Origin of the sequence: Streptomyces chisholmiae, assembly GCF_031845445.1 — a bacterium.
Lineage (GTDB): Bacteria > Actinomycetota > Actinomycetes > Streptomycetales > Streptomycetaceae > Streptomyces > Streptomyces chisholmiae.
Genome location: NZ_JAVREO010000002.1, coordinates 509,854 through 567,524, shown reverse-complemented (window position 1 = coordinate 567,524; position 57,671 = coordinate 509,854). Strand labels below are relative to the sequence as shown.

Below are 57,671 nucleotides of genomic sequence, written 5' to 3'. Positions count from 1 at the left end.
CCTGTTCGTCGGCGCTCATCGCGGTGGACGGGTAACTGGTGGCGAACAGCGGCTCGTTCTGCACGGTGAGGTCGGTCAGCTCGATGCCCTCGGCCTGGTACGCCTGGACGGCCGCGACCAGGTAGTCCGCGTAGTCCTGGTAGTGCTCGGGCAGCAGGCTGCCGCCGTTGAGTGACTGCTCCGACTTCATCCAGGCGGGCGGTGACCAGGGGGAGCCCATCAGCCGCAGCTCGGGGTTGCGGTCGAGGGCGTCGTGCAGCACCGGGATGATCAGCTCCCGGTCCCGGTCGATGCCGAACTGGCCGGGGACGTCCTCGTAGGTGTAGAAGTCGCCGGTGTTGAAGTCGGTGCTGCCGAGCGGCTGGCGCAGGTAGTTGAGGCCGATGCCGTCGCCGTCCCGGGTGAACAGGGCGTCCAGCAGGGCGTCCCGGTCGCCGGCCGGGAGGGCCTGGACGAGGCCGGCGGAGGCCTCGGTGACGGAGGCGCCGGCGCCGCTGAACTCCTGGTGGCGCTGGCCGGCGTCGACCCGGATGTCCAGGGCGGCCGGCTGCCCGTCGAAGGCGAGTTCGTCCTGGTCGGCGAGGCGTTGGGCGCCGTCGGGGGTGGTCAGCCAGACCTGGGCGCGTTCCGGCGCGGCCTGCGCCGGGCCGCCGGCGAGCACGCCGAGCCCGCCGGCCAGCAGGGCGGCGGTGGTCAGGCCGAGCAGGCCGAGGCGGGCGGGGGAACGGTGTCGTGCGGTGCGTCCACTCATCTGCGGCTCCCTGTGGGGGTGGGGGTGCGGGGAACGGGCTTCGGCAGGAGTAGGTAAGCAGACTGACCAACCGTTTAGTAGGGACCGGGAGAGGTTCCGGTGGTTCCGGAACCTGGGCCGGGCCCGGGGCCGGCCGTAGACTGCGCGGCAGCGGGTCCGACCGGAGGAGGGGCGCCCGATGTCGAAGGCCGCGCCCCCACCGCGGCTGCCGCGCCCGGCCGGGCCGGCCGCGCCGGAGCGCCCCGCCGCGCCCGTGCGCCCCGCCAGACCGGAGCGTTCCGCCAGGGCCGAGCGCCCCTCGGGTGCCGAGCGGCGGGACGAGATCCTGCGGATCGCCATGGAGACCTTCGCGACCCGTGGCTACCACCACGCCTCGCTGGCCGAGATCGCCGAGCGGGCCGGGCTCACCCAGGCCGGTGTGCTGCACCACTTCCGCACCAAGGCCGGCCTGTTGACCGGGGTGTTGGAGCTGCGGGACGCCTCGGACATCGAGGAACTGGGCGACGGCCGGCCGCACGGGCTGGCCCTGCTGCGCCACCTGGTGGACACCGCGCGGCGGAACGCGGAGCGTGAGGGCATCGTGCGGCTGTACGCGGTGCTGTCGGCGGAGAGCGTCACGGCGGGGCACCCGGCGCAGGAGTACTTCCGGGGCCGGTACGCGGGGCTGCGGGAGATCGTGGCCACCGCGCTGCGGGAGGCGGTGGCCGCCGGCGCGCTGGCGCCGGGGCTGCCGGTGGCACACGTGGCGAACGGCGTCATCGCGGTGATGGACGGGCTGCAGGTGCAGTGGCTGCTGGCGCCGGCGGCGGTGGAGATGGCGGAGACCACCGAGCGGGTGATCGAGGCGCTGATCGGTGTCCCACTGCCGCCGGTGCCGGACCGGGCCGGCTGACCGGGGCGCCGCAGGGGGGAGTCCAACTCGCCCTCGACCGACCACACTTTGTCCGGCAGCTGGACTAAGTCGGTGCGGATCATTGCAAAGGGGTTTCCAGTCGGAGAGAAAGTGGTTACCTTCCTGGTGATGTACCGGTCAACAACGAACGGCGTGGCCGCCCCCCTCCACTGACGGCCGCCCGTTCACCCCGGCGCGACGGCGCGCGCCTGTGCGACAGCTCAACCCCCCACCCCCCGTGCGCTCTTACGGAGGACGCTCGTGCACAGGAGACTGAAAGCCCTCACCGCGGCCGCGGTGGGCCTCACCCTCGCCTCGGCGGGCGTGGTGCTCGACCAGCGGCCAGCGACGGCCGCCCCACCGCCGCCCGACCAGTTCCAGCAGGTCGAACTCGCCCGGGGCGAGGCCGAGATGGGCGAGCCGATGTCGCTCGCCGTGCTGCCAGACGGCGCCGTGCTGCACACCTCGCGGGACGGCACCCTGCGGATCACCGACGCCGGCGGCTCGACCTGGGTCGCCGGCGAGATCCCGGTCTACAGCCACGACGAGGAGGGCCTCCAGGGCGTCGGCGTGGACCCGGACTTCACCGAGAACCGGTTCGTCTACCTGTACTACGCACCGCCGTTGGACACCCCGGCCGGCGACGCCCCGGCCGACGGCACCGCCGAGGACTTCGCCCCCTACGAGGGGGTCAACCGGCTCTCCCGGTTCGTGCTCACCGAGGACGGCACCCTGGACCAGGCCAGCGAGGTGGAGATCCTCGACGTGGCCGCCAGCCGGGGCCAGTGCTGCCACGTCGGCGGCGACATCGACTTCGACGCCGAGGGCAACCTCTACCTGTCCACCGGCGACGACACCAACCCGTTCGCCTCCGACGGCTTCTCGCCGATCGACGAACAGCCCACCCGCAACCCGGCGTTCGACGCGCAGCGCACCTCGGCCAACACCAACGACCTGCGCGGCAAGGTGCTGCGCGTCCATGTCGAGGACGACGGCGGGTACACCATCCCGGAGGGCAACCTGTTCGCCCCGGGCACCGAGGGCGCCCGGCCCGAGATCTACGCCATGGGCTTCCGCAACCCGTTCCGGATGAGCGTGGACCAGGCCACCGGCGTCGTCTACCTCGGGGACTACGGCCCCGACTCCGGCGCGGCCGACCCGGCCCGCGGCCCGTCCGGGCAGGTCGAGTTCAACCGGATCACCGAGCCGGGCAACTACGGCTGGCCGTACTGCGTCGGCGACAACGAGCCGTACATCGACTACGACTTCGCCACCGGCACCTCGGGCGCGGCCTTCGACTGCGCCGCCCCGGTCAACGAGTCGCCGCACAACACCGGGCTCGCCGAACTGCCGCCCGCCCAGCCCGCCTGGATCCCCTACGACGGCGCCTCCGTGCCGGAGTTCGGCGACGGCTCCGAGTCCCCGATGGCCGGGCCGGTCTACCGGTACGACCCGGACCTGGACTCCGACGTGAAGTTCCCCGAGTCGATGGACGGCACCTTCTTCGCCACCGAGTTCGGCCGGCAGTGGATCAAGGCCGTGGAGCAGGACGACAACGGCGAGGTCACCGGCATCCACGACTTCCTCTGGGAAGGCACCCAGGTGATGGACAGCGCCTTCGGACCCGACGGCGCGCTCTACGTCCTCGACTACGGGCTCGGCTACTTCTCCGGCGACGAGAACAGCGCGCTGTACCGGATCGAGTACACCGCCGGCGTCCGCTCCCCGGTGGCCAGGGCGTCTGCCGACGTCACCTCGGGGCCGGCGCCGCTGACCGTCGCCTTCAGCTCCGAGGGCACCACCGACCCCGACGGCGGCGAGCTGAGCTACCACTGGGACTTCGGCGACGGCGCCACCTCGGCCGAGCCGGACCCGAGTCACACCTTCGACCAGGAGGGCCAGCACAGCGTCGAGTTGACGGTGACCAACGCGGCCGGCCGGACCGGCAGCGCGTCCGTGCGGCTGGTCGTCGGCAACACCGCGCCCGAGGTGCGGATCGTGCTGCCCGGCGACGGCGCGCTCGTCGACTTCGGCGACGCGGTGCCGTTCGAGGTCGAGGTCAGCGACGCCGAGGACGCCGAGATCGACTGCGCCGAGGTGACCGTCACGTTCATCCTCGGCCACGACTCGCACGGCCACCCGCAGACCGAGGCCACCGGCTGCTCCGGCACCCTGCAGACCCTGGCCGACGGCGAACACGACGCCAACGCCGACATCTTCGGCGTCTGGCACGCCGAGTACACCGACCACGGCGCCGGCGACGCCCCGCCGCTGACCGGCAGCGACGAGGTGGTCAGCCAGACCACCCAGCGGCAGGCCGAGCACTTCGGTGCCGCCGAGGGGCCGACCGCCGTCGAGCTGGACGGCGCGCACGGCGGGCGCGCGGTCGAGGTGACCGACGGCGGCTGGATCTCGTTCGAGCCCTACCTGCTGAGCGAGGCCACCGAGTTCACCGCGCGGGTCTCGGCGGCGGGCGGCGGCGGCTCGATCGAGGTGCGGGCCGACGCCCCGGACGGGCCGCTGCTCGGCTCCGTCGAGGTCACCGACACCGGCGGGCCGTCCGAGTTCGCCGACCTGACCACCGCGCTGGCCGACCAGCCGACCGAGACGACCACGCTCCACCTGGTGTTCGACGGGGGCACCTTCCACCTGGACGACTTCACCTTCAGCACCGGCAGCGAGGAGTGAGTACGTTGACCCAGCCAACCCGCACCAGCCGCCCCAGCAGACTGCGCCGCGCGACCCTGTTGTTGACCGGCGGCGCGCTGTGCGCCACGGCGCTCGTGGTGCCCTCGATGGGGGCCGGCGCCGCCGAGCAGCCCGCCACCGGACCGGAGACCGTGACCGACCCGTTCGACGTGCTGGTCTTCTCCAAGACCGCCGGGTTCCGGCACGACTCGATCGAGGCCGGCATCCAGGCGATCACCGAACTGGGCGCCGAGCACGACTTCACGGTCACCGCGACCGAGGACTCGACGCTCTTCACCGAGGAGAACCTGGCCGGCTACCAGGCGGTGGTCTTCCTCTCCACCACGGGCGACGTGCTGGACGACACCCAACAGGCCGCGTTCGAGGGCTACATCAACAACGGCGGCGGCTACGTCGGCATCCACGCCGCCGCCGACACCGAGTACGACTGGGCGTGGTACGACGGCCTGGCCGGCGCGCTCTTCGCCAGCCACCCGCACATCCAGGAAGCCACCGTCACCGTCGAGGACCACGACCACCCGGCCACCGCCCACCTCGGCGAGACCTGGGAGCGGACCGACGAGTGGTACAACTACCGCACCAACCCCCGTGACTCGGCCCGTGTGTTGGCCTCCCTCGACGAGTCCTCCTACGAGGGCGGCACGATGGCGGGCGACCACCCGATCGCCTGGTGCAAGGAGTACGACGGCGGGCTCGCCTTCTACACCGGCGGCGGCCACACCATCGAGTCGTTCGCCGAGCCGGACTTCCGGCAGCACCTGCTGGGCGGCATCCAGTACGCCGCCGGCCAGACCGACGCCGACTGCTCGGTGGACGACGGCGAGGAGCCCGGCTACACACCGATCTTCGACGGCACCAGCACCGAGGGCTGGACCCAGGCCGGGCCGGGCGAGTTCGTGCTGGACCCCGAGGAGGGCACGCTGACCAGCGTCGGCGGCATGGGCCTGTTCTACTACGAGGCCCAGGCCTACGAGAACTACTCGCTGCTGCTGGACTGGCGGCAGATCGGCGACTCCAACTCCGGGATCTTCGTGGGCTCCCCGATCAGCGACGACCCGTGGGACGCCGTCAACCTCGGCTACGAGATCCAGATCGACGACACCGACGTGCCGGAGCGCACCACAGGCTCCGTCTACACCTTCCAGTCGGCCGACATCGAGGCCAGGGACGCCGCGCTCAACCCCAACGGCGAGTGGAACACCTACGAGCTGCGGGTGGAGGGCGACCGGCTGCGGATCTACCTCAACGAGGTGCTGATCAACGACTTCACGCACACCGAGGAGGGCCGTAGCCTGGCCGGACACATCGGACTCCAGAACCACGGCGCCGACGACACCGTGCAGTTCCGGGACGTCCGCGTCCAGGAGCTTCCCCCCACCATCGACTGATCACCGACTCCCCGATCACCGACCGCGGTTCACCCCCCGACTCCGTCCACCGCCGCGAGGGGCGGCGGGGGCGGTGGCCGGCCCACGGGCCGGCAGGTGGCGGCGGGGTGGAGACGCCGAACCCACCCCCGACCGCCGCCGCGCGGTGCCCGGCCACGCCGCACACGTGGCCGGGCGCCCCGCGTCCGAGCCCCTTCCGCAGCTGCACAGAAAGCCGCGAACCATGACGACAGCACCCCAGGAACGCGTCGGAGTCTGGCTCATCGGGGCGCGCGGCTCGGTGGCCACCACCACCGTGGCCGGCCGCGCCGCCCTCACCGCCGGACTGCACCCACCCACCGGCCTGGTCACCGCGGGCCCCGCGTTCGCCGAAGCCGGCCTGCCCGCCCTGGACCAGCTGGTGTTCGGAGGCCACGACACCAACCCGACCCCGCTCCCCAAACGGGCCGAACAGCTCGCCGAGGCCGGCGTGTTGCCGGCCGGCCTGCCCGGCGCGGTCGCCGCCGACCTGGCCCGCGCCGACGCCGAGATCAGACCCGGCGGCCCCCAGCCGGCCGACCCGCGCGACGACCGGGAGCTGGTCGCCGCCTTCACCGCCGACCTCACGGCCTTCGCCGCCAGCCACCGGCTGGCCCGCACCGTCGTCGTCCACCTCGGCAGCACCGAGCCGGTGCCCGCCGCCGACGACCCGCGGGCACCGGCCAGCGCGCTGTACGCGGCGGCGGCCATCGAGGCCGGCTGCGCCTACGTCAACTTCACCCCGGCCACCGGCATGCACGCCCCCGGGCTCGCCGACCGCGCCGCGCGCGCCGGCCTGCCGCACGCCGGCCGGGACGGCAAGACCGGGCAGACCCTGCTGCGCGCCGTGCTCGCGCCGATGTTCGCGCAGCGCGCGCTGGCGGTGCGCGCCTGGTCGGGCACCAACCTGCTGGGCGGCGGCGACGGCGCCACCCTGGCCGACCCCGGGGCGGCGGCCGCCAAGAACGCCGGCAAGGCCCGGGCGCTCGCCGACAACCTGGGGCACACCCCCGAGGGCACGACCCACATCGACCACGTGCCGGCGCTCGGCGACTGGAAGACCGCCTGGGACCACATCGCGTTCGACGGCTTCCTCGGCACCCGGATGGTGCTCCAGACCATCTGGCAGGGCTGCGACTCGGCGCTGGCCGCGCCGCTGGTGCTGGACCTGGTCCGGCTGCTGGCCCGCGCCCACCAGCTGGGGCTGGCCGGCCCGGTGCCCGGGCTGGGCTTCTTCTTCAAGGACCCGGACCGGCTCGGCCCGCCGGCCGGACCGGACGCCGCCGCCGGCCCCGCCGGCCCGGCCCGTTCCGGCCCCGCCGGCGCGGACCCCGCCCTCGACGCGTTCGCCGGGCCCGCCGGCCTCGCCGAGCAGTACCAGGCGCTGCTGGGGCTCGCCGAGCGGCTGGCGGCCAGCTCGTGACCGGCGGCAGGGCCCGCGCCTGGCTGGAGCTGGTGCGCGGGCCGGCCGCGCTGACCGTGCCGGGCGACGCCGTGGCCGGCGCCGCCGCCGGCCGGGCGCCGGCCCGCAACACCGCGCTGGCGATGGGCAGTTCACTCTGCCTCTACTGGGCCGGCATGGCGCTCAACGACTGGGCCGACCGGGCCGAGGACGCCCGCGACCGGCCGCACCGCCCGCTGCCGTCCGGGCGGATCGCGCCGGCCGCCGCGTTCGGCGCCGCCGCCGGCCTGACCGCCGCCGGGCTGGCGCTGGCCGCCGCCGGCACCCGGCGGCAGCTGGCCACCGCCGGCGCCCTGGCGGCCACCGTCTGGGCCTACGACCTGAAGCTGAAGCACACCGCCGCCGGGCCGGCCGCCATGGGCGCCGCCCGCGGCCTGGACCTGCTGCTCGGCGCGGCGGGCGCCGACCGGCCGGCGCCCGCCGCGCTGCCGCCCGCCGTGCTGATCGCCGCCCACACCGCCGCCGTCACGCACGTCTCCCGGCACGAGGTGGCCGGCGGCTCGCGCGCCGCGCCGCTGGCCGCGCTGGCCACCACCGCCGGCGTCGCCGCCGCCGTCGCCCGGCCGGGCCCGGACGCCGCCACCGCCCGCGGCTGCGCCGCCAGCTACCTGCTGACGGCCGCCCCCGCGCTGGCCAGGGCCGCGCACCGGCCGACCGGCCCGCACACCAGGGCCGGCGTGGTCGGCGGCCTCCAGGCGCTGGTGCCGCTCCAGGCGGCGCTCGCCGCCCGGGCCGGCGCCGGCGCGGCCGCCCCCGTCCTGCTCACCCTGCTGGGCACCGCCCGGCGCCTGTCCAGGAAGGTCAGCGTCACGTGACCGACCCCGCCCCGTTCCGCCTCGCCTACGGCACCAACGGCCTCACCGACCTGCGGCTGACCGACGCCCTCGGGCTGCTCGCCGACCTCGGCTACCGGGGGGTGGCGCTCACCCTCGACCACATGCACCTCGACCCGCTCGCCCCCGACCTGGCCAGGCGCACCGCGGCGGTGGCCGCCCGGCTGGACCAACTCGGGCTGGCCGTCGCCGTGGAGACCGGCGCCCGCTATGTGCTGGACCCGCGCCGCAAGCACGGCCCCGGCCTGCTCGACCCGGAATCGGCCGACCGGGCCCGGCGGATCGGGCTGCTCACCGACGCCACGCGGGTGGCCGCCGACCTCGGCGCGACCGCGCTGCACTGCTTCAGCGGCCACCGCCCGGCCGGCCTCGGGGAGGCGGCGGCCTGGGACCGGCTCGCGGCCTCCTTCGAGCCGCTGGTCGCGGCCGCCACCGCGGCCGGCGTGCCGCTGGCCGTGGAGCCCGAGCCCGGGCACCTGCTGGCCGACCTCGCCGGCTTCCACCGGCTGCGGGAGCGGCTCGGCGGGCCGCCGGCGCTGCGCCTGACCCTGGACATCGGGCACTGCCGCTGCCTGGAGCCGGCGCCGGTCGCCGACTGCGTGACCGCCGCCGGGCCCTGGCTGGCGCACGTCCAGATCGAGGACATGCGGCGCGGCGTGCACGAGCACCTGCCGTTCGGCGCCGGGGAGATCGACTTCCCGCCGGTGCTGGCCGCGTTGGCGGCCACCGGCTACGCCGGGCTGGTCTCCGTCGAGCTGCCACGCCACTCCCACGCCGGGCCCCAACTGGCGGCGGAGTCCATCGAGTTCCTACGGAAGGCGCTCACCGACGCCGGGGTGCGCCATGGTTCGGAGGTGTCCTGATGCGGTTGCCGACCCCCACGACCGGTCTGACCCGGGTGACCGGTCCGGCCGAACCGGCGGCCGGCCGGTGAGCCCGCCGCCGCGCCCCGCCGAACTGGCCGCGCTGCATGCGGAGTTGACCGAGCGGCTAGCCGTACCCGGCGCGACCTGGCTGGCCGCCGCGCTGGCGGCCGCCGGGACCGGGGACGGGGGCGGGCCTGGGGACGGGCCCGGCAACGGTGCCACCCCGCCGTGGGAGGCCGCCTTCGCGGTGGCCGCCCGGCGGGTCGGCCGCGCCCCGCTGCCCCGGGCCGGGCTGCCCGCCGCCGACGCCGCCCGGGTGCTGCTGCTGCACGCCGCCGGACCGGCCGCCGACGCCGCCACCGTCACCCGCCTCTACCAGCAGGGCGACGCCGCGGAACGCCGGGCCGTGCTGCACGCCCTGCCGCACCTGCCGGGGCTCGGCGACCGGGCGCTGCCGCTGGTCGAGGACGCGCTGCGGGCCAACGACACCCGGCTGGTGGCCGCCGCCGTCGGCGGCTACGCCGCCCGCCACCTCGACCAGCACCAGTGGCGGCACGCCGTGCTCAAGTGCGTCTTCACCGGCGTCCCGCTGGCCACGGTCACCGCGCTCGCCGACCGGGCCGACGCAGAACTGCTGCGGATGCTCGCCGACTACGCGGCGGAGCGCGAGGCCGCCGGCCGGCCGGTGCCGGCGGACGTGCGGCACCTCCTCGCCCGGCCGCCACACCCCCGGGTGCCCTGAGACCCGCGCCCCGCGCCCGAGTCCCGGGTTCCGCACCCGAGTCCCGGGTTCCGCGCTCTGTGCCCGGAGCGCCCCCAGAGCCGCGCGCTGAGCCCAGCGCCCCGAGAGCCGCGCCCAGAGAAGGAGCCTTGATGCGCATCTTCGACCCGCACATCCACATGACCTCCCGCACCACCGACGACTACCGGGCCATGCGCGACGCCGGGGTGCGCGCCCTGGTGGAGCCCAGCTTCTGGCTCGGCCAGCCGCGCACCAACGTCGGCAGCTTCCTCGACTACTTCGACGCCCTGCTCGGCTGGGAGCCCTACCGCGCCGCCCAGCACGGCATCGCCCACCACTGCGCGCTGGCCCTCAACCCCAAGGAGGCCAACGACCCGCGCTGCGTCCCCGTGCTGGCCGAGCTGGACCGCTACCTGCGGAAGGACAGCGTGGTCGCGGTCGGCGAGATCGGCTACGACTCGCTCACCCCGGCCGAGGACACCGCGCTCGCCGCCCAGCTGCAACTCGCCGTCGACCACGAGCTGCCCGCCCTCGTGCACACCCCGCACCGGGACAAGGCGGCCGGCGTCGCCCGCACCATCGACGTGGTCCGCGAGTCCGACCTCCCCATCGAGCGCGTGCTGTTGGACCACCTCAACGAGACCACCGTGAAAGCGGCCAAGGACAGCGGCAGTTGGCTCGGCTTCTCCGTCTACCCCGACACCAAGATGGACGAGCGGCGGATGGTCCGCCTGCTGCGCCGCTACGGGCCGGAGAAGGTGCTGGTCAACTCGGCCGCCGACTGGGGCAACAGCGACCCGCTGAAGACCCGGCGGGTCGGCGAGGCGATGCTCGCCGACGGCTTCACCGAGGACGACGTGGACCTGGTGCTGTGGCGCAACCCGGTCGCCTTCTACTCGCTCAGCGGCCGGCTCGACCTCGACCAGCTGCCCGAGACGGACGACTACGCCGGCAACGTGCTGCGGCGCGGCGCGCCCGCCGAGGCCTGAGAGGGACACCGTGCGCTTCCACCACCCAGGCGGCGAGCTGATCCACCTCGCCTACTGCACCAACGTGCACCCCGCGGAGTCCCTCGACGGGGTCATCGGCCAACTCACCGCACACTGCGGCCCGGTGCGCCGCCGGCTCGGCCGGGAACGGCTGGGCATCGGCCTGTGGCTGGCCGCCGACGTGGTCGCCGCCCTCACCGCGGAGCCGATGGCCCGCGCGGCACTGGCCCGCGCGCTGCGCCGCGAGGGCCTCGAAGTGGTCACCCTCAACGGCTTCCCCTACCGCGGCTTCGGCTCCGCCCGGGTCAAGTACCGCGTCTACCAACCCGACTGGACCACCGACGAACGCCGCCGGCACACCCTGCGGCTGGCCACCCTGCTCGCCGAGCTGCTGCCGGACGACGTCACCGAGGGCACCATCTCCACCCTGCCGCTCGCCTGGCGCACCCCCTACGACGCCACCTCCGCCCGCCAGGCGCTGCACCAACTCACCACTCTGGCAGGCGAGTTGGACGAGCTGGCCGAACGCACCGGGCGGCAGATCCGGATCGCCGTCGAACCGGAGCCCGGCTGCGTGGTGGAAACCACCGAGCAGGCCGTCGCGGTGCTGACCGGCCCGGACGCCCCGCCCGCCCACCGGGTCGGGGTCTGCCTGGACACCTGCCACCTGGCCACCGCCTTCGAGGACCCGGACGCGGCCGTCGACCGGCTGACCGCGGGCGGCGTCCCGGTGTACAAGACACAGCTCTCCGCCGCGCTGCACGCCGAACACCCCGGCCGGCCCGAAGTGCGGGCCGCGCTCGCCGAGTTCGCCGAGGAGCGGTTCCTCCACCAGACCAGGGAACGCGGCCCGGACGGCGCCGTCACGGCCCGCGACGACCTGCCCGAGGCGCTGGCCGGTACCGACCCGCTGCCCGCCGCGGGACCCTGGCGGGTCCACCACCACATCCCGCTGCACGCCACCCCGGCCGCCCCGCTGGCCACCACCCTGCCGGTGCTGGAACGCGTGCTGGCCCGGCTGGTCGGCGGCCCCGCGCCGGTCACCCGCCACCTGGAGGTGGAGACCTACACCTGGCAGGTGCTGCCGCCCGACCTGCGCCCCACCGACGCCGACCAGCTCGCCACCGGCATCGCGGCCGAACTCTCCCTGGCGGCCGACCTGTTGACCGGCCTCGGCGTCCGGGAAGCGCGTTGACCTCGGCGCACCAGACGCCAACCCCCCACCCCCAGAAAGGAGACGCTGCCATGAGCCGCCGACTGGTGGTCATCGACGTGGTGGGCCTCACCCCGGAGCTGCTGGACCACATGCCCACCCTCCGGGCGGTCGGCACCGCCGGCTCCCAGGCCCCCCTGGGCACCGTGCTGCCCGCCGTCACCTGCGCCGCCCAGGCCACCTTCCTCACCGGCGAACCCCCCGCCGGCCACGGCATCGTGGGCAACGGCTGGTACTTCCGCGAGCTGGGCGACGTGCTGCTCTGGCGCCAGCACAACGCGCTGGTCGGCGGCGAGAAGATCTGGGACGCCGCCCGCCGCGTCGAGCCGGGCTACACCGTCGCCAACGTCTGCTGGTGGTACGCCATGGGCGCCGACACCGACTACACCGTCACGCCCCGCCCGATCTACCACGCGGACGGCAGGAAGGACCCCGACTGCTACACCAGGCCGCCCGAGCTGCACGACGAACTCACCTCCCGCTTCGGCGAGTTCCCGCTCTTCACCTACTGGGGCCCGACCGCCGCCATCGACTCCTCCCGGTGGATCGCGCACGCCGCCCGCCGACTGCTGACCACCCGGCAGCCCGACCTCACCCTGGTCTACCTGCCGCACCTGGACTACGACCTCCAGCGGTACGGCCCCGACTCCCCGCAGGCCCGCGCCGCGGCGGCCGAACTCGACGGCGAGATCGCCCCGTTGCTGGACACCGCCCGCGCCCAGGACGCGACCGTGGTGGTCCTCTCCGAGTACGGCATCACCCCGGTCAGCCGCCAGGTCCACATCAACCGCAGGCTCCGCGAGGCCGGCCTGCTGGAGGTCCACACCCAGGCCGGCATGGAGTACCTCGACCCCTGGGTCTCCCGTGCCTTCGCCGTCGCCGACCACCAGGTCGCCCACGTCTACGTCCGCCGCCCCGCCGACCTGCCCGCCGCCAGGGAGGCCCTAGCCGACCTGCCGGGCATCGCCCAACTCCTCGACGAGGAGGGCAAGTCGGCGCACGGCCTCGACCACGAGCGGGCCGGCGACCTGGTCGCCGTCGCCGAACCCGACTCCTGGTTCACCTACTACTACTGGCTGGACGACGCCCGCGCCCCCGACTTCGCCCCCACCGTCGAGATCCACCGCAAACCCGGCTACGACCCGGCCGAACTGTTCTTCAACCCCGACGACCGCCTGGTCAAGGCCCGCGCCGGAGCGGCCCTGCTCCGCAAGAAGCTCGGCCTGCGCTACCGGATGAACGTGATCCCCCTCGACGGCGCCCAGGTCCGCGGCAGCCACGGCCGCCTCCCCACCGACCCCCGCCACCAACCGGTCCTGCTCTGCTCCGACCCCGAAGCCCTCACCGGCGACGAGATCCCCGCCACCGAGGTCAAACCCCTCCTCCTCCGCCTCGCCGGCCTCGACAACGGCTGACCGGCGCCACCGGCCGGTGGCCGGAGGGATCGCCTCGTCCCTCGACACGTTCGGGTGATCGGGCGGCAACTCTCGGCCGTGTGCCGCCGGTTGGGGAGCGGCGTCCCCAGCCTGGCATCTGACAGTCGAAGGCGACCCCGGCCGGTTGGGCGGTCGGGGGCGAGCCGGCACCGGGGAGGACTTGTCTGATGGACACCGCACGCGGGAGCGACGGCGGGCAGCACGGTGGTGGTGGTGGGAACGGCGGTGGTGGGGACGGGCCCCCCGGCACTCCGTGGGCGCCGCCGCAGGAGCCGCCGAACCCCGACGGGTCCCCACCGCCCGGCGACGGGACGCACCGCAAGTGACCGGGGAAGACGCGGCGGGGAGCCGCCCCGGCCGGGAGCGGCTGGGGCGGGACCTCCGCGCGGCGGGCGCCCTGTCCCCGGACTGGGCCCCGACCTTCGCCGCCGTCGACCGGGCCGCCTTCCTCCCCGACCTGGTCTGGCCCTTCGACATCGCGGCGCAGACCAGCGCCACCGTGGACCGGGCCGAAGATCCGGCGGGTTGGCACGCGACGGCCGACCGCGACCTTCCGATCGTGACCCAGTGGGACGACGGCGACCACACCGGCCGTGGGCCGGGGAGGGTGGCCACCAGCTCCTCGTCGATGCCGTCCGTGGTCTACCGGATGCTGCGCGAACTGGCCCCGGACGAGGGGATGAAGGTGCTGGACGTGGGCACCGGCACCGGTGAGACGGCGGCGGCCCTGAGCCACCGCTGCGGTGCGGCGCGCGTCACCACAGTGGAGGTCGACGCCTCGGTGTCGCGGCGGGCCGGCGCGCGGCTGCGCGCGCTCGGGCTCGCCCCGCGCACCGTGGTCGGGGACGGCTGGGAGGGGTACGCGGCCCACGCTCCCTACGACCGGGTGCTGGCCACGGTCGGGCTGCGCGCCGTCCCCGGGGCGTGGCTCGCACAGGTCCGGCCGGGCGGCCTCATCGTGGCCCCCTGGGGCACGCACTACACCCACGCGGACGCCGTCGTCCGGCTGACCGTGCACGCCGGACGGGCTTCGGGGCGTTTCAGCCGGCCGGTGGAGTTCATGAAGCTGCGTGGCCGCCGGCTGCCCGCCCGGGACCACGGCGCCTATGTGCCCGCCGGTGGCCTCGAAGGGGCCGACGTGTCCAGCACGGAGGTGCCGGAAGGGGAGTTTGTCCCGGGACGCTACGCGGCGCTGCCGTTCGTGCTGGGCCTGCGCGTCCGGGACTGCGTCCAGGCGGTGGCCGACCGCCGGGACGGCGTTCGGCCCGTCTGGTTCTACGACCTGTCCGACCGGTCCTGGGCCTGCGTGCTCTTCCGCGAAGGGGAGCGGGAGGCGCGTGTCTGGCAGTCGGGCGCCCGCCGGCTGTGGGAGGAGGTGGAGGCCGCCTACCGGTGGTGGACGGAACGGGGCCGACCGGGGCACGAGCGGTTCGGGTTGAGCGTCACGCCGGAGGGCCAGTCGGCCTGGTTCGACGACTCCGCCGAGGCGTGGCCAGTCTGAACCGGCGCCGTTCAGACGGGCGTTCGGGCAGGTCAGGGCGTCGGGACGGGTCCCAGGTCGGGCGGGTTACACCTGTGGGGTGGTCGCCTCGGGCGGCGGTCGGGCGCGTTCGGCCCGGCCGGTCCGGCCGGGCGCGGCCGGCGGCGCGGCGGTCCCGTCGCGCGCCTCTCGACCCCACCGGAAGGTAGCCGAACATGGCCCGCATCTCCCGCACCCTCGTGACGTTGACCTGCCTGCTCGGCGCCGCCGCCCTCGGCGCGCCGGGCACCGCCGCGGCCGCGCCCGCGGCGGCCGACGCCGAGACGGCCTACAACACCAAGACCCAGGAACTGACCCACCAGCCCACGCCGACCATGCCGGAGTCGTGCGTCGAGCGCACCATCACCCTGGCGGCGGGCACCTACGACTGGGGCCAGACGCTGGCCGACGGTCACCGGCCCGACTTCCAGCTCGGCGCCGGCGAGTACCGCTGGCAGGACTGCCTGTACCCGGACGGCGACTTCTACACCCAGCAGACGACGCTGGACCCGGCCAACCCCGACTGGGACGCGGTCGACCTCACGGAGACGGTGACCCTGACGGAGACCCGCGAGTACACCTGGGGTTCCTACCTCGACCCGCAGTTCTGACCGTTCGCCTCCGACCGTTCGCCGGGCCGGTCCTCACCGGCCGGGCGGACTGGTCCGGGTCGACTCCAGCGCGTGGATGATCCGGGCGAGGTCGTCCGGGGCCGCCGCGAGGCGCACCGTCCGGCCCGCGTCGTCGAGTTCGGCGATGTGCCAGCGGGCCGGCACGGTCTCCCCCTCGTCACCCCTGGGCCGGCGCACCTCCCGGACGGTGAGCCGGTCCACCGGCACCGGCTTGGCCCCGAAGCGGCCAGGCCCGGCGTGCGGGACCACCGCGAGCGGGCCGCCACCGAGGACGAGGTGGGTGCCGAAGTGCAGCGGGTTGTAGTCGGTGGCCTCCAGGAACCGCCCGGCCAGGAACACCTCCGCCGAATCCTGAACCGAACCCGAACCCGAAGCCGAAGCCGAAGCCGCGGCCCGCGGCCCGGGCGCCGGCACCGACCACGGGTCCGCCGCGTCCGCCGGGGCGACGACCCGGGTGGCCCGCCAGGCCCAGGCCAACAGCGCGGCCGAGGCCAGGGTGCCGCCCACCGCCCAGGCGGTGGTGCCCGGTGCGGCGAACGCGTCCAGCGGATGCAGGTAGCAGAGCGGCAGCAGCCACCCGGCCGTGCCGACGAGCGCGCCGACGAACGGCCACGCCGAGGGCAGCACCTCGTCGTCGGGCAGCTGGCGGCCCCGGGCCCGGATCAGCAGCCGGGCCGCCGGGTAGCCGGCGCCGAGCAGCAGCCCGGCCGCGACCATGGTGAAGTCCCCGGGCCCGGCGACGTGTTCGCGCCAGCGGTGGGCCTCGCCTGCGACCTCCATCACCTGGCCGTGCCACCAGGTCAGCCGCACCGGATCACCGGGCCGGAAGTCCTGGGCGGCCTCCCGGGAGACCGCCAGCCGGGCCACCGGAACGCCGTCGGTGAAGTAGAGCCAGCTGGTCTGCCGGGGCCGCCCCGCGTCGGTGCGCTCGATCACCGCCGGCTGGGTGCTGAGGCAGTCGGTGGGGCGCTGGGTCGCTTCCCCGGTCGGGCAGGGCTCCGCGGAGCGCCAGGCCCGGTGGTTCGACGTGGCGTCGGGTAGCACCCAGACCAGGATGCCCGTGGCGGCGGCGAGCAGCAGCCCACCCGCCAGCGCCGAGCCGAGCCAGCCGCGCCCCGCCGAGCGGTTGGTGATGACCGGCAGGTGCTCCGACGCCGGGTCGCCGTGCCGCTGGTACAGGGCGCGCAGCGCGGCCAGCCGCGTGTCGAACTCCGGGTCGTACGCGGCCCAGGCGCGCGGCAGCGGCAGGACGCGCCGGCGCCCGTTCCGCAGCACCAGGGCCACGTGGCGCCGGTCGTCGCCCTGCGGCGCCCTGGTGTGCTTCAGCCGCACCCGCAGGTCGGCGATCTCCGCCCACGGCAGCTCCCGCCGGCGCAGCACCCTGCGGTAGCGCAGGCCGTGCGCGTCGGCGTCCAGCCGGGCGAAGATGACCGGGAGGCACGCGACGCCCGACAGCGCCAGCAGCAGGCCGGCGCCCGCCCACCAGTCGGGGCCCGCGTGGGCCAGGCGGGCGGCGCCCAGGGCCGCCGCCACCGCGCCGATCAGGATCACGGACCAGGCGGCCCGCCGGTAGGGGGAGCGGTAGTGCACGGGCGTGGGGGCGGTCGGGTCGGGGCCGGCCGCCCCATGCCGCCGCCCGCCGCCGCGCCGGTCGTCGCCGGTCTCCCCGCCCAGGGCTCTCCGGCCCTCGCCACCCTCCGTCATTCGTACAGATTATCGACCCGAGGGGGGTGACGGAGTAACCCGACGCCCGGCGGGGCCGGTGCCGAGGTCACGCCCGGCGCGGCACCGCACGGCCGGCGTACCGCGCCGCGTCGCCCAACTCCTCCTCGATCCGGATCAGTTGGTTGTACTTGGCGGTGCGGTCGGAACGGGAGAGCGAGCCCGTCTTGAGCTGGCCGCAGCCGGTCGCCACGGCCAGGTCCGCGATGGTGGTGTCCTCCGTCTCGCCCGAGCGGTGCGACATGACGGCCGTCCAGCCCGCCTGGTGGGCGGCGGCGACCGTGGCCAGCGCCTCGGTCAGCGTCCCGATCTGGTTGACCTTGACGAGCACCGAGTTGCCGACGCCGGTGCGGATGCCCTCCCGCAGCAGCGTCTCGTTGGTGCAGAACACGTCGTCGCCGGTGAGCTGGCAGCGGTCGCCGATCCGGGCGGTCAGCTCGCGCCAGCCGGTCAGGTCGTGCTCCGCCATCGGGTCCTCGATCGAGACGATCGGATAGGCGTCGACGAGCCCGGTCAGGTAGTCCGCGTGCTCGGCGGGGGTCCGGCGCACCCCCTCGCCGGCGTAGACGTAGACCCCGTCGTGGAAGAACTCGGACGACGCCGGGTCCATCACCAGGCCGAGGTCGGTGCCGGGGCGGTAGCCGGTGCGTTCGATGGCGGCCACCACGAAGTCGAGGGCCTCCTCGGCGGTGCGCAGCGCGGGGGCGAAGCCGCCCTCGTCGCCGACGCCGGTGGCGTGCCCGGCGGCCAGCAGGTCGCGGCGCAGGGTGTGGAAGACCTCGCTGCCCATCCGGACGGCCTCGGCGAAGGTGTCCGCGCCCACCGGCGCGATCATGAACTCCTGGAAGTCCAGCGGGTTGTCGGCGTGCGCGCCGCCGTTGACGATGTTCATCATCGGCAGCGGCAGCAGGGTCGCCTCGGCGCCGCCGAGGTAGCGGTAGAGGGGCTGGCCGCAGGCCGCGGCGGCGGCCTTGGCGGCGGCGAGCGAGACGCCGAGGATCGCGTTGGCGCCGAGCCGGGACTTGGTGGCGGTGCCGTCGAGCTCGACCAGCACGGCGTCGAGGCCCGCCTGGTCGGTGGCGTCCCGGCCGCGCACGGCCGCCGCGATCTCCCCGTTGACGTGGGCCACCGCGCGGTCCACGCCCCTGCCGTGCCAGCGGGCGGGGTCCCCGTCGCGCAGCTCCACCGCCTCCCGGGCGCCGGTCGAGGCACCGGAGGGGACGGCGGCGCGCCCCAGGGCGCCGCCGGCCAGGACGACATCGACCTCGACGGTGGGGTTGCCCCGGCTGTCGATGATCCGGCGGGCGGTGACCGTCTCGATGACGGCCTTGGCGGTGTCAACCGGCGTGCTGGACATGCGAGTCCCTTCCCGTTGTCGGGTGCCGTGGCCCCGGCTGCGGCAACGCTGGCGCTGGGCCCGACACCATCGACCATACAGCAATGCTGTGCAGTTTGGCTGTTCAGTTTCGCTGTCTAGCTCGCCTTTGGGGAGCCGTGCTGACCGGCCGGGGAGGCTGGTCAGCGGGGTAAAGTGCCCTATGTCCACCCCGGAAGCCGCCGCCATCGCCGCCGAACTGCGCACCGCGATGGGCAAGCTCACCCGACGCGTCAAGCACGAGGACCGCATCCCGCTGGGCCAGATCGCCGTGCTCGGCGCGCTCGACCGCGACGGCGCCATGACCACCAGCGACCTCGCCGCCGACCAGCGCGTCCGGCCCCAGTCGATGGCCAGGGCGGTGGGCCTCCTCCTGGAACAGGGCCTGGTCACCCGCCGGGCGCACCCGACGGACGGACGCAAGTCGCTGGTCGAGCTGTCGGACGCCGGCCGGGCCGCGCTGGAGGCGGAGCGCGGCCGGCGGGCCGGCTGGCTGGCACGCGCCATCGAGGTCGAACTCAACGACGAGGAGCGGGTGTTGCTGGCGCGCAGCGCCGCCCTGCTGGAGCGGCTCGCGGCCCGCTAGGGGCCGGGGCGCGGCGGGGCCCCGGGGGGCGGACGGCGGCGTCGGAGGTGGCCCGAGGGGTTGAGTTGTCGATCGCGACCCGCCTAGGGTCGACTCCCAGAAAGCGCTTACCGCTTTGTTTGGGAGCCCCGCGCGATGACCCTCACCACCACCCACACCCACGGCGACCGGATCACCGTCCGGGCCGGCGACGTCCCGTTGCTCTCCTACGTCTACCGGCCGGACCCGATCGCCGTCGAGTCGGCCAAGCCCTACGTCCACCCGCTGCGCACCCTCGCCGGCAACCTGGTCTCCGGCTACCGGCCCAACGACCACCGCTGGCACAAGGGCCTCCAGCTGACCTGTAGTTACGTCTCCGGGCAGAACTTCTGGGGCGGCCGCACCTTCCTCCGCGACCGGGGGCCGACCTGGGACCCGGAGCGGGTCGGCGCCATGCGGCACGACGGGTTCGCCGCCCTGGAGACCGGCCAGGACCGCTGCCACCTGGCCGAGGACCTCACCTGGGTCACCCACGCCGGCGCCGAGTGGGCCAGCGAACGACGTGGGGTGACCGTGCACGCGGTGGACCCGGCGGCCGGCGCCTGGGCGCTGGACTGGTCGATCCGGCTGACCAACATCCGCGACGAACCCCTGGTGTTCGGCTCCCCGACCACCAACGGCCGGGAGCTGGCCGGCTACACCGGCCTCCAGTGGCGCGGCCCGCGCGACTTCGTCGGCGGCACGGTCTTCGGCCCCGACCCGGCGCAGGGCGCCGAGCGGGGCGGGGAGTTGATGGGCACCAGCAGCCCCTGGCTGGCGTTCACCGCCCCGCACGACGACGTGGACGCGCACTCCACCCTGGTCTTCGCGCACGCCCCGGAGAACCTCGACCCGGCGCGCGCCATCCACGACTCGCACTGGTTCGTCCGCTCCACGCCCATCCCGACGGTGGCGTTCTCCTGGGCCTTCTTCGAGGAGTTCCGCCTCCCCCCGGGCGGGTCCTTCGCCTACCGGTACCGGGTCGTGGTCGCCGACGGCGCCTGGGACCGGGCGCGGGTGGCCGACCACCTGGCCGGGCTGCCGTGGTGAACCGCCGGACGGCCGGGGCGAGTCGAGCGACAGGGAGACGATAGGGATGGCTGAGCGAACCGACAACGACGGCGGCGCCCCCGAGCGGGCCCGCCCTGACTTCGACCACTCGCCCTGGCGCTTCTGGTCCGAGGGCGACCAGGACGAGCACGCCCGCCAGCTGGCGCGCCAGCGGCAGTTGGCCGCCGGGCCCGGCGCACACCGGTTCGGCGAGCGCTGCTTCGTCTCGGAGCTGGCCTCGGTGGAGATGGACGAACTGCGGCTGGGCGAGGGCAGCTACGTGGCGGCCGGCGCCTACCTGACCGGCACGCTGCGCACCGGCCGGGACTGCACCATGAACCCGTACACCGTGGTGCGCGGCGACATCGAGCTGGGCGACGCGGTGCGGATCGGCGCCCACACCTCGCTGCTGGGCTTCAACCACACGATGACCGACCCGGACGTCGAGGTGCACCGGCAGCCGATCACCTCCCGGGGCATCCGGGTCGGGAACGACGTGTGGATCGGCTCCCACGTGGTGGTGCTGGACGGGGTGCGAGTCGGCGACCGCTCGGTGATCGGCGCCGGCGCCGTGGTCACCAAGGACGTGCCGGCCGGCGCGGTGGTCGGCGGCAACCCGGCGCGGGTGCTGCGCTGGCGGGTGCCCGAGCTGGCGCCGCCGGCGGACGGCGGTTCGGTAGACGGCGGTTCGGCGGACGGCGGTTCGGCGGGGCGGGCGGGTCACCTGGCGGGCGCCTCGGGGCAGTCGGCCGCCGCCCGGCCAGGTGCACTGGCGGGCGCGCTGGCCGCGTTCGCCGACACCGCCCGCGAGCAGGCGGAACGGGTGCTGGCGCGCTGCTTCGACCCGACGGCGCTGGACGGCGGCGCCTTCGTCGACCGGCCGGGCGCCGCCCCCACGGTGCGGGCGCAGTGCGACGCGATCGAGATCGCCGACCTGCTGCTCGGCCGGGCCCCCGACCAGCTGCCCGCCGACGAGCAGGTGCGGCGGCTGCGTTCCTGGCAGGACCCGGCGACCGGGATGGTCGGCCCGCTGCTCCCCGACGGGACTCAACGCCCGCCGGAGGCGGGCCTGTTCGACCCGGCGGCCGGCTACCACGTGCTCTCCGTCGGCTACGCCCTCGACCTGCTCGGCAGCCGGTTCGCCGAGCCGGTCCGGGTGGTCGCCGAGGCGGAGGCGGCGGAGATCGTCGCCGGGCTGGAGCGGCAGCCGTGGCGGGACGGCGCCTGGCAGGCCGGCGACTGGGTGGACATCCTGGGCACCGCGTTCAGTTGGAACCTGGAGCTGGGCGCGCCCGGCCAACCGGGCGCGCGGGAGGCGCTGTTCGGCTGGCTGCTGGCCCGGGCCGACCCGCGCACCGGGATGTGGGGCGAGCCGCGCCCGGCGGACGGGCTGCTCCAGATCGTCAACGGCTTCTACCGGGCGTCGCGCGGCACGTTCGCCCAGTTCGGGCTGCCGGTGCCATACCCGGAGCGGGTGGTCGACACGGTGCTGGCACACGCGCGGGACGCCCGGTACACCGATCCGCGGCGGCAGAACGCGTGCAACATCCTGGATATCGCACACCCGTTGTGGCTGACCAGGGGCGCCGGGCACCGGTCGGCCGAGGTGACCGCGCTGGCCGAGCGGCTGCTGGCCGAGGCGCTGGGGCACTGGACGGCCGGCGCCGGCTTCGGCTTCCAGGCGCCGCACCCGAAGAGCGCCGGCGTGCCGGCGACCGAACCCGGGCTCCAGGGCACGGAGATGTGGCTGGCCATCGTCTGGCTGCTCGCCGACCTGGTCGGCCTGGCCGACCAACTCGGCTACCGACCACGGGGGGTGCACCGCCCGGAGGCCCGCCGGACGCTGGTCCGCTGACCGCGGCGGCGGTCGCGGTCGCGCTGGCCGCGCGGCCGCCCGCCGGTGCCCGCCGGCAACGGGCGGCCGCGCCGGGGCGGGGTCCGGGCCTGCGGCCCGGAGCGCGCGCCCCGGGCGGTGCGCCGATGACGGCGGGGTGATCGCGCCCGGAGCGCCGGCCCCAACGGGGGGCCACCACAGGCCGGTTGGCCCCGGCGGCGCGTCCGGCACGGGGGCGGCCAGCCCTCGGTGGCGTCACCGTGGCGGGGTGTGGCTCCCCCGGTCCGGGCGGGTTCGGGCACTGTTCGAGTACCCCCGATCGGGCGAACTTCGACGCCCGCAGGGGACGTTCGCGTGGCCGTGCGGCGCGCCGACCTCGGGGCGGCGCCGTTCGATTCCCGTGGCCGGGGCAGTTATGGACCACCCGGGGGTCAGACTTTCGCCGTGACCTGCGCCGGGGCGCCGGCCCCGCCGCCCGCGCGCGGGCGTCACGCCGCCGCCGGCCCGGCCCGCGGGCCGGGCCGGCGGTGGCCCCTCCGTGCGACCAAGTCGACGCCCCAAAGCCGCCGTTGACCGCCCATCGGGAGTGCGTGTGGCGGCGGCGGGCGTGGTAGAACCTGGCACGCATGACGGGGTGGGCGGCGCGGACAGGCGCGGGCGGAGCCGGTCCCCCGCCGCACGACCTCAGCAGCCCGCCCGACAACCCGCGGGCGCGGCACGCTCCCGTCCCCCCACCGCTCACGAGAGGGCCCGCACCCCCACCATGCCGAACGTCCGAGCCGTTCCCACCCTTCGCCGGCGCCGCCTGGGCAACGCGCTGCGCGGCCACCGACGCGACGCGCGGCTGAGCCTGGGGGCGGCGGCCGGCCCCATGGGATGGGACGAGAGCAAGCTGTCCCGGATCGAGACCGGGCAGGCCCGCATCCAGCCCCAGTTCATCGCCCCGCTGCTGCGCCAGTACGGGGTGGGCGACCCCGAGGTGGTCGGCGCCCTGGAGGAACTGGCCAGGGACGCCGGCCGGCGCGGCTGGTGGGCGGGATACGGCAACCTGGTCGACCTCAGCTACCGCGACTACCTGACCCTGGAGACCGACGCGCTCGGCACCCAGGTCTACTCGCCCGGCGTGGTCCCCGGCCTGCTCCAGACCGGCCGCTACGCCCGGGAGGTCATCGCCGGCACCAGCACCCGGCCGCCCGAGGAGATCGCCTCGCTGGCCCACCTGCACGGCACCCGGCAGGCCGTGCTCACCAGCCGGGACAACGGCCTGCCGCCGCTGCGGCTCTGGGCGGTCATCCACGAGGGCGTCTTCTACCAGCGGTTCGCCGCCGGGCCGGCGCTGATGCGGGAGCAGCTGCGGCACCTGCTGGAGGTCTCCGAACTGCCGCACGTCACCGTGCAGGTGATGCCGCTGACCGCGCCCCCGCACCCCGGGCTGCTGGGGCTGTTCGAGATCATCCGCTTCAAGCACCCGTCCCCGCCGGTGGTCAACCTGGAGACCGTCAGGGGCGGCCACTTCGTGGAGGGCGCCGACGACGTGCGGCGCTTCGAGGAGGCCTTCGAGCGGATCGCCGCCACCGCCCTCCCCGCCGACGACTCCCGCACCCGCATCGCCCACCTCATCGACCGCACCCGCCCCTGACCACGAGCCCGCTGCCCCTGTGGGCGACCGTTCCGCCCGGCCGACTCCGTACCGGCGCGTGCCGGGCGGCCGAGGGCGTTGGGGGTGCCGTCGGAGAGGTGGGGCGGGCGGGGGTGGGGCCTGGTCAGGGCGGCACCGATGAGTTCTCGCCGCCCGCCAGGTCATCCCCTGGGGAACACCCAGCACATCGGTCACGACTAGAAGGAGGGCCATGGCCCAGCTCCTGCGGGTGCAGAACTTCAGCGTCTCCAGCGACGGGGTGGCCGCCGGGGAGGCGCAGACCCTGGAGAGTCCGTTCGGCCTGCCCGGCGCCGAGCGGCTCTTCTCCTGGGCCGGCGCCACGGCGAGCTGGCCGGGGCGCACCGAGCCGGGCGGCAGCCGGGGCCTGGACGACTACTTCACCCGGGACTTCAGCCACCACATCGGGGCCGAGATCATGGGCCGCAACAAGTTCGGGCCGCAGCGCGGGCCGTGGACGGACCACGAGTGGCGCGGCTGGTGGGGCGATGAGCCGCCGTTCCACACCCCGGTGTTCGTGCTGACCCACCACCCGCGGCCCTCGTTCACCCTCTCCGACACCACGTTCCACTTCGTCGACGAGGAGCCGGCCGCGGTGCTGGCGCGGGCTCGGGAGGCAGCGGGCGGGCTGGACGTCCGGCTCGGCGGCGGGGTCAGCACCATCCGGGAGTTCTTGGCGGCCGATCTGGTCGACACTCTGCATGTGGCGGTCGCCCCGGTGGAGTTCGGCTCGGGGCTGCGGCTGTGGGAGTCCCCGGCGGAGCTGTCCGACCGGTTCCACCACGAGTCGGTGCCCAGCCCGAGCGGCGTCACCCACCACCTGTTCTGGCGGCGCTGAGCCCCGCCGGGCGGGGGCGCGTCAGGGCCGCAGGCCGTCGAGGAGGACGGTCAGCAGCCGGTCGGCCTGGGCCGTGTCCCGGTGCCGGCCGAGGAGCCAGGCCGCCGCGCTGACCAGGGCGAAGATGTCGTCGGGGGTCAGCTCGGCGCGGATCGCGCCGGCGGCCCTGGCCCGCTCGGTCAGGGCCCGGCCGGCGGCCGACAGCCGCGCGCAGGCGGCGTGCAGCTCCGAGTCGGGGTCGTCGAGGCCGCCCCAGAGCTGCTCGGCGAGGCCGGTGTAGCCGGCGCCGTGCGCGGCGACGGCGCGCATCCAGCGGGTGAGCGCCTCGAACGGGGGCGGCGCCGTGGTGGTGGCCAGCAGGGCGTCGCCGAGCGTGAAGAGCGCCTCGTGCCGGTCCCGGAGCAGCGCGTCCAACAGGGCGGCGCGGCTGGGGAAGTGGCCGTAGAGGGTGCCGACGGCGACGCCGGCCCGGCGGGCGATCCGTTCCAGTGACGCCTCGGTGCCCTGCTCCCGGAAGGCCGCGTCGGCCTCGGCCAGCAGCCGTTCGCGGTTGCGTTGGGCGTCCGCCCGCCGGCGGCGGGGCGCGTGATCCCGCGCGGTCTCCGACATAACCTGAGGCCCCCTCGATTTGGCGTGCTAGCGTTTCCTGAGACGGCCTCAGGTTACTAGGGGGAGCGGATGATTCTTGTCACGGGTGCCACCGGCACCATCGGTCGACAGCTGGTCGGCCTGCTGCGGGAGCGTGGGGCTCCGTTCCGGGCGCTGGTCCGGGACGCGGCCCAGGGGCGGGCGCTGGACTGTCCCTTCGTGGTGGGGGACTTCGACGAGCCAGCCTCCGTCGCCGCCGCCCTGGCCGGCGTGGACCGGCTGCTGCTCAACAGCGGAGGGGCGCTGCCGGTGCCCGGCCCGCAGCCGATGGTGCGCCAGCAGACCGCCGTGCTGGACGCGGCCGGCGCCGCCGGGGTGTCGCACGTGGTCAAGGTGTCGGCCTGGCGGCCGTCGCCGGCGGCGAAGCTGTCGGTGCGCGGGCACTGGGAGATCGAGCGGCACCTGATCGCCTCCGGCGTGCCGTACTCGCTGCTGCGGCCCACCGGGTACATGCAGAACTTCTTCACCGGCGAGGGCGGCTTCACCGCCGCCGACGCCGTCTCCGGCCCCTACGGCGCCGGCCGGGTGGCCTATATCGACGCCCACGACATCGCCGCCTGCGCCGCCGTGTTGCTGACCGGCCCGGGCGCCGAGGACCGCGCCTACGACATCACCGGCCCGGAGGCGCTCAACCACGCGGAGATCGCCGCCAAGCTGGGCGTGCCGTTCCACGACCAGACGCCGGCCGAGGCGGGCGCCGGCCTGCGCGCCCGGGGCCTGCCCGACTGGTTCGTGGACGATCTCCTGTGGCTCTACGCCGACCTGGCCGCTGGCGGTGCCTCCGAGGTGACGACGGCGGTCGAGGAGCTGACCGGCCGGCCGCCGCGCACCTTCGACGCGTTCCTGGCCGCGCGGGCGCCGCGCTGAGCCGCGGCCCGTCGGGGTTCAGCCGCCGCTGCCGCCGTCGGGGTTGGGGGCGCGGTAACGGCGGGTGTCGGTCTCCCAGCGGATCGGGGCGTCCCGGTCCAGTTCGATCAACAGGTCGGTGGGGTCCGGGCGTTGGGCGTCCTCGGTGACCCACAGCCGGGTGCCGCGGCGGGGCACCCGGCCAGGCCGGGTGACCAGGTGCGCGTCGGCCCACACCCGGGTGCCGTCGGGGCCGGCCGCCGGGTAGGAGACCCGCACCCGGAGCATCGGGTGGCCCCGGCCGGTCCACCGCTGGTGGAACGCGACCGCGTCCAACCGTCCCGGCACCCGCCGACCGGTGGCCCGCAGCTCCCGGTACCGCCGCTGGACGCGCCGGGCGTCCCGCCAGCGGCGGGCGCAGAGCGCCACGGTGACGCCGCCGGCGGCGAGCACGGTGCCCGGCAGCAGGAGCGCCAACGACGTGGGGAAGTCGAACAGCCGCGGCAGGTGGGCGAACGGGAACATCCCCCCGCCCAGGCCGAGCAGGAAGACGCTGACGGTCAGGCTGGTCCCCACCGACTGGCGGCCGCTCAGCCGCGCGGCGAGGTAGTGGCAGCCGACGGCGGCGACCGAGCCCACCAGCAGCAGCGCGAGCGGGACCAGCGGGTTGGTGCCGGCGAGCCACTCCAGGGCGCCCCACACGTGCGCCAGCCCGTCCGGCATCCAGGCGGGCCCGTCGGACGGGGTGGCGCCGTCGTCCCCGTCCCAGGACAGCTCGTCCCCGCCCTCGGCGTCCTCGAAGACCTCCCGGAGCCGGCGGCCGAAGAGCAGGTGGCCGGCCGCGGCGAGCCCGCCGAGGCCGAGCGCCAGCACCGCGGCCAGCCCGCGCACCGCGGCGGCGGTGGGCGGGGGGCGCTCCCGCACGATGGCGTCGCCCCGGTGCCGGGTGGAGAAGAGCGGCGCCTCGTCCGCCGGCTCCGCCGAAGGGTCCGCCTGGTCCCCGGTCATCGCTGCCCAACCCCCGTTCGCCGCCGGCACCGACCCGGTCATGGTGCCGCCCGACCGGCGGGCGGTCCACTGCGCCGGCGGCGGCCCGCCGGTGACTCAGCCGCCGGCCTCGGGCCGGCCCGGCAGCGCGACCTCGCCGACCGCCTCCCAGACGTGGGTGTCGTCCCAGCCGGCCCGGCCCGCCTGCGGGGCGCAGTCCGCCAGGTAGACATCGGCCTCGCCACCGGCCGCCAGGCACTGGCCGGTGGCGTGGCTGCGCAGGACGAAGTGGGGCCCCTCGGTGAACCGTGCCCACTGCTGCTCGGCGGGCAGCTCGGCGTGGCACGCGCCCAGCGGCACCGGGTACCCGGTCACGCCCACGTCCAGGCACTGGTTGTAGGTCACGCTCCGCACCGCCCGGTCGCCGGCGACCTCCCACTGCTGGTAGCCGCTGCCCGCGTCGCACGCGCCGGCCGCGTCCCTGGCGTGCAGGCACCAGCCGGTGGCGACGTTACGGAGCGCGCTGACCTCGGCGCTGGCCACCCAGCGCTGCCCGTCGTCGCCCGAGCAGGGCGCCAACCCGACCTCGAAGTCCAGGCCGAACGGGACCAGGCAGCGGTCGGTGCCCAGGTTCCGCAGCGCGCCGGCGGTCTCCGTCATCTCCCACCGCTGCGCCTCGCCGCCGTCGCAGCCGAGCGTCAACGGCTGCTCGGCGTCGGTCAGGCAGTGCTGGGTGGCCTGGTTGCGCAGCGTGCCGTCGTCGAACACCTCCCAGACCTGGAACCGGCCGCCGTTGCAGGCCCCGGCGTAGGCGACGGAGCCCTCCTGGCCGCCGTCCAGGCAGACCTCCTCGGTCAGCCGGAAGACGGTGTTGCCCCGGTGCCGCGGCGGCTCCGGTTCGGTCGGCTCCTCCGGCTGGTCGTCCGCGCCGTCCGCGCCGTCGGCGTTCGCCGCGTCGTCGGCGTCCTCCACGTCGTCGGCGCCGTCGGCGCCTCCCGTCGTCGGCTCCCCGGCGGCGTCGTTCCCGGTGGCGTTGTCCGAGTCCCCGTCGCCGCCGAGCAGTTGGCTGGCGGCCAGCAGCGCGCCGGCCAGGGTGAGCGCGGTGACCACCGAGGCCACCGGCCACCACCGTCGGACGTCGGTCCGGGCGGCGGGCGGCACGCCGCCGGGCGGGCCGGCCGGGCCGGGCCCGGCGGGGGCGGCCGGCTCGGTCGGCGGGGGCAGACTCGGCCGGGCCAGCACGTCAACCGAGACCCGGGCGTCCCGGGCCGTCGGCACCGGCGGCTCCGCCGGCACGGCCGGCCGCACCACCGCCGTCGGCGGCAGCGGCGGGTGCGGCGGCGGAGCCGGCGGCGGGGTGGCGGGCGGCGCGGCGGGCGGGACCAGGAAGCCGGCCGGCAGCCAGCCCGTGGTGGGCAACACCGCCTGTTCGTCGCCCAGTTCGTCCAGCGCCTCGCGGCACAGCGCGACCACCCGCTCCGGCGTCGGCCGGTCGGCCGGCTCCTTGGCGAGGCAGGCGCGCACGAGGGGCAGCAGCGCGGCCGGCGTCTCGTCGAGCCGGGGGTCCTGGTGGTCGATGCGGTAGAGCACGGCCCCGACCGGGCCGGTGCCGAAGGGGTGCGCCCCCGTGGCGGCGATCTGCGCGGTCAGGCCCAGGGCGAAGACGTCCAGCGCCGGCGTCATCTCGCCGGTGCCCCGCACCTGTTCGGGGGCCATGAACGTCGGGGTGCCGATCCGGGTGTCCGTGCCGGTCAGCGGTGTGGCCTCGGCGGCCCGGGCGATGCCGAAGTCGATGACGGCCGGGCCGTCGTCGGCGAGCAGCACGTTGCCCGGCTTGAGGTCGCGGTGGATGACGCCGGCCGCGTGGATGGTGTCCAGCGCGTGCGCGACGCCGGCCGTCAGCCGCAGCGCCGCCGTCAGCGGCAACGGGCCGTGCTCGGCGACCGCCTGGGCGAGCGAGGGGCCCGGCACGTACTCGGTGGCCAGCCAGGGCACCGCGCCCTCGGTGTTGCTGTCCACCACCGGCACCAGGTACCGCCCGCGCACCCGCCGGGCGGCCCGCACCTCACGCTCGAACCGCCGGCGGAACCTGGGGTCCTCGGTCAGGGACGGGTGCACCGCCTTCAGGGCGATCGGCTGCCCGCCCCTGGTCGCCGACCGGTAGACCGTGCCCATCCCGCCCTCGCCGAGCCGGCCCTCCAGGACATAGCCCGCTATGTCCCGTGGGTCCCCCGGTCGCAGTGGCCCGACCCCACCCATGCGGTCCTCCCCCTCGGCTCACCGTGCCCGCCCGCGTCCGCTCGCGCCCGCGTACGACGTCCGGTCGCATGGTACTGACTGCCCACCGCCCCACCCCACCGGGTGAGTTGGGCCGCGCGGCGGGCCGTCACGCGCCGAGGTAGCGCAGCACGGCCAGCACCCGCCGGCTGTGGGTGGGGGCCGGCGCGGCGCCGGTGGTCAGGTCGAGCTTGGTGAAGATGGCGTTCACGTGCTTCTCCACGGCGCTGCGGGAGATGAACAGCCGGGTGGCGATGGCCGCGTTGGTGTGGCCCTGGGCCATCTCCGTGAGCACCTCGCGCTCCCGGGGGGTGAGCCGGTCCAACGGCCCCTCGTGGCCGGCCCTGGCCAGCAGCTGCCTGACCACCTCGGGGTCGAAGGCGCTGCGGCCGGTGGCGACCCGGTGCAGCGCGTCGAGGAACTCCTCGATCTCCACCACCCGGTCCTTGAGCAGGTAGCCGACGCCGTCCGGGCTGCCGGTCAACAGCTCGGTGGCGTACCGGCGTTCGACGTACTGGGAGAGGACGAGCACGCCGACCGACGGCCAGCGCGACCGGATGGCGAGGGCCGCGCGCAGCCCCTCGTCGCGGTGGCCGGGCGGCATCCGGACGTCCACCACGGCGACGTCCGGCGGGTCGTCGGCGACGGCCGCGAGCAGCGCATCGGCGTCGCCGACGGCGGCCAGCACCTGGTGGCCCTCGTCGGCCAGCAGGCGGGCCAGGCCCTCCCGGAGCAGGGTCGAGTCGTCGGCCAGGATCAGGCGCATGGCAGCTCCGCGGTGATGACGGTGGGCCCGCCGGGTGGGCTGTGCAGGTGGAGTCGGCCGTCGAGGGCGGCGGCCCGGCGGGACAGGCCCAACAGGCCGCCGCCGGCCGGGTCGGCGCCGCCGACGCCGTCGTCGGTGACGGTCACGGTGAGCCGGTCCCGGCCGGCGGCGACGTGCACGGCGACGGTGCTCGCGTCGGCGTGCTTGACGGCGTTGGTGACCGCCTCGCAGACCACGAAGTAGGCGACCGTGGCCACCGGTCGGGGCGGTTCGCCGGCCAGCCGGCAGGTCAGTTCGACGGGCAGCGGGCAGCGTTCCGCGACGGTCTCCAGGGCGGCGGCCAGCCCGGCCTCGTCCAGCACCGTCGGGTAGATCCGCCACGCGACCTCGCGGAGTTCGGCCAGCGCGGCGCCGGCCTCCTGCCGGGCCTGGGCGAGGAGTTCGTCCGCGCGCTCGGGGGAGCGCTGGGCGCGGCTGATCGACAGGCCGAGCGCGACCAGCCGTTGCTGCACCCCGTCGTGCAGGTCACGCTCGATGCGGCGGCGCTCCTCGGTGATGGCCTCCATCACGCCGGCCCGGCTGTTGGCGAGTTCGGTGATCCGACGGCGCAGGATCTCCGGCTCGCTGGGGCCGAGGAAGTGGTGGGCCAGCCGGGCCTCCAGGCCACGGAGCCCGGTGATCCCGTGCACGGTGAGGAAGAGCAGGAACGCGCCGCCGATCCCGGACGGCACGGTGGCCACGGGTGAGAAGACCAGCCAGGCCCAGACGAGCAGCGAGCCGTAGAGGACGCTGACCAGGAGGGAGGCCAGCACCAGCGCGCCGAGCGCGGCCAGCCCGAGCCGGCAGCTGAGGTAGGGCAGCGCGCGGTCCCGCGGGTACCGGTCGGCCACCTCGACGCGCAACAGCCGGGTGAGGCGGGCCCGTTCGAGCCGGGTCAGCCGGTCCAGCAGGGGCGTGAGGGGCGGGTCGAGGCCCGGCCCGCGGGCCCGGGTGGCCGCCCGGGCCAGCCAGGCGAGCGGCACCACGGGCAGCAGCAACAGGCCGGTGCCGACCCCGGCGGTGATCCCCAGCAGCTCCCGGAGCCGCCGGCGTAGCTGGTGGGTTAGCTGTCGGCGCACGAGGCCGACGCTAGGCGACGGCGCGGGCGGGCGGTACTGCGGTCGACCACATGAGGCGCGGCCCGATGCCACCACGGGACGCGCGCGGCGCGGCCGACCCCGGGACGCGGGCACTGCGGCGGCACCGCCGGCTCACCGCCGGGACGTGGGTGGCACGCGGTCAACCACGGGCAGTGGCGGGGGAGTTCAGCCCTGGGGGCGGTACGCCGGTGCAACCCCGCTCAGCGGCGCCATGGTGCGACCACGGAACGCGCGCCCGGCGTTCGGCCACGGGACGAGGGCGCTGCGGCGGCACCGCCGGCTCACCCCCCGGACCGCGCGCCCGGCGTGCGACGCCGCGGAAGCGGCGCCGGGGTTCAACCCCCGGAGGGGCCGTCGGTGCCGGTGATCCGGCGGTGCAGGTCGGCGTGGTAGGCGCGGGTGGAGAGGCGGAACAGCTCGGCCTGGTGCTCCCCGAGGAAGCCGGTGTGGCCGAACACCTCAAGCACCACCAGGCCGTGCAGGTGCCCCCAGGCGCTCAGGAAGAGCACCCCGGCCGCCGGCGGCAGCCCGTCGGGGCTGGTCAGCGCGGCCTGGAAGGCCGGCGACGGCGCGGGGCCGGCCACCGCGGCCAACCGCTCGCGCGGGTAGCCGTGGAACACCTCGCGCTGGAAGATCGCGCCCATCCGGCGGACCGCCGCCGTGGTCGGGCCGTCCACGGGGGCCGCGTAGTCGCGCAGCGGGGTGCCGTAGATCAGCTGGAAGCGCTCGGGGTTGGCGACCGCCCACCCCCGGTACGCCTCGGCGACGACCACGAGACCTGGCAGCTCCGGGTCCCGCGCCGGGTCGGCGGTGGCGGCCTGGAGGGCGTCGGCCAGGTCCTCGTAGGTCTTGGTGATCAACGCGGTGACCAGCGCGTCCCGGTGCGGGAAGTAGTGGTAGAGCGCCTGCACGGTCATGCCGAGGTCGCGGGCGACGGCGCGCAACGACAGCGCCGCCGGGCCGCGTTCGGTGAGGTGCCGCTCGGCGGCCTCCAGGATCTCCCGGGTGGCGGCGGCCCGGCGCCGCTCGCGCAGCGTGGGCCGGGCGGGCGGCGCGGGGGTGGGGTGGTCGGCGGGGTCCTCGGGCATGGCGATCACCTCGACATCGTTGCCGCGCCCGGGAGTCGGGGCGGCGGCGCGAACAGAGCCGGAACGTTAGGAAAATCTAACACTGCCAAATTCTCTGTCACCTCACTAACGTCTGATCCGGCGACGAAGAGCGCGCGATCCCACCCGTGGTGTCCGGGGCGAGCAGCCCCGCCGGGCCGCGCGCCGCCCCTCGCCCGGCGGTTTGCCCCGCTCCGCGGTGTTTCGCCGTTCCCGTCCGAACCCCAAAGGAGAACGCTCGTGTTCGAGCGCATAGCCGAGCTGGCGCTTCGCCGGACCCGGCTGCTACTGGTCCTCGCCACCCTGGCGGTGGTGCTCATGGGCGTCGTGGGCGCCGGCGCCTTCACCAAGCTGGTGGACGGCGGCTTCGACGACCCGGACTCCGAGTCCAGCCGGGCCACCGAGGTCATCGGGGCCCGCTTCGACGGGGAGACCAACCTGGTCCTGCTGGTCACCGCCGACGACGGGGACATCGACGCACCCGCCGCCACCGAGCGCGGCCGGGCCCTGGCCGCCGACCTCCGGGCCGAGCCCACGCTGGTCAACGTGATCGCCTACTTCGACGACGGCAACCCCGCGCTCCGCTCGACCGACGGCGACCAGGCCGTGATCCTGGCCCATGTCGAGGGCGAGGAACTGGAGTTGGCGGAGAACGTCAAGGCGGTCATCGACGAGCACACCGGCACCCTGGACGGCGGGCTCACCGTGCGGGCCGGCGGCGGCAGCGCCGTCGGCAACGACCTGTCGACCCAGGTGAACAAGGACCTGCTGCTGGCCGAGGCGATCGCCGTCCCGCTGATCCTGATCCTGCTGCTCTTCGTGTTCCGCAGCCTGGTCGCGGCGCTGCTGCCGCTGCTCATCGGGGTGGTGGCCATCCTCGGCACGCTCGCCGAACTCTCCCTGCTCGCCGAGGTGACGGACGTCTCCATCACCTCCGTCAACCTGACCACCGCCCTCGGCCTCGGTCTCGGCGTCGACTACGCGCTGCTGATGATCAGCCGGTTCCGCGAGCAACTGGCCGCCGGCGTCGCGGTGCCCGAGGCGGTCCGGCACACCATGCGCACCGCCGGCCGCACCGTCGCCTTCTCCGCCGCCACCGTCGCCGCCGCGCTCACCGCGCTGCTGGTCTTCCCGCAGGCGTTCCTCCGCTCGGTCGGCTACGCCGGGATCGGCGTGGTGCTGATCGCGGCGGTCAGCGCCCTGGTCCTCATGCCGGCGCTCTTCGCGCTGCTGGGCCACCGGATCAACAACGGCCGGCTGCCCTGGGTGCGGCCGGAGCCGGCGACCGACCGGACGCCGCTGTGGGGCCGGCTGGCCAGGACCGTCATGCGGCGCCCGGCGCTCACCGCGCTGCCCGTGCTGGCGGTGCTGCTGGTGGCGGCCGCCCCGCTGCTGGGCGTCACCTTCGGCACGGCCGACGAACGGGTGCTGCCGGAGAGCGCCGAGAGCCGCCAGGTCTCCACCGCGCTCCAGGAGAACTTCCAGGGCAACGACGACACCGCGCTGCACATCGTCATCGACCAGCCGGTCGGCGCCGACGAGCTGCGCGGCTACGCGGTCGAGCTGTCCGGCCTCGGCGGCGTCGCCCGGGTCGAGACCAGCGCCGGCACCTACACCGCCGGCGCGCCCGCCCCGACCGGCCCCGGCAACCCGGCGCTCGGCCAGGCCGAGGCCCAGCGGGTCAGCGTGGTGAGCGCCCTGGTGCCCAAGTCGCCCGCGGCCGAGGCGCTGGTCGCGGACGTCCGGGACGTCGCGCCGCCGGCCGGCAGCGAGCCGCTGGTGGGCGGCGTGGACGCGGCCCTCGTGGACACCAAGGACTCCATCGCCGCCCTGCTGCCGCTCGGCGCGGCCCTGATGGTGGGCAGCACCCTGGTGCTGCTCTTCCTCTTCACCGGCAGCGTGGTGCAGCCGCTGCGCGCCCTGGCCCTCAACCTGGTCAGCCTGGCGGCGGCCCTCGGCATCGTCACCTGGATCTTCCAGGACGGGCACCTGTCGTCCCTGCTGGGCTTCACCCCACAGCCGATGGACACCTCGATGATCGTGATGATGTTCTGCGTCGCGTTCGGTCTCTCGATGGACTACGAGGTCTTCGTCACCAGCCGCATCAAGGAACTGCACGACGCCGGCGCCGACCCGGAGACCGCCGTGGTCGACGGCCTCGGCCACACCGGCCGCATCGTCAGCGCGGCGGCCGGCCTGATCGCGGTGAGCTTCTTCGCCTTCGTCACCTCGCAGATCAGCTTCATGCAGATGTTCGGCCTGGGCACCGGGCTGGCCATCCTGATCGACGCCGTCGCCATCCGGGGCGTGCTGGTGCCGGCCGCGATGCGGGTGCTGGGCCGGGCCGCCTGGTACGCGCCGGGGCCGCTGCGGCGGCTGCACGACCGGTTCGGGCTCAGCGAGGGCGGACCGACGCCGCCGGCGCCGGCCGCCGAGCCGCCGGCCGACCGCTTGGTCAGGAGCGGCTCGGGCTCCTGACCCCCGCGCCCCCGCGCCCCCGCCGCCACCCCCTTCGGCGCGGGGCGCGGGCTCGGCCGGTGCCCGGCGGCGAGCCGGCGGGCACCCTGGGTGACGGCCGCTCGGCCGCCCCTGTGGTCGGCCACAGGTCGGGGCGGGGGGAGGTCCGCGTGGCGGTGGAAGCGGAAGGACTTGTAGCGTCTGCCGTGTGATCGTATCCTCCGCATCTCACCAACTCGCCTCGTCCGCCGAGGACCCGGGCGGCATCGCCGGTTGGGCCACCGACCTGATGGAGGCGATGGGGGCGCCGGGCGCCGGCCTGGCCATCGCCCTGGAGAACCTCTTTCCCCCGCTGCCCAGCGAGATCATCCTGCCGTTGGCCGGTTTCACCGCCAGCCGTGGCGAGATGAACCTGTGGGCCGCACTGGTGTGGACGACGATCGGCTCCGTCGTGGGCGCGGTGGCGCTCTACTGGGTGGGGCAGTTGCTCGGCCGGGACCGGCTGCTGGCCATCGCGGCCAAGCTGCCGTTGGTGAAGGTCGCCGACATCGAGAAGACCGAGGCGTGGTTCCTGCGCCACGGCAACAAGGCGGTCTTCTTCGGGCGGATGATCCCCATCTTCCGAAGTCTGATCTCCATCCCGGCCGGGGTGGAGCGGATGCCGTTGCGCACCTTCCTGTTGCTCACCACGCTGGGCAGCGCCATCTGGAACACCGTCTTCGTGGTCGCCGGCTACCACCTGGGGGAGAACTGGGAGGAGGTCACCGACCTCGTCAGTGTCTACTCCAAGGTGGTGCTGGTGGCGGTGGTGGCCGGCGTGCTCGCCTACGTCGTCTACCGGATCACCCGGTCCGGCGGCGGCAAGCGGCGGGCCTCCTCCAGCCGTTCGGACGCCGACGTCGACTGACACCGACCCGCGACCCGAGGTCGTCGCGCGCACCCGCGGGGTGCCCCGTTCACCGCGAACGGGGCACCCCGCGGTCGTTCGCCGGCGTGGCCCTCAGTAGGCCACGGGCCAACCGCTGCTCCAGTCCAGCAGGTTGACGCCCAGCTTGGGCGCGCCGTTCGCCTCGCCGTCGTAGTAGTGGTAGACGAGCAGGTCGCCGTCCACGTCGTTGAGCACGCTCTGCCCGCCGGGCCCGATCCAGCGGCCGTGGCTCTCCAGCACGAAGGTGCCGCCGCCCTGCCGCAGGTCCACGCCGTTCGCGTCGAGGAAGGGGCCGGTCGGGCTGGTGGCCCGGCCGACGCGGATCCGGTAGGTGCTGTCGGTGCCGGCGCAGCAGGTGCCGTAGGAGTTGAAGAGGTAGTAGTAGCCGTCCCGCTTGATCAGCGCCGGGCCCTCGATGCCGCCGTCGGCGGCGGCCACGCCGTGCGGCTGCCCGCCGCCGGGGAGCGGCTTGCCGGTGGCCGGGTCGAGTTCGATCACCTTGATCCCGGTCCACCAGGAGCCGAACGCCAGCCACCAGCGACCGTCGTCGTCGACCAGCAGGCTGGGGTCGATGGCGTTGTAGTCGTCGCCCTCGTCGGTGCGGTGCACCTCGCCCTGGTCGTCCCAGCTGCCGGGGAGCCCGGTGTCGCTGGTGGCCAGGCCGATGGCCGAGGTGTTGCGGCCGAAGTTGGAGACCGCGTAGTAGAGGTAGTACCGGCCGTTGTGGAAGGAGACGTCGGGCGCCCACGGGTTCTGCTCCGGCGAGATCTCCGCCCACCAGTCCTCGGGGGCGGTGAAGGCCGAGCCGGCGTCGGTGAAGGCGGTCCGGTCGGTGGAGATCCGGGCCTCCAGCAGGTCGTTGGAGCCGTAGACCACGTAGCCCTGGTCGGTCCTGACCATGGACGGGTCGTGGATGCCGACGGCGCCGGTGACCAGCCCGGGCGCCGGGTAGGCCGCGGCGCTCGACGGCCACAGCAGCAGGGTGAGGGCCAGGCCGAGGACGGCGGCGATGCCGGCCCTGGCCAGGGATCGGGAACGGCGGGCCCGCCCGCGTTCCAGCCGGAGAAGACGCACAGAACTCTCCCATTCCAGACAGCAGTTGACGAAAGACGGTGGACAGCCGGAGGTGGGTGCGGGGGTGGCCGGAAGTTGCCGACCCGCGAGGTGATCAGCGTCACACCACCGGGGCGGGTCCGGCCGCCCACCCGGCCGAGCCCAGCGCGCGGAGCGCGCCCGACCCGGCCAGGCTGGGAAGGGTGGAGAACCATCGCACGGACGTCGGCCGCCGGGTCGCGCTCCGCCGGGAACAGCTGGGCCTGGACCGGGCCACCGTCGCCGAGCGCGCCGGGGTGGCCCCCGAGTACCTGCGCTACCTGGAGGAACGCCCCGCCTCGCCCAGCCTCGCCTCGCTGACCCGGGTGGCCAGGGCCCTGGACACCACGGTCGCCGAACTGAGCGGCGCCCCCGCCCCGACCGGCACCCCGCCGGCCCCGCCCGGCCACCGGGAGGGGCTGAGCGTCCTCGACGAGGACACCTGCTGGCAGCTGCTGGCCGGCCACAGCGTCGGCCGGATCGCGGTCGAGACCCCCGCCGGGCCCGCGATCGTGCCGGTCAACTACGCGCTGGACGGCCGCGCCCTGGTCTACCGCACGGCCGCCGACGCCACCCCGGCCCAGGTCGCCGAGGCCGACGAGCTGGCCTTCGAGGTGGACCACCTGGACGAGGCCCAGCGGGTCGGCTGGAGCGTGCTGCTGGTCGGGCCGGCGCACCCGCTGACCGACCCGGCCGAGATCCGCGCCCTGGGTCGGCGGCTGGCCGAGCGGGACGGCCAGCCGCCGACCCCGGAGCCGTGGGCCGGCGGCGAGCGCGACCTCTGGGTCCGGCTGGAGCCGACCCGGGTCACCGGCCGCCGGGTCACCCACCTCTAGCCCCCGCGCCGGGATCCCCTTGGTCCCGGTTCGAGCGGGTTTGCGGGGTGCCGGCCGTCGGGTTCCCATGGAGGGAGTGCCACGGCTGGTTCGTGGCCGTCTAGGGAGGCGGTGGTGCCCGGTGAACGCGAGCGTGCCGGACCTGTGGGAGTGCCATGCGGTGGTCTTCGACACCGACGGGGTGATCACCGACTCGGCCTCGGTGCACGCCTCGGCCTGGAAGGAGGCGTTCGACGAGGTCCCCGGCGTCGACCCGCCGTTCGACGCGGTCGAGGACTACCGCCGGCACGTGGACGGCAAGTCCCGGCTGGACGGCGCCGCCGCTTTCCTCGCCGCCCGCGGCCTCGACCTGCCGGTCGGCGACGTGGAGGACCTCCCGGGCACCGAGACCGTCTGCCAGATCGCCGCCCGCAAGGAGGCCGCCTTCATGCGCCGCCTGCACGAGCGGGGCGTCGACGTCTTCGCCGGCACCGTGCGCCTGCTCAACAAGCTGCACGAGGCCGGCGTGCCGTGCGCCGCCGTCTCCTCGTCCCGGCACGCCAGGGACCTGCTGGCCAACGCCGGGGTGCGGTCCCTGCTGGGCACCGTGGTGGACGGCAACGACATGGCCCGGCTCGACCTGCCCGGCAAGCCCGACCCCGCGCTCTTCCTCGAAGGGGTGCGCCGGCTCGGCTGCGAGCCGGCCGAGGCCGCCGTGGTGGAGGACGCGCTGGCCGGCGTCGAGGCCGGGCACCGCGGCGGCTTCGGCCTGGTCGTCGGCGTCAACCGCACCGACACCGAGGCGGCGGCCACCGACCTCACCGAGCACGGCGCCGACGTCGTCGTGGACGACCTGGCCCAGCTCGTGCGGAGGTGACCCGCATGGACGCGGCACGGCCGGCCAACCCGGCGGACCAGGCCAACCCGGCGGACCCCACCCGGCCGCCGGACCCGGTGAGCCGGTGGGAGTCCTGGGCGGAGGGCGAGCGCCAGGTCGACGGCTGGGAGTGGGAGTACGTCGGCTACGACCCGCGCGAGGAGCGGCTGCGCGAGGCGCTGTGCACGCTCAGCAACGGCTACTTCGCGACCCGCGGCGCCGCCCCGGAGACCGCCGCCGGCCCCGCCCACTACCCCGGCACCTACGTCGCCGGCCTCTACAACCGGCTCACCTCCTCGCTGGCCGGCCGACGGCTGCCGCACGAGGAGGTGGTCAACCTCCCCAACTGGCTGCCGCTGCGGTTCCGCGTCCACCCCGAGGACGGCGAGGTCGGCGACTGGTTCACCCCCGACCAGCACCCCGACGGGCTGCTCCGCTATCACCAGCAGCTCGACCTGCGGCGCGGGGTGCTCACCCGCGAGCTGCGGCTCCGCGACCCGCGCGGCCACCACCTGAACGTCAGCCAGTCCCGGCTGGTCAGCATGGCCGACCCGCATCTGGCCGCGCTGCGCACCGAGTTCAGCGCCGAGGGCTGGTCCGGCAGCATCGAGGTCGAGTCCGCCATCGACGGCTTGGTCGGCAACACCGGCGTGGCCCGCTACCGCGACCTGGCCAGCCACCACCTGACCCGGATGGGCACCGGCGCCGAGGAGCCAGACGTGGTGTGGCTCAGCTGCCGCACCAGCACCTCCGACGTGCGGGTCGTGCTGGCCGCCAGGACCAGCGCCACCCCGGCCGGCCCACCGGAGGCGGTGCGCAACCGGCTCTCCGACTACCACGCGGCGCAGCGGCTGCGACTGCCCATCGCCCCCGGCCGGCCGGTGGCCGTGGAGAAGGTCGTCGCCCTGCACACCTCCCGGGACACGGTGATCGCCGGCCCGCTGCCGGCCGCCCTGGAACGGGTCCGCACCGCACCCGACTTCGCCGGACTGCTCGACGAACACACCGCCGCCTGGGCCAGGTTGTGGCGCCGCGCCGACCTCCAGGTGCCGGGCGAGGCGGGCCACGTGCTGCGGGTGCACATGTTCCACCTGCTCCAGACCCTCTCCCCGCACAGCGCCGACCTGGACGTCGGGGTGCCGGCCCGCGGCCTGCACGGCGAGGCGTACCGCGGACACGTCTTCTGGGACGAGCTGTTCGTGCTGCCCTACCTCAACCTGCACTTCCCCGAGCTGTCCCGGGCGCTGATGGGATACCGCCACCGCCGGCTGCCGGCCGCGCTGCGGGCCGCGGCCGCGGCCGGCCGGGAGGGCGCCATGTACCCCTGGCAGTCCGGCAGCGACGGCGGCGAGGAGACCCCCGAGGTGCACCTCAACCCGCGCTCCGGGCGCTGGCTGCCGGACAACTCCCGGCTCCAGCACCACGTCGGCTCGGCCGTCGCCTACAACGTGTGGCGCTACGGGCAGGCCACCGGCGACACCGAGTTCACCCACACCAGGGGCGCCGAGATGCTCACCCAGATCGCCCGCTTCTGGGCCGCGCTCGCCGAGTACGACCAGGACACCGAGCGCTACCGGATCCGCGGCGTGGTCGGCCCCGACGAGTACCACGAGGGCTACCCGGACGCGCGGCACGCCGGCCTCGACGACAACGCCTACACCAACGTGATGGCCTCCTGGACGCTGGCCAGGGCGGCCGAACTGGTCCGCACCATGCCGGCCTCCCGGCGCACCGAACTCGCTGACGTCATCGGCCTGATCGACGGCGAACCCGAACGCTGGGACGAGGTCTCCCGACGCCTGCGGGTGCCCTTCCACCAGGGCGTGATCAGCCAGTTCGACGGCTACGGCGAGCTGGCCGAGCTGGACTGGGACCGCTACCGGCGCCGCTACGGCGACATCCGCCGCCTGGACCGGCTGCTGGAGTCCGAGGGCGACTCGGTCAACCGCTACCAGGCGTCCAAACAGGCCGACGTGCTGATGCTGGGCTACCTGCTGACCCCCGGCGAACTCACCGAGCAGTTCGCCCGGATGGGATACGAGCTGACCGAGGAGCAGTGGCGCGCCACCGTCGACTACTACCTGCGGCGCACCAGCCACGGCTCCACGCTCAGCGGCGTCGTGCACGCCTGGGTGCTGGCCAGGGCCCGGCACCAGGACGCCTGGGAGCACGTCAAGGAGGCCCTCGCCAGCGACGTCGCCGACGTGCAGGGCGGCACCACCGCCGAGGGCATCCACCTGGGCGCGATGGCCGGCACCCTGGACCTGGTGCAGCGCGGCCTGACCGGGCTGCGCTCGGAGGGCGGCGCGCTCTGGCTCGACCCGTCACCGCTGCCCCAACTCCAGGAGTTCGGATTCTCGTTGCGCCACCGCGGGGTGGGCCTGCGGCTGCGGATGCGCCCCGGCCAGCTGTGGGCCGGCGTCCCCCCGTGGGAGGAGTCCACGGTCCGCCTCGTCCTCGCCGACCGCATGGTCGAGGTCGCCCCCGGCCAGGAGACCACCCTCCGCCTCCCGGACTGACCCAGCGGCCCGCCGGGGCCGACCGGTACCCCCGCGGGCGGCGTTCCCAGCCGCCCCGCCCCCGACCCGCCGCCCGTTTCGTCCCCGTCGGTCGGGGTACTCGGCGCCGGCCCCCACCAGGAGGTGATGACGCATGCCAGGTCGGAAGGAACTGCCGGCCACGCTGGAGCGCTCCCCCGCCGGCGCCCAGCGCACCTGGATCAAGGCGCATGACAACGCGGTGCGGGAGTACGGCGAGGGTCAGCGCGCCCACCGGGTCGCCTACGGCGCGCTGAAGCACACCCACGAGAAGGTCGGCGACCACTGGGAGCGGAAGGAACACGGCCGGAAGGGCCCGTCCGACCCGCGCTCGGCGCGGCCCCGGCAGGTCGGCGGGCCCAGCGCGGGAGGCGTGGACGAACACGACACCAAGGCGCACCTGTACCGGCTGGCGCGGCGCCTGGACGTGCCCGGCCGGTCCCGGATGAACCGGGCGGAGCTGCTGGACGCGGTCCGGTCGGCGAACCGCCGGGCGACCCGCCGGGCCAGGTCCAGATGACCACCGCCCGCGGTGGCCGGCGGGCGGCGCCCGCCGAGGGGCACGCGCCGGTCAGCGTGCCGGACGAGGCGACCCTGGCGGCGCTGGACGCCCAGTGGCGGGCCGCCAACTACCTGTCCGTCGGCCAGATCTACCTGTTGGCCAACCCGCTGCTGACCGAGCCGCTACGCCGGGAGCACATCAAGCCGCGGCTGCTCGGCCACTGGGGCACCACGCCCGGCCTGAACCTGGTGCACGCCCACCTGAACCGGGCGATCGTGGAACGGGACCTGGACGCGCTCTGCGTGTGGGGGCCCGGGCACGGCGGCCCGGCGCCGCTGGCCAACGCCTGGCTGGACGGCAGCTACACCGACACCTATCCGGACGTGACCCGCGACGCGGCCGGGATGGCCCGGCTGTTCCGGCAGTTCTCGTTCCCGGGCGGGGTGCCCAGCCACGTGGCGCCGCAGACGCCCGGATCGATCCACGAGGGCGGCGAACTGGGCTACTCACTGGCGCACGCCTACGGCGCCGCCTGCGACAACCCGGACCTCCTGGTGGCGTGTGTGATCGGCGACGGGGAAGCCGAGACCGGGCCGCTGGCCGCGTCCTGGCACGCCAACAAGTTCCTGGACCCGGTACACGACGGCACGGTGCTGCCGATCCTGCACCTCAACGGCTACAAGATCGCCAACCCGGCGCTGCTGGCCCGGATTCCGGAGCCGGAGCTGGACCAGCTGCTGCGCGGCTACGGCCATGACCCGCTCTACGTGGGCGGTGACCAACCGGCCGAGGTGCACCGGGAGTTGGCGGCGGCCCTCGACACGGCGCTGGACCGGATCGCGGATCTGCGGTGGGCGGCGCGGGAGCAGGGCGTGCGGGCCAGGCCGCGCTGGCCGATGATCGTGCTGCGCACCCCGAAGGGGTTCACCGGGCCGGCCGAGGTGGACGGCCTGCCGGTCGAGGGGACCTGGCGGGCGCACCAGATCCCGCTGGCCGACCCGCGCGGAAACCCGGCGCACCTGCGGCAGTTGACGGAGTGGCTGCGGTCCTACCGGCCGGCGGAGCTGTTCGACGAGGCGGGCCGGCCGACCGCCGCGGTGCTGGCCGGGCTGCCGACCGGGGAACGCCGGCTGGGCGCCAACCCGCACGCCAACGGCGGGCTCCTGCTGCGCGAGCTGCCGCTGCCGCCGCTGGCGGAGTGCGCGGTGGAGGTGACGGCGCCCGGCGCGGGCAGCCACGAGCCGACCCGGGTGCTGGGCGGGCTGCTGGCCCGGGTGATGGCGGCCACCGCGGAGCGCCGCGACTTCCGGCTGGTCGGCCCGGACGAGACGGCCTCCAACCGGCTGCAGGCCGTCTACCAGGCGACGGACAAGGTCTGGCAGACGGCGATCCTGCCGGTGGACGAGCATCTGGCGCACGAGGGGCGGGTGATGGAGGTGCTCTCCGAGCACCTCTGCCAGGGCTGGCTGGAGGGCTACCTGCTGACCGGCCGGCACGGCCTGTTCTCCAGCTACGAGGCGTTCGCGCACATCGTGGGGTCGATGGCCGGCCAGCACGTGAAGTGGCTGCGGACCGCCCGCCGGCTGCCGTGGCGGCGGCCGATCGCCTCGCTCAACTACCTGCTGACCTCGCACGTGTGGCGGCAGGACCACAACGGGTTCTCGCACCAGGACCCGGGCTTCGTGGACCAGTTGCTGAACAAGGCGCCCGAGGTGGTGCGGGTCTACCTGCCGCCGGACAGCAACACCCTGCTGGCGGTCGCCGACCACGTGCTGCGCAGCCGGGACTACGTCAACGTGGTGGTGGCCGGGAAGCAGCCCTGCTTCGACTGGCTGGACCTGGACGCGGCCCGGGCACACTGCGCGGCCGGCGCTGGCATCTGGGAGTGGGCCGGCACGGAGAACGGCGCCGGCGGGTCCGGCGAGCCGGACGTGGTGCTGGCCTGCGCCGGGGACGTGCCGACCCAGGAGGTGCTGGCCGCCGCCGACCTGCTGCGCCGGCACCTGCCGGAGCTGGCGGTCCGGGTGGTCAACGTGGTGGACATCGCCCGGCTGATGGCGCCGGAGGACCATCCGCACGGCCTGTCGGACCGCGACTACCACGCGCTCTTCACCCGCGACCGGCCGGTGGTCTTCGCGTACCACGGCTATCCGTGGCTGATCCACCGGCTGACCTACCACCGGGACAACCACCCGCAGCTGCACGTCCGCGGCTACCTGGAGGAGGGGTCGACGACCACCCCGTTCGACATGGTGGTCCGCAACGACCTGGACCGGTACCGGCTGGTGATGGACGTCATCGACCGGGTGCCGGGGCTGGACGTGCGGGCCGCGCGGCTGCGGCAGCGGATGGCCGAGGTCCGCTACCGGCACGGGCGTTGGGTGACCGAGCACGGCGCCGACCTGCCCGAGGTCGCCGACTGGCGCTGGGGCGCGCTGCCCTGACCGACCGACATCCCTGACGTTCGGTCATCGTGCGGGCACGGTACGTCAACACGCGGCGCATCCTCGGGCCGGGGCGGTCGTTGTTGTCTTCGCTGGCGCGCACCCGCGGCGAGCCGTCCGCCGCGCCCGCGGGCCGTGACCAGCGTCACCCGGTCTCCGGCAACCGAGTCGCCTTCCCAGGAGGTCTTACCGGCATGAGGATCTCGTTCCTGCTGCACAACGCGTACGGGATCGGGGGCACGATCAGGACGACGTTCAACCTGGCCCAGGCCCTCGCCCCGCGCCATGACGTGGAGATCATCTCCATCCTCCGCCACCGCGAGGAGCCCAACTTCTCGCTGGACCCGCGGGTGCGGATGCGCGCCCTGGTGGACCTGCGCACCGAACGCGACGACCCTCGCCACAGACGTCCGCCCAAGATCTTCCCGGCCGCCGAGTACCGCTTCGACCAGTACAGCGCCCTCACCGACGAGCGGATCGCCAACTGCCTGGCCGGCCTGGAGTCCGACGTGGTGATCGGCACCCGGCCGGGGCTCAACGTGCACCTGGCGCTCCAGGGGCCGCGCCGCGCGGTGCTCGTCGGCCAGGAGCACCTGACGCTGGACAACCACCCGCCCGGGCTGCGGAACGAGCTGCGCCGGGTGTACCCGCGGCTGGACGCGCTGACCACCGTGACCCAGGCGGACGCGGACGCCTACCGGCGGAAGATGCGGCTGCCCGGGGTGCGGATCGAGGCGCTGCCCAACAGCGTGCCGCCGCCCGCCCTGCCGCCGGCCGACAGCTCGGCGAAGATCGTGGTGGCCGCCGGCCGGCTGGTCCGGGTCAAGCGGTACGACCTGCTGATCCGGTCCTTCGCCCGGGTCGCGGCCGAGCGGCCCGACTGGCAGCTGCGGATCTACGGCCGGGGCGAGGAGGGCGAGCGGCTGCGCGCTCTGATCAACGAACTGGGCCTGTACAACAACGTCTTCCTGATGGGGGCCGCGCGCGCCATGGAGGCCGAGTGGGTCAAGGCGTCGATCGGCGCCTCCACTTCGAGCTTCGAGCCGTTCGGCATGACCCTGGTGGAGGCGATGCGCTGCGGGCTGCCGGTGGTCAGCACCGACTGCCCCTACGGGCCCGGCGAGATCATCACCCCGGGCGAGGACGGCCGGCTGGTCCCGGTTGGCGACCAACAGGCGCTCAGCCAGGCGCTGTTGGACCTGATCCAGGACGACGAGCTGCGCCGCTCGATGAGCCGGGCGGCGCTGGCCAACTCGGCCCGCTACGACCCGGTGCCGATCATCGAGCAGGCCGAGGCGCTCTTCACCGAGCTGCACGCGGCCAAGGCCGCCGGCCGGGTCCGGCCGCCGCTGCGGGTCAGGCTGGGCGCCCGGGCGATCAGCCGGGGCCATCTGATCCGGGACGCCGCGTTCGCCGCCGCCGTCTCCACCATGCGCACCGTGCGAAGGGGTAACCGATGAGCCAGCGGACCAACGAGGAGGCGCCGCGGGTGGACTGCCGGGTCGACGCGGCCGGCCGGCTGGTCTTCGAGGTGGACCTGCCGGACGCGGTCGCGCCCCAGCTGCTGCTGCGGCTGCGGCCGAAGAAGGGCGAGGAGGAGACCACCGGACACGCCGTCGAGCTGCTCGCCGAACCGGAGGCACCCGGCCGCTGGCGGGCCGAGCTGGGCGACAACCCCCGCCTCACCGAGGGCCGTTGGGACGCCTACCTGCTGCCGGAGGCGGACCAGCCGCGGCGCCGGGTGCTGCCCGGGGTGCGGGACCTGCGGCTGCTCGCGCCGACCGCGCCGGTGGAGCCACTGCTCGACGGCGGGACGCTGCGGGTGCGGCTGCCGTACGCCACCAAGGACGGCTTCCTGGCGGTCCGGGCCTGGCAGCGCGCCGGTCACGCCGAGATCAGCAGGCTGGACCCGGCCGAGCACCAGCTGACGGTGCACGGGCGGCTGGTGGGGGCCGAGTTCGGCCCCGGCGCGGCGGCCCTGCTGCGCCGCCGGGGCAAGGGGGGCGTGGCCAGGGAGAGCGAGCTGACGGTGGGCGAGGACGGCGCCTTCCGGTTCACCGCCGACTACCGGGACCTGCCCACCGAGCCGGGCGCCTCCGCGGTGTGGAACGTCTTCGTCCGGCCGGCGACGGACGCCGCGCCGGTGCGGGTGAGTCGACTGCTGGACGACGTGGCGGACCGCAAAACGGTCTTCGTCTACCCCTCGTCGGTGGTGCGCGGCTTCACCTTCTGGCCGTACCACACGCTCGACAACGACCTGTCCGTGCAGGTCGATCCGGCCGACTGACACCCAGGGGGCCGGGAAGGCTGGCACCCTGGAGGCCCATCGTGGGGTCGGCCGGAAGAAGGCGAGAGAGATGAGTGGGGACGGGACCGGGGCCGGGACCGGGGCGGGACACAACAGCGTGTCCGGCTCGTCGGTTTCGGGACCGTTAGTGCAGTTCGGGCACGCGGGGACGGTCAACTTCGCGGCGCCGACGCCGCCTTCGCCCGTCCCCCGGCTGCTGCCCATCCGGCCCCCGCAGTTCGTCAACCGGGCCGGGCAACTCGAAGCGCTGGACGTCGAGTTGTCCCGGTGGGAGCACGGCGACCGGGACCTGTGCCTGCTGACCGTCTCCGGGGACGGCGGCATCGGCAAGTCGGCGCTGCTGCACGAGTGGGGCCACCGCCGGCAGGAGCACTTCCCCGGCGGCACGCTCTACGTCGACCTGGTGGGGTGGCGGCGGGCCGGCGGCGGCGTCGATCTGGGCACGATCGCGGCCGGCTTCGCCCGGGAGCTGGGCGCGGACCCGGCCGCGATCGGCGCCTCCCCGGCCGAGCGGACCGCCGCCTACCGGTCGGCCACCGCCGGGCGGCGGCTGCTGTTGGTGATCGACCACGCGGAGCAGGCCGCCGAGGTGCGGGCGCTGCTGCCGCGCCACGGCATGGTGCTGGTCACCAGCCGCCGCCCGCTGCGCCAGCTGCGGATGGACGGGGCGCGCCCGCTGCCGCTCGACCCGCTGGACGCGGCGGCCGGGCGGGCGCTGATCCGCTCCTGGCTGGACGAGAGCGAGGTCGGCGACGCCGCCCTCACCGAGCTGGTGCGGCTCTGCGAGGGCCGCCCGGTGCGGCTGCGGGCCGTCGGCGAGCAGCTGCTCGACGAGACCGGGGCCAGCGTGCACCGGGTGGTCGCCGAGCTGGCCACCGCCCGGAGCCAGCACCGGCCGGCCGCCGAGGCGGCGTGGGAGGCGGTGTACCGCGCGCTGCCCGGCTCGCGGCGTCAACTGCTGGCGCGGCTCTGTGGGTTGCCGGGCACGACGTTCCCCGGCGAGTTGGCCCTGGCGCTCGGCGTCGCGGACGCGCCGGCCGGCCTGGCGGCGCTGCGGGCCGCCGGCCTGGTGCAGCAGACCGCCCCCGGGCACTACGCGGTGCCCGGCGAGGTGGCCGAGCACGCCGACCGGCTGGTCGCCGAGGTGCCGGCGGCCGACCGGGAGGCGGCGCTGCGGGCGGCCGTCGGGTTCGCCGTGGCGGCCTGCGAGCGGGTGGACCGGGCGGTGCTGGGCGAGCGGCTGCGGCTGGCCGGGCGCGGGGCCACCGCCGCGCCCGCCGCCCCGGCCGTCCTGCCGGCACTGGACTCGCCGGCCGCGGCACTGGACTGGCTGGAGCGCGAACTGGGCACGGTGCTCGCGCTGTTGGACGCGGCCCGGGCACACGGCTGGCACGAGGCCGTCTGGCGCGGCTGCCAGGCGCTGTGGGCGTTCTTCCACAGCCGCAAGCCGTACACCGACTGGATCGCCTCCCACCTGGCCGGCATCGAGGCGGCCGGCTGGGACGAGCGGCCCGACGCCGAGCTGCGGATGCGCAACCAACTGGCCCGGGCCTACCTGGAGCTGGGGGACCACGCGGCGGCTGACGCGGCGCTGGAGCCGGCCGTGGCGCTGCTGCCCGTGGTGGCACAGCCGCAGCTGCGCGGGGTGATCCACGAGACCAGGGCGCTGGTCGCCCGGGACACCGGCCGGTTCACCGAGGCCGTCGAGCAGTTCACCGCGGCCAGGGCGGCGAACGCCGGCGACGACCGGGGTGTCGCCCTCCAGGGCTACCAACTCGCCGACACGCTCCGCCGGTTCGGCCGGCCGGCGGAGGCGCTCGCCGAGCTGGACGCCGCCGCCGCGCTGGTCCCCGGCGCGGAGCACGCCGCGCTGCACGCCAGGATCGGCCTGGTGCGCGGCCTGGCGCTACGTGATCTGGGGCACCAGACCGCGTCCTGCGCGGTGCTGGAGGAGGCGGCCACGCTGGCGGAGCGCCTGGGCCTGTGGTCGAAGGCCGAGGCGGCGCTGGCCGCCCTGGTGGCCCAGGCCGAGGGCCGGGACCGGGCGACGGCCGCCCGGCTCGCCGAGCGGCTGGCGGCCGTCCGACGCCGCACCGGCGCGCCGCGCGAGCCCTGACGGGTCCCTGACGTTCGGGGCCGGCCCGCCCCTCCCGGCGCGGTGGCGGCGCGGCCTATGCTGAACCCGGACCATTGCGCGTGCAACGTGCCGAGGGGTGAGGGGATCAGCGTGGGCGTCATCATGGGAGTGGTCAGCGCGGGGTTCCTCCTCGCCGCCGTCATCGGACCACGCCGGCTCTGGTGGTGGCTGAAGGCCTGGTCCTACCGGAACCCGGAGCAGAACGAACCGTCCGAGGCGGCCTTCGCCGTACAGCGGGCCGCCTATGTGGGGTTTGCGATCGTGTCCTTCATGATCGCCGTCAACACGGCGTGACGCCGGCCACGCTCGGCTCAGCGCCGGAACCGCCCTGCCGCCGGCGGTGGGGCGAGCCGGCACGGTCAGCTCAGCGCCGGGACCGCCGGCGCGGCAGGGCGGACCCGCGCCCGGCGCAGACCGTGCGCTGCCGCCCGCCCAGCCGGACCCCGGCCGAACTCGACCACCGCCACGTGGCGCACCGGACGGCTCGCGCCGTCCTCGCCGTCCGCCTGCCGCCCGGTGATCAGGCCCGTGACCACTCCACCGCGCGCCGGGCCCCGGCCGGCGGCGGCGGCCGGTCGGGGACGGCGGCACGCCACGGCCCGGCGGTGCCGCGCGGCGCCTGCGCCGCCCACGGCGGGGTGTGCGACGGTTCTCCCCCGCCCCGATGGCGCCCCGGCGCCGCCGGCCACCGATCACGGCCTCGCCCGCAAGCCGGCGGGCCACCCGGCGGCGTTCCCCGGCCGGCGGTCCGGCTCAGTCCGCCGCCGTGGCCGGCGACCGGCCGTGGAAGTGCACCAGGGTGCGGGCCCAGCCGGCCTCGATCGGCAGCCCGTCCGGCCAGTCCTGCGGCAACCTGCCCTCCGTCAGGCTGAGTTGCACGGCCGCCCCCAGCACCAGCGGGTCGAGTCCGGGCGCCGGCATCCCCCAGGCGCGGGCCGCCGTGGCCTGGAGCAGGGTGCCGTTCCGCAGCCGCAGCAGGTGTCGGTCGTCGCCCAGCGCCGCCACCGCGACCGACAGCCACGGCTGGTCGGCGAACCGCCGCTCCAGCCAGCGCTCCGGCGGCAGTTCGCCGCGCGGCTGGCGGCGGACCGCCACCTCGGCGGTCTGCGCCACCGCCGTGCCGGCGCCCTCCTCGGCGGTGACCGCGAGGAAGCCGCGCGCGCCCGGCCGCGTCGGGTCCAGCGGGTAGCGGGCCAGCCGGATCGCGCCGTTCGCCAGGCCGCCGACCACGTCGAAGGCGGTCGGCCCGTGGCCGGTCACCGGCGTGGGGTCCGGGTAGCGGTCCGGGCGCGGCGCCTCGCTCGGCGGGCGGGCCCGCTCGCCGAGCAGCTCGTGGAAGAGCTCCTGGAGCAGCTCCGCCGACTGGTCGGGCACGCCCAGCGCCTGCTCGGTGACCGCGCCGAGCCGCTCCGGCCGGTGGTCCCGTTCGGCGGCCCGGAGTTGGGCCAGCAGGTCACCGTCCGGGTCCAGCCGGGGCGCGCCGGCGCCGAAGGCGTGCATCGGGGAACGCGGGTCCAACTCGGCCTCCCCGCTGGCCGCCAGCAGCGTGGCCCGGGCCAGGCCGGCGCCGTAGAACGAGACCGAGCCGGTGTCGCCGACGACCAGGTCGGCCGCGATCAGCCCGGCCTGCCAGCCCCGTTCGGGGGTGACCAGCCGCAACCCGGCGTCCTGGCCGGCGCGGAGCCGGCGCTGTACCCCGAACACGGTGTCCTCGGACCAGATGTTGGGGTGCAGCACCACCGCCACCACGTACTCGTCCACCGGCAGCGCGCGCACCAGCCGCAACGGCAGCTCCGGATGCCGGCGGAACAACGAGTGCGGTCCCCAGGTGGAGTTGAGCAGCACCAGCCGGCGGCCGCCGACCGCGCCGAACAGCTCGCGGAAGTGGTCGCGCCAGCCGATGTTGGCGCGCATCCGGTCGAAGCAGGGGTCCCCCACCACCCGGGCGCGCGGCAGCGCGGGCGGGCAGCTGACGGCCAGCCGGGCCAGCTGCTCCCGGTGCGAGAGGCCGATCACGTCGGGCACCACCCGGCCCCGGTGCAGCAGTTCGCGCGGCGAGAGGCCGGCCGCCGAGGTGGCGTCCCCGGTGGAGCGGCGGGTCAGCCGGTTGTAGCCGGCGCCGTGCGGCAGCACCACCAGCGGCCGGCTCAGCCGCCGCATCGAGCTGTTGATCGCGCACGCCACCACCAGGTCGAACCGGCGCCGGGTGGCCTCCCGCCAGGACAGCACCGTGCCGCGCTGCCGGGCGAGGTACTCGGCGAGCCCGCCGTCGAAGGTGGAGCCCGGGTTGACCGTGAAGAAGACGCTGACCCCGTCCTCGGCGCGGAGCAGCGGCAGCACGTCCAGCAGCCGGGTGGCCGACGTCAGGTTGCGCACCACCCCGAGCACCTCGATGGGCCGGTCGCGCCGGCCCGGGTCGGGCGGGCGGCGCGGGGCGCTGCGGAAGAGGGGCACGTGCGGGCTCCGGGGGCGAGGGACCGGTCGGCGAACCGGGTGGACCGAGGTCGAGGGTAGCCAACGGGCGCGCCGAAAGCCGTCGTTCACGGGAGTGTTGACCGGGCGTCACCTGCCGGCCCGGTCGGCCCGGCCGCGCGGGCGCCGTGCCCCGACCGTTTCGCCGGCCGTTCGCCGTCCCGTCCTCCGGCCGTCCGCGAAAGTCGGCTGCCGGGGCCGCGGGGGGCGGCTACCGTGGGAGCGAGGGCGGGAGGGGTATCGGGATGGATCTGGTCGCCGGGTCGGGCATGGTGGTCGTCGAGGGCCGCCGGGTGCCGGTGCTGGACTCGGGCGGCGCGCCGGGGCTGCCGGTGCTGGTCGCCCTGCACGGCACCTTCGGCCGGGGCGCGGTCTTCGAGCGGCTGGCCCGGGACCTGGCCGGGCTGGTCCGGCTGGTCGCCCCCGACCAGCGCGGCCACGGCTGGAGCGAGCCGGTCTCCGACGGCTACGGCCGGGCGGCGTTCGTCGCGGACGCGGCGGCCCTGGTGCGAGCCCTGGACGCCGGCCCCGTGGTGCTACTCGGACACTCGCTCGGCGGCATCACCGCCTACCAACTGGCCGCTCGGCAGCCCGAGTTGGTCTCCGCGCTGATCGTCGAGGACGTGGGCCCCGTGATGCGGAGCCCCGAGGTGGCGCACCCGACGCTCGACGTCCGGGGCTGGCCGCGCTCCGCGCCCACCCGCGCCGAGCTGGGCGACCTGATCAGGGCCAGGGGCGTGCCGGACGCCGGCTACTTCCTGCGCAGCGCGGTGCCGGCCGAGGACGGCTGGCGCCTCCTCTTCGACTGGGACGTGATGATGGCCGTCCAGGCGGGCGGGGTGGGCGACTGGTCGGCGGACTGGCGCGGCTCGCGCTGCCCGGCGCTGCTGCTGCGCGGCACCGAGTCGACGCTGCTGCCCGCCGCCCTGGCCAACCGGATGGTGGCCGAGCGCCCCGGCACCACCCGGGTGGACTTCCCGGGCGCCGGCCACTGGGTGCACGACGACGCGCCCACCGAGCTGGCGGCGGCGGTCACCGAGTTCCTGCGCGCCCTGGGCCTGGCCGCCGAGCGGCCGCACGAGGACACGATGAACGACGGGAACGGGGAGGCGGCGGGCGGCTGAGCGCCGGCGGGCGCGTTGCCCCGGCGCCCGCCTTGTCACCGGAAACACGAGGAATGCCGGTGGCCGGAACCGGACGCCCCATAATGCCGACGAATTAGCACCCGGAGTGGTTTCCGCGCATTCCGTTCCCGCCGCCGCCTATCCGCTTTCCGGCGGCGCGCGATTCCGCCCGCCCATTTCCTCGAACAATCGATTCGGGCATTACCCGGGTCACCCCGCCGGCCGGCCGCCGGTGGCGCCGTCCACGGGCCGAGACGGGCCCAGCGGCCGGCCCGCCGCCGTTCCGGTCCGCGCACCGAGCGACTTCATGGCCGGCACCGCCGTCTGCTACCGTGCACTTCTACTCTTACCCTGGAAGGATCGCGTGGTGACGGAACTGCTCGCGACTACCCCGTATCGCGGTACCCGAGATCTCCTGCCGGAGCAGATGTCCGTGCGGCAGCAGTTCTTCCATCCGCTCTTCGAGGTGATCGAGAGTTATGGATTCGGCCGCTATGACGGTCCCATTCTGGAGCCGGTCGAGATCTACGAGGCGAAGTCCGGTGAGGAGATCGCCAACCAGCAGCTGTACTCGCTGACCGACCGCGGCGGCCGGCGGCTGGCGCTGCGTCCCGAGATGACGCCCTCGGTCGCCCGGATGATCGCGCGCAACCTCGGCAGCCTGCACCTCCCGGCCCGCTGGTACAGCCACGTGATCTGCCACCGCTACGAGCGCCCGCAGCGCGGGCGGCTGCGCGAGCACTGGCAGATCAACGTGGACATCTTCGGCTCGGACGGCGTCAACTGCGAGATCGAGCTGTTCGAGCTGATCCACGACATGATGCGGTCGCTGGGCGCCACCGAGGAGATGTGGGCGCTGCGGGTCGGCGACCGGGTGCTGCTGGAGAGCATCCTGCGGGACATCGTCAAGGTGCCCGAGGACCGGCGGCGTGAGGTGTCGTCGCTGGTCGACCGGTGGGCGAAGTACCCGCGGGAGAAGCTGGCCGAGGACGCCGAGAAGCTGTCGCTGACCAGCTCCCAGTTCGACCTGCTGGAGGAGACGCTGGCCAGCGGCGCCGAGGTGCTCACCGCGGTGCCGGCCGAGGTGGCGGAGCGCTCCCAGGTGGTGAAGCTGCTCAAGAGCGAGGCCGGGGAGCTGGTCACCTTCGACCCGTTCATCGTGCGGGGCCTGCAGTACTACACCGGCACGGTCTTCGAGGTCTTCGACGAGCACCCGGAGAACCGCAGGTCGCTCTTCGGCGGCGGTCGGTACGCGGACCTCGCCGGGCTCTTCACCAAGCAGCGCATTCCGGGCATCGGCTTCGGCATGGGCGACGTGACCCTCCAGGACTTCCTCGAGGTGCACGGGCTGCTGCCGACCGCCCGTCCGCAGGCGGACGCCGTGGTGATCCCGCTGGGCGAGGACCTGCTGGCGCCGACCCGCCGGATGGCGCGGCTGCTGCGGCAGGCCGGCGTGCGCACCAGCACCCCGCTGGAGCCGCGCAAGCTCAGCAAGGAGCTGGCCCAGGCCGACCAGGCGGGGGCCAGGGTCGCCGTGGTGGTCGCCGAGGACGAGTGGCGGCGGGACGCGGTGCTGGTCAAGGACCTGGCGACCCGGGAGCAGCACGAGGTGCCGGTCGCCGAGCTGGCGGAGCGGGTGGCCGCCGTACTCGCCTCCACCGCCCCCTGACCGACCCACCCGCAAGCCGGAACTCAGCCCGAACTCCCCGTCATCGGCGGGGAGTTCGGCGTTTCCCCGGGCCCGCCGCCCGGGCGGCCGTCCGGGCGCCCCTCGCCCGGGCGCACGCGCCCGGCGCGCGGTGTGGGCGGGTGCGGGGTTCGATGGGACGGGCGGTCCCGCACCGGGGGCCGGTCCGATCCGAGGAGGTGGCCGGAGGATGCACTTCGCTGATCGGCGGGAAGCCGGGCGGCGGCTGGCCCGGGAGCTGGCCCCGCTGCGCGGCGAGAACCTGGTGGTGCTCGGGCTGCCCAGGGGCGGCGTCCCGGTGGCCGCCGAGGTGGCCACCGCGCTGGGCGCGCCGCTGGACGTGGCGGTGGTCCGCAAGCTGGGGCTGCCCGCCCAGCCCGAGCTGGCGATGGGCGCCATCGCCGAGGACGACGCCCGGGTGCTCAACGACGAGGTGGTGGCCGGCGGCGGCGTCGACGACGAGCGGCTGGCCGAGGTCGAGTCCACCCAGCGCGCCGAGCTGGACCGCCGGGCCGCCGCCTACCGGGGCGAGCGGCCCAGGATCTCGGTGCGCGGCCGGACGGTCGTGGTGGTGGACGACGGGATCGCCACCGGCGCCACCGCCCGCGCCGCCTGCCGCTCGGTCCGGGCCAGGGGCGCGGCGCGGGTGGTGCTGGCGGTGCCGGTCGCGCCGGCCGACTGGGCACGGCGGATCGGCGACGCCGCGGACGAGCTGGTCTGCCCCGAGGTGGCGGACGACTTCCTCGCGGTGGGCCAGTTCTACCGGGACTTCGCGCAGACCACCGACGAGGAGGTGGTGGAGCTGCTGCGCCGGGGCGGCACCCGGGGGGTGACCATCCCGGCCGGCGGGGTGTCGCTGCCCGGCGAGCTGACGCTGCCCGCCGAGGCGCGAGGGGTGGTGGTCTTCGCGCACGGCTCCGGCAGCGGCCGGCACAGCCCGCGCAACGTCTTCGTGGCCGAGGCGCTCGCCCAGGCCGGCCTGGGCACGCTCCTTTTCGACCTGCTCACCGAGGAGGAGGCCGCCGACCAGGCGAACGCGTTCGACATCGGGCTGCTCGCCGGGCGGCTGGCGCACGCGACCGACTGGGTGCGGGACCACGGCGCGCCGCACGACGGGTTGCGGGTCGGCTACTTCGGGGCCAGCACGGGCGCGGCGGCGGCGCTGTGGGCCGCGGCCGACCCGGCGTCCCCGGTGGGCGCGGTGGTCTCCCGGGGCGGGCGGCCCGACCTGGCGGACCGGCGGCTGGCCGAGGTGCGCTGCCCGACCCTGCTGGTGGTGGGCGGCAACGACGAGCGGGTGCTGGAGCTGAACCGGGAGGCCGAGCAGTCGCTGTTCTGCCCGCACCGGCTGGCGGTGGTGCCCGGCGCCAGCCACCTGTTCACCGAACCCGGCACCCTCTCCGAGGTGACGGCGCTGGCCAGGGACTGGTTCCTGGAACACCTCGGCCGGGCCCCCTGAGCGGCATTCGAGCGGCCGGGCCGGGCGCCGGCCGGACTCCCCCGGCCGCCGGGCCGGCTGCTCCCGGCCGCCGGCCGGACTTCCCCGACCGCCGGCTCAACTCCCGCGGCCGCCACCCGGTTTGCGCAGGAAGCGGCGCAGCCGGGTCAGCGTCCAGGTGTTGATCACCTCGTCCGGGGAGAGCCAGCCGCGCTGCGCCTGCGCCACCCCGAACCGCAGGTGGGCCAGGTGGGCGGGGGCGTGCGCGTCGGAGTCGATGGCGAACCGCACGCCGTGCGCGCGGGCGCGCAGGATGTGCTCGTCGTTGAGGTCCAGCCGATTGGGATGGCTGTTGATCTCCAGCGCCGTCCCGGTGCGGGCGCAGGCGGCGAAGACGGCGTCCAGGTCGACGTCGATCCCGGTGCGCCGGCCGAACTTCCGGGTGGTGGGGTGGCCGATGATGTTGACGTGCGGGTTCTCGCAGGCCCTGACGAGCCGCCGGGTCTGCGCCGCGCGGTCCAGCTCGAAGTGGGAGTGCACGGACGCCACCCGGATCTCGAACTCCGCCAGCACCTCGGCCGGCCAGTCCACCTCCCCCGCCGGGTCGATGTTCAGCTCGGTGCCGTGCAGCAGCTTCAACCGGCCGTGCCGACCCGCGAGTTCGCGGAGCTGCTCGCGCTGGGCGCGGGCCTTCTCCAGGGTCATCCGCTGCATCCGCAGCTCGGGCGCGTGGTCGGTCACCGCGAAGTAGTGGTAGCCGCGCCGGGCGGCCTCGGCCACCATCTCGGTCAACGGGGCGACCCCGTCGGTGAGATCGGTGTGGCTGTGCAGGTCACCCCGGATGTCCCGCTCGGTGACCAGCTCGGGCAGCTCGTCCCGCTGCGCGGCGGCCACCTCGCCACGGTCCTCGCGCAGGGTCGGCGGGATCCACGGCAGGCCGAGCCGCCGGTACACCTGCTCCTCGCCGCGGGCCGCGCGCTTGCGCCCGGTCCTCGCGTCGAAGAGCCCGTACTCGGAGAGCTTGAGCTTCTTGCGGAGCGCGATCTCCCGGAGCCGGATGTTGTGGGCCTTGGAGCCGGTGAAGTAGATCATGCCGGCCCCCCAGGAGTCCTCGCCGAGCACCCTGAGGTCCAGTTGCAGGCCGTCCACGGTGCGCACCGTGGTCTTCGTCCGGCCGCGCAGCACCACCTCGTCCACCAGCGGCAGGGCGCGGAACGCGGCCATCACCGGCTCCGGGTCGTCGGCCGCCGCCAGGATGTCGATGTCGCCTATGGTCTCCTTCATCCGGCGCACCGAGCCGGCGTAGGCGCAGCGCCGGCAGCCGGCCACCTCGGCGAGCCTGGCCACCGTCTCCTCGGCCACGTCGAGCGCCGCGTCCAGCGCGATCCGCCCGCTGGACTGCCGCAGCACGGCGATCCCGTGCTCGATGTTCTCCCGCGCCTTGGGGCCGAAGCCCTTCAGCTCGGCCAGCCGGTCGTCGCGCAGCGCGGCGGAGAGGTCGTCCACCGAGGAGACACCCAGCTCGCGGTAGAGCGTCATCGCCTTCTTCGGGCCCAGCGTGGGCACGTCCAGCAGCGCCCGGACGCCCGGCGGGACGGCCGCCCGGCGCTCCTCGACGGCCGCGACCCGGCCGGTGCGCAGGTACTCCTCGACCTTGTCGGCGATCGACGAGCCGACCCCCGGGATCTCCCGCAGCCGCTTGGCGTCCAGGGTGGCCACATCGGTCGGGTGCCCGCCGATGGCGCGGGCCGCGCGCTCATAGGCGCGTTGCTTGAACGCGCCCTTGCCGGTGATCGCGATGAGGTCGGCGTACTCCCGCAGCAGCGCCTCGACCTCGGCGTTGGGCCGGGCCATGCCCCCAGTCTAGGAAGCCGGCCGGCATCCGGCACGGCGAGCGGTCCCGGGCCGGATGCCGGCGACGCGGGTTCGAGCGCCGGCCGCGGCGGCGCGCGTTCGAGCCGCCCGTCCCTGGGTACTCGCCGCGCCGACGTGGACTCCCCCGCCCCGAGCCGGCGCGGGGCGAGCCGACCGCGCGGCTATCGAGGCAGGTGAGCGAGGTGCGGGCGACCTTCACGCTGGGGCGGATCGCGGGAGTCAGGGTCGGGGTGCACTGGAGCGTCGTCGTGATCTTCGCGGTGATCGCTCTCGGCCTGGGCGTGGAACGGCTGCCCAACGCCTACCCGGACCGGAGCGCGGTCAGCTACACGCTGCTGGCGCTGCTGGCCGGGGTGCTCTTCCTCGCCTCGCTGCTGGCGCACGAGCTGGCGCACGCCGTGGTGGCGCGGAAGTCCGGGGTGCCGGTGCGGGACATCGTGCTGTGGCTGCTGGGCGGCGCCACCAGGACCAGGACGGAGGCACCCGACCCGGAGGCCGAGTTCCGGATCGCCGGCGCGGGCCCGGCCACCAGCCTGGCGCTGGGCGTCGTCTGCACCGCCGTCACCTGGCTGTTGGTGGCGTTGGACGCGGGCCCGGTGGTCGAGGTGGTGGCCTGGCTCGCGGTGATCAACTTCCTGCTGGCGCTCTTCAACGCCTTCCCGGCCGCCCCACTGGACGG

General features: G+C 75.3%; 44 protein-coding genes and 1 pseudogene (2 of these 45 only partly in view). 33 read left to right on the top strand and 12 right to left on the bottom strand.

Features of this window, described 5'->3' with window-relative positions:
• Positions 1–751, bottom strand: partial view of a glycoside hydrolase family 30 protein gene (locus RM844_RS05345; RefSeq protein WP_311665273.1) — the 5' portion only. The gene continues 686 nt to the left of window position 1, outside the view; the window shows 751 of its 1,437 coding nt (coding positions 1–751); the start codon lies at positions 749–751; its stop codon lies beyond the left edge, outside the window.
• A gap of 331 nt (positions 752–1,082) precedes the next feature.
• Between RM844_RS05345 and RM844_RS05340 the strand changes: the two genes are divergently transcribed.
• From RM844_RS05340 to RM844_RS05285, 12 genes are all read left to right on the top strand, one after another.
• On the top strand, positions 1,083–1,643 hold the full coding sequence (locus RM844_RS05340) for a TetR family transcriptional regulator (RefSeq protein ID WP_394814445.1): 561 nt from the start codon (positions 1,083–1,085) through the stop codon (positions 1,641–1,643).
• Between the two features lie 261 nt (positions 1,644–1,904).
• Positions 1,905–4,331 (top strand): PQQ-dependent sugar dehydrogenase, encoded by a 2,427-nt coding sequence (locus tag RM844_RS05335; RefSeq protein WP_394814441.1) that lies wholly within the window; start codon positions 1,905–1,907, stop codon positions 4,329–4,331.
• Positions 4,332–4,336: 5 nt separating this feature from the next.
• Entirely contained in the window at positions 4,337–5,740 is a 1,404-nt protein-coding gene (locus RM844_RS05330; protein ID WP_394814440.1) for a ThuA domain-containing protein, read from the top strand.
• Between the two features lie 223 nt (positions 5,741–5,963).
• Positions 5,964–7,181, top strand: coding sequence for an inositol-3-phosphate synthase (locus tag RM844_RS05325; RefSeq protein WP_311665269.1), 1,218 nt, complete (start codon positions 5,964–5,966; stop codon positions 7,179–7,181).
• Positions 7,178–8,035 (top strand): SCO3242 family prenyltransferase, encoded by an 858-nt coding sequence (locus RM844_RS05320; protein WP_311665267.1) that lies wholly within the window; start codon positions 7,178–7,180, stop codon positions 8,033–8,035. Before RM844_RS05325 ends, RM844_RS05320 begins: the two co-directional genes overlap by 4 nt.
• Entirely contained in the window at positions 8,032–8,916 is an 885-nt protein-coding gene (locus RM844_RS05315) for a sugar phosphate isomerase/epimerase family protein (protein ID WP_311665265.1), read from the top strand. The genes RM844_RS05320 and RM844_RS05315 overlap by 4 nt, the downstream gene beginning before the upstream one ends.
• Before the next feature lie 67 nt (positions 8,917–8,983).
• Positions 8,984–9,661: an EboA domain-containing protein gene (locus RM844_RS05310; protein ID WP_311665263.1), complete on the top strand. Its 678-nt coding sequence runs from the start codon at positions 8,984–8,986 to the stop codon at positions 9,659–9,661.
• A 131-nt stretch (positions 9,662–9,792) separates the two neighbouring features.
• On the top strand, positions 9,793–10,650 hold the full coding sequence (locus RM844_RS05305; protein WP_311665261.1) for a TatD family hydrolase: 858 nt from the start codon (positions 9,793–9,795) through the stop codon (positions 10,648–10,650).
• 10 nt (positions 10,651–10,660) lie between these two features.
• On the top strand, positions 10,661–11,845 hold the full coding sequence (gene eboE / locus RM844_RS05300; RefSeq protein ID WP_311665258.1) for a metabolite traffic protein EboE: 1,185 nt from the start codon (positions 10,661–10,663) through the stop codon (positions 11,843–11,845).
• 50 nt (positions 11,846–11,895) lie between these two features.
• Entirely contained in the window at positions 11,896–13,278 is a 1,383-nt protein-coding gene (locus tag RM844_RS05295) for an alkaline phosphatase family protein (RefSeq protein ID WP_311665256.1), read from the top strand.
• A gap of 343 nt (positions 13,279–13,621) precedes the next feature.
• Positions 13,622–14,800, top strand: a complete 1,179-nt coding sequence (locus RM844_RS05290; protein WP_311665254.1) for a methyltransferase domain-containing protein — start codon at positions 13,622–13,624, stop codon at positions 14,798–14,800.
• A 194-nt stretch (positions 14,801–14,994) separates the two neighbouring features.
• A complete protein-coding gene (locus RM844_RS05285) occupies positions 14,995–15,429 on the top strand; it encodes a hypothetical protein (protein ID WP_311665252.1) in 435 nt (144 codons plus the stop codon).
• Positions 15,430–15,462: 33 nt separating this feature from the next.
• Here RM844_RS05285 and RM844_RS05280 read toward each other — a convergent pair whose 3' ends face one another.
• Together RM844_RS05280 and eno are read right to left on the bottom strand one after the other, a co-directional pair.
• Positions 15,463–17,154: a PH domain-containing protein gene (locus tag RM844_RS05280; RefSeq protein ID WP_311665250.1), complete on the bottom strand. Its 1,692-nt coding sequence runs from the start codon at positions 17,152–17,154 to the stop codon at positions 15,463–15,465.
• A 67-nt stretch (positions 17,155–17,221) separates the two neighbouring features.
• Entirely contained in the window at positions 17,222–18,529 is a 1,308-nt protein-coding gene (eno, locus tag RM844_RS05275; RefSeq protein WP_311665248.1) for a phosphopyruvate hydratase, read from the bottom strand.
• Between the two features lie 181 nt (positions 18,530–18,710).
• Here eno and RM844_RS05270 point away from each other — a divergent pair, with 181 nt between their 5' ends.
• From RM844_RS05270 to RM844_RS05250, 5 genes and pseudogenes are all read left to right on the top strand, one after another.
• On the top strand, positions 18,711–19,133 hold the full coding sequence (locus RM844_RS05270) for a MarR family winged helix-turn-helix transcriptional regulator (protein ID WP_311665246.1): 423 nt from the start codon (positions 18,711–18,713) through the stop codon (positions 19,131–19,133).
• A 135-nt stretch (positions 19,134–19,268) separates the two neighbouring features.
• Positions 19,269–20,201 carry a DUF6807 domain-containing protein gene (locus RM844_RS05265; protein ID WP_311665244.1) on the top strand — a complete coding sequence of 311 codons (933 nt, stop codon included), beginning with the start codon at positions 19,269–19,271 and terminating at the stop codon, positions 20,199–20,201.
• A 484-nt stretch (positions 20,202–20,685) separates the two neighbouring features.
• A pseudogene (locus RM844_RS33480) lies at positions 20,686–20,850 on the top strand (DapH/DapD/GlmU-related protein); the annotation flags it as partial.
• A 1,948-nt stretch (positions 20,851–22,798) separates the two neighbouring features.
• Positions 22,799–23,674 carry a helix-turn-helix domain-containing protein gene (locus RM844_RS05255; protein WP_311665240.1) on the top strand — a complete coding sequence of 292 codons (876 nt, stop codon included), beginning with the start codon at positions 22,799–22,801 and terminating at the stop codon, positions 23,672–23,674.
• Between the two features lie 211 nt (positions 23,675–23,885).
• A complete protein-coding gene (locus RM844_RS05250) occupies positions 23,886–24,530 on the top strand; it encodes a dihydrofolate reductase family protein (RefSeq protein ID WP_311665238.1) in 645 nt (214 codons plus the stop codon).
• 21 nt (positions 24,531–24,551) lie between these two features.
• Here RM844_RS05250 and RM844_RS05245 read toward each other — a convergent pair whose 3' ends face one another.
• Positions 24,552–25,139 (bottom strand): TetR/AcrR family transcriptional regulator, encoded by a 588-nt coding sequence (locus RM844_RS05245; RefSeq protein ID WP_311665236.1) that lies wholly within the window; start codon positions 25,137–25,139, stop codon positions 24,552–24,554.
• A gap of 69 nt (positions 25,140–25,208) precedes the next feature.
• Between RM844_RS05245 and RM844_RS05240 the strand changes: the two genes are divergently transcribed.
• Positions 25,209–26,045, top strand: coding sequence for an SDR family oxidoreductase (locus RM844_RS05240; RefSeq protein ID WP_311665234.1), 837 nt, complete (start codon positions 25,209–25,211; stop codon positions 26,043–26,045).
• An 18-nt stretch (positions 26,046–26,063) separates the two neighbouring features.
• On the opposite strand, the gene RM844_RS05235 is transcribed toward RM844_RS05240, so the two are convergent.
• The 5 genes from RM844_RS05235 to RM844_RS05215 all read right to left on the bottom strand — a co-directional run bounded on the left by RM844_RS05235 (position 26,064) and on the right by RM844_RS05215 (position 32,281).
• Positions 26,064–27,032 (bottom strand): hypothetical protein, encoded by a 969-nt coding sequence (locus tag RM844_RS05235; protein ID WP_311665232.1) that lies wholly within the window; start codon positions 27,030–27,032, stop codon positions 26,064–26,066.
• Between the two features lie 96 nt (positions 27,033–27,128).
• On the bottom strand, positions 27,129–29,270 hold the full coding sequence (locus RM844_RS05230; protein WP_311665230.1) for a protein kinase domain-containing protein: 2,142 nt from the start codon (positions 29,268–29,270) through the stop codon (positions 27,129–27,131).
• Positions 29,271–29,397: 127 nt separating this feature from the next.
• Entirely contained in the window at positions 29,398–30,054 is a 657-nt protein-coding gene (locus RM844_RS05225; RefSeq protein WP_311665228.1) for a response regulator transcription factor, read from the bottom strand.
• On the bottom strand, positions 30,045–31,172 hold the full coding sequence (locus tag RM844_RS05220; protein ID WP_311665226.1) for a sensor histidine kinase: 1,128 nt from the start codon (positions 31,170–31,172) through the stop codon (positions 30,045–30,047). The genes RM844_RS05225 and RM844_RS05220 overlap by 10 nt, the downstream gene beginning before the upstream one ends.
• Before the next feature lie 356 nt (positions 31,173–31,528).
• Positions 31,529–32,281 carry a TetR/AcrR family transcriptional regulator gene (locus tag RM844_RS05215; protein WP_311665224.1) on the bottom strand — a complete coding sequence of 251 codons (753 nt, stop codon included), beginning with the start codon at positions 32,279–32,281 and terminating at the stop codon, positions 31,529–31,531.
• Between the two features lie 258 nt (positions 32,282–32,539).
• On the opposite strand from RM844_RS05215, the gene RM844_RS05210 reads away from it, so the two are divergent.
• The gene (locus RM844_RS05210) at positions 32,540–34,777 is read left to right on the top strand and encodes an MMPL family transporter (protein ID WP_311665222.1); all 2,238 of its coding nucleotides are present in this window, start codon (positions 32,540–32,542) and stop codon (positions 34,775–34,777) included.
• 268 nt (positions 34,778–35,045) lie between these two features.
• A complete protein-coding gene (locus RM844_RS05205; protein WP_311665342.1) occupies positions 35,046–35,663 on the top strand; it encodes a DedA family protein in 618 nt (205 codons plus the stop codon).
• A 93-nt stretch (positions 35,664–35,756) separates the two neighbouring features.
• On the opposite strand, the gene RM844_RS05200 is transcribed toward RM844_RS05205, so the two are convergent.
• Positions 35,757–36,710: an arabinan endo-1,5-alpha-L-arabinosidase gene (locus RM844_RS05200; protein WP_311665340.1), complete on the bottom strand. Its 954-nt coding sequence runs from the start codon at positions 36,708–36,710 to the stop codon at positions 35,757–35,759.
• 230 nt (positions 36,711–36,940) lie between these two features.
• Here RM844_RS05200 and RM844_RS05195 point away from each other — a divergent pair, with 230 nt between their 5' ends.
• From RM844_RS05195 to RM844_RS05155, 9 genes are all read left to right on the top strand, one after another.
• Positions 36,941–37,612, top strand: a complete 672-nt coding sequence (locus RM844_RS05195) for a helix-turn-helix domain-containing protein (protein WP_311665221.1) — start codon at positions 36,941–36,943, stop codon at positions 37,610–37,612.
• A 121-nt stretch (positions 37,613–37,733) separates the two neighbouring features.
• Complete coding sequence (locus RM844_RS05190; protein ID WP_311665219.1) at positions 37,734–38,468, top strand: HAD family hydrolase; 735 nt, start codon at positions 37,734–37,736, stop codon at positions 38,466–38,468.
• Between the two features lie 5 nt (positions 38,469–38,473).
• Complete coding sequence (locus RM844_RS05185; protein WP_311665216.1) at positions 38,474–40,987, top strand: glycoside hydrolase family 65 protein; 2,514 nt, start codon at positions 38,474–38,476, stop codon at positions 40,985–40,987.
• A gap of 133 nt (positions 40,988–41,120) precedes the next feature.
• On the top strand, positions 41,121–41,525 hold the full coding sequence (locus tag RM844_RS05180; protein WP_311665214.1) for a ChaB family protein: 405 nt from the start codon (positions 41,121–41,123) through the stop codon (positions 41,523–41,525).
• Positions 41,522–43,951 (top strand): phosphoketolase family protein, encoded by a 2,430-nt coding sequence (locus RM844_RS05175; RefSeq protein WP_311665212.1) that lies wholly within the window; start codon positions 41,522–41,524, stop codon positions 43,949–43,951. The genes RM844_RS05180 and RM844_RS05175 overlap by 4 nt, the downstream gene beginning before the upstream one ends.
• A gap of 194 nt (positions 43,952–44,145) precedes the next feature.
• Positions 44,146–45,411: a glycosyltransferase family 4 protein gene (locus tag RM844_RS05170; protein WP_311665210.1), complete on the top strand. Its 1,266-nt coding sequence runs from the start codon at positions 44,146–44,148 to the stop codon at positions 45,409–45,411.
• Positions 45,408–46,238 (top strand): transferase, encoded by an 831-nt coding sequence (locus tag RM844_RS05165; RefSeq protein ID WP_311665208.1) that lies wholly within the window; start codon positions 45,408–45,410, stop codon positions 46,236–46,238. Before RM844_RS05170 ends, RM844_RS05165 begins: the two co-directional genes overlap by 4 nt.
• Before the next feature lie 148 nt (positions 46,239–46,386).
• Entirely contained in the window at positions 46,387–48,375 is a 1,989-nt protein-coding gene (locus RM844_RS05160; RefSeq protein ID WP_311665206.1) for a hypothetical protein, read from the top strand.
• Between the two features lie 87 nt (positions 48,376–48,462).
• A complete protein-coding gene (locus RM844_RS05155) occupies positions 48,463–48,690 on the top strand; it encodes a hypothetical protein (RefSeq protein WP_311665204.1) in 228 nt (75 codons plus the stop codon).
• Positions 48,691–49,149: 459 nt separating this feature from the next.
• On the opposite strand, the gene RM844_RS05150 is transcribed toward RM844_RS05155, so the two are convergent.
• Positions 49,150–50,850: a hypothetical protein gene (locus tag RM844_RS05150; protein ID WP_311665202.1), complete on the bottom strand. Its 1,701-nt coding sequence runs from the start codon at positions 50,848–50,850 to the stop codon at positions 49,150–49,152.
• Positions 50,851–51,113: 263 nt separating this feature from the next.
• On the opposite strand from RM844_RS05150, the gene RM844_RS05145 reads away from it, so the two are divergent.
• From RM844_RS05145 to RM844_RS05135, 3 genes are all read left to right on the top strand, one after another.
• The gene (locus tag RM844_RS05145) at positions 51,114–51,992 is read left to right on the top strand and encodes an alpha/beta fold hydrolase (RefSeq protein WP_311665200.1); all 879 of its coding nucleotides are present in this window, start codon (positions 51,114–51,116) and stop codon (positions 51,990–51,992) included.
• Positions 51,993–52,359: 367 nt separating this feature from the next.
• Entirely contained in the window at positions 52,360–53,661 is a 1,302-nt protein-coding gene (gene hisS, locus RM844_RS05140) for a histidine--tRNA ligase (RefSeq protein WP_311665198.1), read from the top strand.
• Positions 53,662–53,869: 208 nt separating this feature from the next.
• Entirely contained in the window at positions 53,870–55,138 is a 1,269-nt protein-coding gene (locus RM844_RS05135; protein ID WP_311665196.1) for a phosphoribosyltransferase family protein, read from the top strand.
• 96 nt (positions 55,139–55,234) lie between these two features.
• Here the strand turns inward: RM844_RS05135 and polX are convergent, their stop codons facing one another.
• Positions 55,235–56,971 carry a DNA polymerase/3'-5' exonuclease PolX gene (polX, locus tag RM844_RS05130; protein ID WP_311665195.1) on the bottom strand — a complete coding sequence of 579 codons (1,737 nt, stop codon included), beginning with the start codon at positions 56,969–56,971 and terminating at the stop codon, positions 55,235–55,237.
• Between the two features lie 194 nt (positions 56,972–57,165).
• Here polX and RM844_RS05125 point away from each other — a divergent pair, with 194 nt between their 5' ends.
• A protein-coding gene (locus RM844_RS05125) for a site-2 protease family protein (protein WP_311665193.1) crosses the window boundary here: on the top strand, positions 57,166–57,671 show its beginning. The gene runs 688 nt beyond the window's last position; only the first 506 of its 1,194 coding nucleotides appear in the window; the start codon lies at positions 57,166–57,168; the stop codon falls past the right edge of the window.

Excerpts from the sequence above, each read along its gene's own strand:
- RM844_RS05325 (WP_311665269.1), top strand. The coding sequence starts at position 5,964 with ATGACGACAGCACCCCAGGAACGCGTCGGAGTCTGGCTCATCGGGGCG.
- RM844_RS05305 (WP_311665261.1), top strand. The coding sequence starts at position 9,793 with ATGCGCATCTTCGACCCGCACATCCACATGACCTCCCGCACCACCGAC.
- RM844_RS05295 (WP_311665256.1), top strand. The coding sequence starts at position 11,896 with ATGAGCCGCCGACTGGTGGTCATCGACGTGGTGGGCCTCACCCCGGAG.
- RM844_RS05285 (WP_311665252.1), top strand. The coding sequence starts at position 14,995 with ATGGCCCGCATCTCCCGCACCCTCGTGACGTTGACCTGCCTGCTCGGC.
- RM844_RS05280 (WP_311665250.1), bottom strand. The coding sequence starts at position 17,154 with ATGACGGAGGGTGGCGAGGGCCGGAGAGCCCTGGGCGGGGAGACCGGC.
- eno (WP_311665248.1), bottom strand. The coding sequence starts at position 18,529 with ATGTCCAGCACGCCGGTTGACACCGCCAAGGCCGTCATCGAGACGGTC.
- RM844_RS05270 (WP_311665246.1), top strand. The coding sequence starts at position 18,711 with ATGTCCACCCCGGAAGCCGCCGCCATCGCCGCCGAACTGCGCACCGCG.
- RM844_RS05265 (WP_311665244.1), top strand. The coding sequence starts at position 19,269 with ATGACCCTCACCACCACCCACACCCACGGCGACCGGATCACCGTCCGG.
- RM844_RS05255 (WP_311665240.1), top strand. The coding sequence starts at position 22,799 with ATGCCGAACGTCCGAGCCGTTCCCACCCTTCGCCGGCGCCGCCTGGGC.
- RM844_RS05250 (WP_311665238.1), top strand. The coding sequence starts at position 23,886 with ATGGCCCAGCTCCTGCGGGTGCAGAACTTCAGCGTCTCCAGCGACGGG.
- RM844_RS05245 (WP_311665236.1), bottom strand. The coding sequence starts at position 25,139 with ATGTCGGAGACCGCGCGGGATCACGCGCCCCGCCGCCGGCGGGCGGAC.
- RM844_RS05240 (WP_311665234.1), top strand. The coding sequence starts at position 25,209 with ATGATTCTTGTCACGGGTGCCACCGGCACCATCGGTCGACAGCTGGTC.
- RM844_RS05235 (WP_311665232.1), bottom strand. The coding sequence starts at position 27,032 with ATGACCGGGGACCAGGCGGACCCTTCGGCGGAGCCGGCGGACGAGGCG.
- RM844_RS05230 (WP_311665230.1), bottom strand. The coding sequence starts at position 29,270 with ATGGGTGGGGTCGGGCCACTGCGACCGGGGGACCCACGGGACATAGCG.
- RM844_RS05225 (WP_311665228.1), bottom strand. The coding sequence starts at position 30,054 with ATGCGCCTGATCCTGGCCGACGACTCGACCCTGCTCCGGGAGGGCCTG.
- RM844_RS05215 (WP_311665224.1), bottom strand. The coding sequence starts at position 32,281 with ATGCCCGAGGACCCCGCCGACCACCCCACCCCCGCGCCGCCCGCCCGG.
- RM844_RS05205 (WP_311665342.1), top strand. The coding sequence starts at position 35,046 with ATGGAGGCGATGGGGGCGCCGGGCGCCGGCCTGGCCATCGCCCTGGAG.
- RM844_RS05185 (WP_311665216.1), top strand. The coding sequence starts at position 38,474 with ATGGACGCGGCACGGCCGGCCAACCCGGCGGACCAGGCCAACCCGGCG.
- RM844_RS05180 (WP_311665214.1), top strand. The coding sequence starts at position 41,121 with ATGCCAGGTCGGAAGGAACTGCCGGCCACGCTGGAGCGCTCCCCCGCC.
- RM844_RS05175 (WP_311665212.1), top strand. The coding sequence starts at position 41,522 with ATGACCACCGCCCGCGGTGGCCGGCGGGCGGCGCCCGCCGAGGGGCAC.
- RM844_RS05170 (WP_311665210.1), top strand. The coding sequence starts at position 44,146 with ATGAGGATCTCGTTCCTGCTGCACAACGCGTACGGGATCGGGGGCACG.
- RM844_RS05165 (WP_311665208.1), top strand. The coding sequence starts at position 45,408 with ATGAGCCAGCGGACCAACGAGGAGGCGCCGCGGGTGGACTGCCGGGTC.
- RM844_RS05145 (WP_311665200.1), top strand. The coding sequence starts at position 51,114 with ATGGATCTGGTCGCCGGGTCGGGCATGGTGGTCGTCGAGGGCCGCCGG.
- RM844_RS05135 (WP_311665196.1), top strand. The coding sequence starts at position 53,870 with ATGCACTTCGCTGATCGGCGGGAAGCCGGGCGGCGGCTGGCCCGGGAG.
- polX (WP_311665195.1), bottom strand. The coding sequence starts at position 56,971 with ATGGCCCGGCCCAACGCCGAGGTCGAGGCGCTGCTGCGGGAGTACGCC.